The 57005-nt window shown below is 74.4% G+C and carries 52 protein-coding genes (2 of these 52 cut by a window edge); 20 read left to right on the top strand and 32 right to left on the bottom strand.

Features of this window, described 5'->3' with window-relative positions; genetic code table 11:
* Positions 1–148, bottom strand: the 5' end (the start) of a protein-coding gene (locus AB0M43_RS06415) for a hypothetical protein (RefSeq protein WP_363721692.1). Its footprint begins 641 nt before the window's first position; only the first 148 of its 789 coding nucleotides appear in the window; it begins with the start codon at positions 146–148; its stop codon lies beyond the left edge, outside the window.
* A gap of 332 nt (positions 149–480) precedes the next feature.
* Complete coding sequence (locus tag AB0M43_RS06410) at positions 481–2142, bottom strand: AfsR/SARP family transcriptional regulator (protein ID WP_363721690.1); 1662 nt, start codon at positions 2140–2142, stop codon at positions 481–483.
* A 98-nt stretch (positions 2143–2240) separates the two neighbouring features.
* On the opposite strand from AB0M43_RS06410, the gene AB0M43_RS06405 reads away from it, so the two are divergent.
* Complete coding sequence (locus tag AB0M43_RS06405) at positions 2241–2471, top strand: hypothetical protein (protein WP_363721689.1); 231 nt, start codon at positions 2241–2243, stop codon at positions 2469–2471.
* Between the two features lie 146 nt (positions 2472–2617).
* Here AB0M43_RS06405 and AB0M43_RS06400 read toward each other — a convergent pair whose 3' ends face one another.
* On the bottom strand, positions 2618–5446 hold the full coding sequence (locus AB0M43_RS06400; RefSeq protein WP_363721687.1) for a BTAD domain-containing putative transcriptional regulator: 2829 nt from the start codon (positions 5444–5446) through the stop codon (positions 2618–2620).
* 112 nt (positions 5447–5558) lie between these two features.
* Here AB0M43_RS06400 and AB0M43_RS06395 point away from each other — a divergent pair, with 112 nt between their 5' ends.
* Positions 5559–6362: a serine protease gene (locus AB0M43_RS06395; RefSeq protein WP_363721685.1), complete on the top strand. Its 804-nt coding sequence runs from the start codon at positions 5559–5561 to the stop codon at positions 6360–6362.
* Between the two features lie 48 nt (positions 6363–6410).
* On the opposite strand, the gene AB0M43_RS06390 is transcribed toward AB0M43_RS06395, so the two are convergent.
* Entirely contained in the window at positions 6411–7739 is a 1329-nt protein-coding gene (locus AB0M43_RS06390; RefSeq protein WP_363721683.1) for a helix-turn-helix transcriptional regulator, read from the bottom strand.
* A gap of 116 nt (positions 7740–7855) precedes the next feature.
* Positions 7856–8701, bottom strand: coding sequence for a hypothetical protein (locus AB0M43_RS06385; RefSeq protein ID WP_363721681.1), 846 nt, complete (start codon positions 8699–8701; stop codon positions 7856–7858).
* A gap of 152 nt (positions 8702–8853) precedes the next feature.
* On the opposite strand from AB0M43_RS06385, the gene AB0M43_RS06380 reads away from it, so the two are divergent.
* Both AB0M43_RS06380 and AB0M43_RS06375 read left to right on the top strand, forming a co-directional pair.
* Positions 8854–9489 carry a hypothetical protein gene (locus AB0M43_RS06380; RefSeq protein WP_363721679.1) on the top strand — a complete coding sequence of 212 codons (636 nt, stop codon included), beginning with the start codon at positions 8854–8856 and terminating at the stop codon, positions 9487–9489.
* Positions 9490–9613: 124 nt separating this feature from the next.
* On the top strand, positions 9614–12076 hold the full coding sequence (locus AB0M43_RS06375; RefSeq protein WP_363721677.1) for a M4 family metallopeptidase: 2463 nt from the start codon (positions 9614–9616) through the stop codon (positions 12074–12076).
* Between the two features lie 63 nt (positions 12077–12139).
* Here the strand turns inward: AB0M43_RS06375 and AB0M43_RS06370 are convergent, their stop codons facing one another.
* Genes AB0M43_RS06370 through AB0M43_RS06355 form a run of 4 tightly spaced genes read right to left on the bottom strand, consistent with a single transcriptional unit; the run spans position 12140 to position 15181 of the window.
* Complete coding sequence (locus AB0M43_RS06370) at positions 12140–12877, bottom strand: Sir2 family NAD-dependent protein deacetylase (RefSeq protein WP_363721675.1); 738 nt, start codon at positions 12875–12877, stop codon at positions 12140–12142.
* On the bottom strand, positions 12874–13584 hold the full coding sequence (locus AB0M43_RS06365) for a CE1759 family FMN reductase (RefSeq protein WP_363721673.1): 711 nt from the start codon (positions 13582–13584) through the stop codon (positions 12874–12876). Before AB0M43_RS06365 ends, AB0M43_RS06370 begins: the two co-directional genes overlap by 4 nt.
* Positions 13581–14021 carry a MarR family transcriptional regulator gene (locus tag AB0M43_RS06360; RefSeq protein WP_363721671.1) on the bottom strand — a complete coding sequence of 147 codons (441 nt, stop codon included), beginning with the start codon at positions 14019–14021 and terminating at the stop codon, positions 13581–13583. Before AB0M43_RS06360 ends, AB0M43_RS06365 begins: the two co-directional genes overlap by 4 nt.
* Positions 14021–15181, bottom strand: a complete 1161-nt coding sequence (locus AB0M43_RS06355) for an LLM class flavin-dependent oxidoreductase (protein WP_363721669.1) — start codon at positions 15179–15181, stop codon at positions 14021–14023. Before AB0M43_RS06355 ends, AB0M43_RS06360 begins: the two co-directional genes overlap by 1 nt.
* 195 nt (positions 15182–15376) lie before the next feature.
* Here AB0M43_RS06355 and AB0M43_RS06350 point away from each other — a divergent pair, with 195 nt between their 5' ends.
* From AB0M43_RS06350 to AB0M43_RS06340, 3 genes are all read left to right on the top strand, one after another.
* Positions 15377–15562 (top strand): antitoxin, encoded by a 186-nt coding sequence (locus AB0M43_RS06350; protein ID WP_363721667.1) that lies wholly within the window; start codon positions 15377–15379, stop codon positions 15560–15562.
* A gap of 226 nt (positions 15563–15788) precedes the next feature.
* Positions 15789–16127: a metalloregulator ArsR/SmtB family transcription factor gene (locus tag AB0M43_RS06345; RefSeq protein ID WP_363721666.1), complete on the top strand. Its 339-nt coding sequence runs from the start codon at positions 15789–15791 to the stop codon at positions 16125–16127.
* The gene (locus AB0M43_RS06340) at positions 16124–16600 is read left to right on the top strand and encodes an SRPBCC domain-containing protein (RefSeq protein WP_363721665.1); all 477 of its coding nucleotides are present in this window, start codon (positions 16124–16126) and stop codon (positions 16598–16600) included. Before AB0M43_RS06345 ends, AB0M43_RS06340 begins: the two co-directional genes overlap by 4 nt.
* 30 nt (positions 16601–16630) lie before the next feature.
* Here AB0M43_RS06340 and AB0M43_RS06335 read toward each other — a convergent pair whose 3' ends face one another.
* Both AB0M43_RS06335 and AB0M43_RS06330 read right to left on the bottom strand, forming a co-directional pair.
* Positions 16631–17425 (bottom strand): 3-keto-5-aminohexanoate cleavage protein, encoded by a 795-nt coding sequence (locus AB0M43_RS06335; protein WP_363721663.1) that lies wholly within the window; start codon positions 17423–17425, stop codon positions 16631–16633.
* 98 nt (positions 17426–17523) lie between these two features.
* Complete coding sequence (locus AB0M43_RS06330; RefSeq protein WP_363721662.1) at positions 17524–18147, bottom strand: TetR/AcrR family transcriptional regulator; 624 nt, start codon at positions 18145–18147, stop codon at positions 17524–17526.
* A gap of 78 nt (positions 18148–18225) precedes the next feature.
* Between AB0M43_RS06330 and AB0M43_RS06325 the strand changes: the two genes are divergently transcribed.
* Positions 18226–19770, top strand: coding sequence for an MFS transporter (locus tag AB0M43_RS06325; RefSeq protein ID WP_363721661.1), 1545 nt, complete (start codon positions 18226–18228; stop codon positions 19768–19770).
* Positions 19771–19989: 219 nt separating this feature from the next.
* Here AB0M43_RS06325 and AB0M43_RS06320 read toward each other — a convergent pair whose 3' ends face one another.
* Positions 19990–20982, bottom strand: a complete 993-nt coding sequence (locus AB0M43_RS06320) for a LysR family transcriptional regulator (protein WP_363721660.1) — start codon at positions 20980–20982, stop codon at positions 19990–19992.
* Between the two features lie 112 nt (positions 20983–21094).
* On the opposite strand from AB0M43_RS06320, the gene AB0M43_RS06315 reads away from it, so the two are divergent.
* Entirely contained in the window at positions 21095–22060 is a 966-nt protein-coding gene (locus AB0M43_RS06315; protein ID WP_363721659.1) for an NADP-dependent oxidoreductase, read from the top strand.
* 199 nt (positions 22061–22259) lie between these two features.
* Here AB0M43_RS06315 and AB0M43_RS06310 read toward each other — a convergent pair whose 3' ends face one another.
* Positions 22260–23555 (bottom strand): protein kinase, encoded by a 1296-nt coding sequence (locus AB0M43_RS06310; protein ID WP_363721658.1) that lies wholly within the window; start codon positions 23553–23555, stop codon positions 22260–22262.
* A gap of 206 nt (positions 23556–23761) precedes the next feature.
* On the opposite strand from AB0M43_RS06310, the gene AB0M43_RS06305 reads away from it, so the two are divergent.
* The 3 genes from AB0M43_RS06305 (at position 23762) to AB0M43_RS06295 (ending at position 25615) form a co-directional block, all read left to right on the top strand.
* The gene (locus tag AB0M43_RS06305; RefSeq protein ID WP_363721657.1) at positions 23762–24406 is read left to right on the top strand and encodes a TetR/AcrR family transcriptional regulator; all 645 of its coding nucleotides are present in this window, start codon (positions 23762–23764) and stop codon (positions 24404–24406) included.
* Positions 24407–24435: 29 nt separating this feature from the next.
* A complete protein-coding gene (locus AB0M43_RS06300) occupies positions 24436–24846 on the top strand; it encodes a hypothetical protein (protein ID WP_363721655.1) in 411 nt (136 codons plus the stop codon).
* A gap of 118 nt (positions 24847–24964) precedes the next feature.
* A complete protein-coding gene (locus tag AB0M43_RS06295) occupies positions 24965–25615 on the top strand; it encodes an MFS transporter (RefSeq protein WP_363721653.1) in 651 nt (216 codons plus the stop codon).
* A gap of 165 nt (positions 25616–25780) precedes the next feature.
* On the opposite strand, the gene AB0M43_RS06290 is transcribed toward AB0M43_RS06295, so the two are convergent.
* The gene (locus tag AB0M43_RS06290; protein WP_363721651.1) at positions 25781–27202 is read right to left on the bottom strand and encodes an MFS transporter; all 1422 of its coding nucleotides are present in this window, start codon (positions 27200–27202) and stop codon (positions 25781–25783) included.
* 102 nt (positions 27203–27304) lie between these two features.
* On the opposite strand from AB0M43_RS06290, the gene AB0M43_RS06285 reads away from it, so the two are divergent.
* Positions 27305–28195, top strand: coding sequence for a helix-turn-helix transcriptional regulator (locus AB0M43_RS06285; RefSeq protein ID WP_363721649.1), 891 nt, complete (start codon positions 27305–27307; stop codon positions 28193–28195).
* Between the two features lie 97 nt (positions 28196–28292).
* Here the strand turns inward: AB0M43_RS06285 and bla are convergent, their stop codons facing one another.
* From bla to AB0M43_RS06245, 8 genes are all read right to left on the bottom strand, one after another.
* The gene (bla, locus tag AB0M43_RS06280; protein ID WP_363721647.1) at positions 28293–29189 is read right to left on the bottom strand and encodes a class A beta-lactamase; all 897 of its coding nucleotides are present in this window, start codon (positions 29187–29189) and stop codon (positions 28293–28295) included.
* 227 nt (positions 29190–29416) lie between these two features.
* Positions 29417–29740 (bottom strand): hypothetical protein, encoded by a 324-nt coding sequence (locus AB0M43_RS06275; protein ID WP_363721645.1) that lies wholly within the window; start codon positions 29738–29740, stop codon positions 29417–29419.
* A 134-nt stretch (positions 29741–29874) separates the two neighbouring features.
* Positions 29875–30912, bottom strand: a complete 1038-nt coding sequence (locus tag AB0M43_RS06270) for a methyltransferase (RefSeq protein ID WP_363721643.1) — start codon at positions 30910–30912, stop codon at positions 29875–29877.
* 151 nt (positions 30913–31063) lie between these two features.
* Positions 31064–32617, bottom strand: a complete 1554-nt coding sequence (locus tag AB0M43_RS06265) for a GMC oxidoreductase (protein WP_363721642.1) — start codon at positions 32615–32617, stop codon at positions 31064–31066.
* A gap of 881 nt (positions 32618–33498) precedes the next feature.
* Complete coding sequence (locus AB0M43_RS06260; protein ID WP_363721640.1) at positions 33499–35202, bottom strand: CHAP domain-containing protein; 1704 nt, start codon at positions 35200–35202, stop codon at positions 33499–33501.
* A gap of 92 nt (positions 35203–35294) precedes the next feature.
* The gene (locus tag AB0M43_RS06255; RefSeq protein WP_363721638.1) at positions 35295–35693 is read right to left on the bottom strand and encodes a hypothetical protein; all 399 of its coding nucleotides are present in this window, start codon (positions 35691–35693) and stop codon (positions 35295–35297) included.
* On the bottom strand, positions 35690–36433 hold the full coding sequence (locus tag AB0M43_RS06250) for a hypothetical protein (RefSeq protein ID WP_363721636.1): 744 nt from the start codon (positions 36431–36433) through the stop codon (positions 35690–35692). Before AB0M43_RS06250 ends, AB0M43_RS06255 begins: the two co-directional genes overlap by 4 nt.
* A gap of 3 nt (positions 36434–36436) precedes the next feature.
* Positions 36437–37573 carry an ATP-binding protein gene (locus AB0M43_RS06245; protein WP_363721635.1) on the bottom strand — a complete coding sequence of 379 codons (1137 nt, stop codon included), beginning with the start codon at positions 37571–37573 and terminating at the stop codon, positions 36437–36439.
* A gap of 342 nt (positions 37574–37915) precedes the next feature.
* Here AB0M43_RS06245 and AB0M43_RS06240 point away from each other — a divergent pair, with 342 nt between their 5' ends.
* Positions 37916–39322: an FG-GAP-like repeat-containing protein gene (locus tag AB0M43_RS06240; RefSeq protein ID WP_363721633.1), complete on the top strand. Its 1407-nt coding sequence runs from the start codon at positions 37916–37918 to the stop codon at positions 39320–39322.
* Positions 39323–39450: 128 nt separating this feature from the next.
* On the opposite strand, the gene AB0M43_RS06235 is transcribed toward AB0M43_RS06240, so the two are convergent.
* Both AB0M43_RS06235 and AB0M43_RS06230 read right to left on the bottom strand, forming a co-directional pair.
* Positions 39451–40428 (bottom strand): hypothetical protein, encoded by a 978-nt coding sequence (locus tag AB0M43_RS06235; protein WP_363721631.1) that lies wholly within the window; start codon positions 40426–40428, stop codon positions 39451–39453.
* A 153-nt stretch (positions 40429–40581) separates the two neighbouring features.
* Positions 40582–41979 carry a DNRLRE domain-containing protein gene (locus AB0M43_RS06230; RefSeq protein ID WP_363721629.1) on the bottom strand — a complete coding sequence of 466 codons (1398 nt, stop codon included), beginning with the start codon at positions 41977–41979 and terminating at the stop codon, positions 40582–40584.
* Positions 41980–42262: 283 nt separating this feature from the next.
* Here AB0M43_RS06230 and AB0M43_RS06225 point away from each other — a divergent pair, with 283 nt between their 5' ends.
* The 4 genes from AB0M43_RS06225 (at position 42263) to AB0M43_RS06210 (ending at position 46601) form a co-directional block, all read left to right on the top strand.
* Positions 42263–43018, top strand: a complete 756-nt coding sequence (locus AB0M43_RS06225) for a hypothetical protein (RefSeq protein WP_363721627.1) — start codon at positions 42263–42265, stop codon at positions 43016–43018.
* Between the two features lie 820 nt (positions 43019–43838).
* Positions 43839–44237 (top strand): hypothetical protein, encoded by a 399-nt coding sequence (locus tag AB0M43_RS06220; RefSeq protein WP_363721626.1) that lies wholly within the window; start codon positions 43839–43841, stop codon positions 44235–44237.
* Between the two features lie 814 nt (positions 44238–45051).
* Positions 45052–45384 (top strand): YciI family protein, encoded by a 333-nt coding sequence (locus AB0M43_RS06215; protein ID WP_363721624.1) that lies wholly within the window; start codon positions 45052–45054, stop codon positions 45382–45384.
* A complete protein-coding gene (locus AB0M43_RS06210) occupies positions 45381–46601 on the top strand; it encodes an RNA polymerase sigma factor (protein ID WP_363721622.1) in 1221 nt (406 codons plus the stop codon). The genes AB0M43_RS06215 and AB0M43_RS06210 overlap by 4 nt, the downstream gene beginning before the upstream one ends.
* A 57-nt stretch (positions 46602–46658) precedes the next feature.
* On the opposite strand, the gene AB0M43_RS06205 is transcribed toward AB0M43_RS06210, so the two are convergent.
* Complete coding sequence (locus AB0M43_RS06205) at positions 46659–47141, bottom strand: poly-gamma-glutamate biosynthesis protein PgsC/CapC (protein ID WP_363721620.1); 483 nt, start codon at positions 47139–47141, stop codon at positions 46659–46661.
* A complete protein-coding gene (locus AB0M43_RS06200; protein WP_363721618.1) occupies positions 47138–47878 on the bottom strand; it encodes a hypothetical protein in 741 nt (246 codons plus the stop codon). The genes AB0M43_RS06205 and AB0M43_RS06200 overlap by 4 nt, the downstream gene beginning before the upstream one ends.
* Positions 47879–47922: 44 nt before the next feature.
* Here AB0M43_RS06200 and AB0M43_RS06195 point away from each other — a divergent pair, with 44 nt between their 5' ends.
* Positions 47923–48117, top strand: a complete 195-nt coding sequence (locus AB0M43_RS06195; RefSeq protein ID WP_363721616.1) for a hypothetical protein — start codon at positions 47923–47925, stop codon at positions 48115–48117.
* 228 nt (positions 48118–48345) lie between these two features.
* Here AB0M43_RS06195 and AB0M43_RS06190 read toward each other — a convergent pair whose 3' ends face one another.
* The 3 genes from AB0M43_RS06190 to AB0M43_RS06180 form a co-directional block, all read right to left on the bottom strand.
* A complete protein-coding gene (locus AB0M43_RS06190) occupies positions 48346–50496 on the bottom strand; it encodes a HAMP domain-containing protein (protein WP_363721614.1) in 2151 nt (716 codons plus the stop codon).
* A gap of 145 nt (positions 50497–50641) precedes the next feature.
* Positions 50642–51526, bottom strand: a complete 885-nt coding sequence (locus tag AB0M43_RS06185; RefSeq protein ID WP_363721612.1) for a hypothetical protein — start codon at positions 51524–51526, stop codon at positions 50642–50644.
* The gene (locus tag AB0M43_RS06180; RefSeq protein ID WP_363721611.1) at positions 51523–52029 is read right to left on the bottom strand and encodes a hypothetical protein; all 507 of its coding nucleotides are present in this window, start codon (positions 52027–52029) and stop codon (positions 51523–51525) included. Before AB0M43_RS06180 ends, AB0M43_RS06185 begins: the two co-directional genes overlap by 4 nt.
* Before the next feature lie 68 nt (positions 52030–52097).
* Here AB0M43_RS06180 and AB0M43_RS06175 point away from each other — a divergent pair, with 68 nt between their 5' ends.
* Positions 52098–52784 (top strand): response regulator transcription factor, encoded by a 687-nt coding sequence (locus AB0M43_RS06175; RefSeq protein ID WP_363721609.1) that lies wholly within the window; start codon positions 52098–52100, stop codon positions 52782–52784.
* Here AB0M43_RS06175 and AB0M43_RS06170 read toward each other — a convergent pair.
* From AB0M43_RS06170 to AB0M43_RS06160, 3 genes are all read right to left on the bottom strand, one after another.
* Positions 52756–54069 carry a HAMP domain-containing sensor histidine kinase gene (locus AB0M43_RS06170; protein WP_363721607.1) on the bottom strand — a complete coding sequence of 438 codons (1314 nt, stop codon included), beginning with the start codon at positions 54067–54069 and terminating at the stop codon, positions 52756–52758. The genes AB0M43_RS06175 and AB0M43_RS06170 overlap by 29 nt on opposite strands.
* A gap of 25 nt (positions 54070–54094) precedes the next feature.
* Positions 54095–55015 carry a hypothetical protein gene (locus tag AB0M43_RS06165; RefSeq protein ID WP_363721605.1) on the bottom strand — a complete coding sequence of 307 codons (921 nt, stop codon included), beginning with the start codon at positions 55013–55015 and terminating at the stop codon, positions 54095–54097.
* An 82-nt stretch (positions 55016–55097) separates the two neighbouring features.
* Positions 55098–57005, bottom strand: the final stretch of a protein-coding gene (locus tag AB0M43_RS06160) for an RHS repeat-associated core domain-containing protein (protein WP_363721603.1). The gene runs 2163 nt beyond the window's last position; only the last 1908 of its 4071 coding nucleotides appear in the window; its start codon lies off the right edge, out of view — the gene reads right to left on this strand; its stop codon occupies positions 55098–55100.

Genomic DNA, 57005 nt, shown 5'->3' with positions numbered 1-57005 from the left:
TGTGGGTGTCCGTGGCGCTGCGGGTCTCCCGGCTGACCCGCAGTGCCTCGTCCAGGAATCCCCGTGCCTGGACGAGCGATGCCTCGAGGTTGTCAGGCGTCAGTGTCTGTGCGGATCCGGGTGCGGTCGAATGCCTTGGATACGACAATGTAGCCCCCCGCTACTGAACATTGAATTGACAACCCTGAGTCTATGCGGCGCTCGTCAAGTCGACTAGGAAGTGGAATGAAACACCATGGCCGGTAAAGTCCTATCTCATCATCCTATGAGGACATAGCCTGTCTGTGATCATCGCCATAGACCTACTTAACCCATGTGAAACCCACTTGTGTCTTACCAGCACCGACATAAATGGCGGATTTCGAGAGCCGACAGACTCCCACTTTCGCCGCCCGTCGGCCGGGTGCGGATATCCGACGGAACCCGGGCGGGCAAACAATGCACGCGTGTACCCAAGGGAAATGTTCTTTGGTGTTTTTCCTAGTCGGCCCACCGCCGAGCCCCGCGCCCGTCCCCACGGGCCGCCGGCACCGCGCCCACCCGGTCGTCCTCCGAGCCCAGCACGTGCGCCCGGGCCGCCAACGCCACCGCGCGCAGCCGGGGTGCGCCCTCCGCCGCCGCCACGGCGCTGTCCGCGTGCCGGCGGGCCTCCGGCCCCGCGCCCAGGGCGGCGCTCGCGGTCGCCAGGTTGGCCAGCGCGAGCACGTGCCCGCCGGGCGCGCGGCACTTCCCGGCCAGGCCCACGGCCGCCGCAGCCCAGCGCCGGGCCTGCTCGGGCGCCTGCCGGCCCAGGGCCAGCGCCGCCAGGTTGGTCAACGCGGACCGCTCGCCGTCGGGATCGCCCAGTTCCCGGGCCAGGTCCAGGGCCGCCCGGAAACACGTGGCCGCCTCCTCGGGGTCCGTCCCGGCGAGGGCCACGCCCAGCTGCCGGCGGGCCGCGAGTTCCCCGAGGCGGTCGCCCGCGGCCCGGGTCGCGGCCAGCCCGGTCCGCAGCGCGGCGGCCCACACCGGCCGCTCGGCCCGGTCGTGGTAGAGCCGGCCGAGCGCCGACAGCAGCCGCCAGGCACCGGCCGGATCCCCGGCGGACAACAGCTCGGCGGCCAACCGGGCAAGGTCGGGCTCGGCCCGGTCGAAGGCGGCGCCGACCTGGGCGGGTTCCCGGTCGGCGAACGCTTCGAGCCTCTCGTCGAGCCGTTGCCGCAACCCGCCGAGCGGGTCGGCGGCGCGCGTCCCGACCTCGACCTCGGCCCCGACCTCGGCCCCGACCTCGGCCCCGACCTCGGCCCCGGTTCCGGTCTCGGCCCCAGCGGAAGCCCCGGCCCGGAATCCGGCTCCCGGCCCGGCAACCCTGGCCCCTGCCCCGGCAGCCCCGACCCCCACCCCGGCGACGCGGCCCGGCGCCCCGCCCACCGCCCGCCCCTCCCCACGCAGGATCTCCGCGTACACCGACACCAGCCGCGCCCCCGGATCCACCCCCAGCGCCTCGCACAGCGCCTCCCGGGTCCGGTGGAACAGCGCGATCGCCTCGGCCTGCCGTCCACCGGCGCACAGCGCCCGCATGCCCCGCTCCACCAGGGACTCCCGGAGCGGATGGCCGGCCACCCACGGCTCCAGCACCCCGGCGGCGTCGGAGGCACGCCCGGCGCGGAGCAGCAGGTCGGCGAGCTGTTCGACGGCGTCGAGCCGGGCCCCGTCGAGCCGGGCGGCCTCCCGGGCCAGCGGCACCCCGAGCAGCGCCGGCCCGCGCCACAGCCCGAGGGCCTCGTCGAGCAGCCCGATCGCGGTCCCGTCGTCGCGGGCCCGGGCCGTCGCGGTGAGCCGCTCGAACCGGTGCGCGTCGACGAGGTCCGGCCCGACGGTCAGCAGGTAGCCGGCCGGCCGGGTGTGCAGCGCGACCCCGCACCGGCCGGCGTCGAGCCCGTCGAGGAGGCGGCGCAGCCGGGACACGTGCCCCTGGAGGGCGGTGCGGGCGTGTCGGGGCGGGGCGCCGCCCCACACCGCCTCCAGGAGCTGGTCGACGGACACCGCCCGGTTGTCGGCCAGCAGCAGGGCGGCGAGCACCACCGCGCCCTGTCCGGCGGGCACCGGCACGGCCCCGCCGGCGGTGTGCGCCTCGACCGGTCCGAGTAGCCGGAACTCCATGACGCCCCCTCGTTCAGTGGGCGTTCAGTGCGCCCCTCCATGCTGAGTCCGGGGAGGCGGTTCCGGGTTTCAACGGACACGGATTGTGGGGGACGGGAATGTTCAAGCGACGCGTAGGTGTGCTGCTCGCAGGGGTTGTGGCGCTGTCGGCGCTGGTCATGGGGGTGACAGGGGTCACGCCGGGCGAGGCGCGGGCCGACGGGGGAGTGATGTGCGCGCTCACGGTCAGTGAGTGCCCGCCGCAGCCGACGCCGGAGGAGCCGACCATGGGCATCTGCGGCCCGGGCGCGATCACGATCGACTGCGGCTGGTTCGAGGACGAGAAATAACGACAACCACCATGGGGGTACCGGGTGCGCCAGCTCTGCCGGCGTTCCCGGCAGGGCCCCGGCGACGACGGCCCGGCGGTCGCGGGCCGGGCGGGAACCCGTGCGCTCCGGCCGTGCGGCTCGCCGCCCGGGCAGTGACCGGACGCCTAGTCGAAGCCGGGGTCGTGGAACCCCGGCGCCGGCCGGCCCCCGGGCGCCAGCAGCGCGTCCAGCGCGACGGTGAGCGGGCTGCCGATCCCGGCGGCCAGCGCCCTGGCCGCCCGCCACTCGGCCCCGGCGGCCTCCGGGTCGGCGTCGCGGAGCACCGAGCCGAGCTCGAAGCGGGCCTCGGCCTCGGTGTGCCGCTGCCCGCCGGCCCCGGCGGTGGCCACCGCCCGGCGGAGCGCGTGCGCGGCCTCGCCGGGCCGGCCCAGGCCCCGGTGCGCCTGCCCCCGGTAGAGCAGCAGCTCGGCGGGCTGGCCCCAGACCGCGTCGGAGGGCGCGGCCGCCAGGGCCTCGTCCACGTGCCGCAGGGCCGCCGCCGGGTCGCCCCGCCGCAGCGCCAGCTCCGCCATGTTGGCCAGGCACCGGGCCGCCAGGGCCCCGGCCCCGAGGGCGTGCGCGGTCGCCGCCGCCGACCGGTAGTGCTCGACGGCCAGGTCCAGGCCGCCGGTGAGGGCGTGCGCCGCGCCCAGGTTGACCCGCATCGAGGCCGCGCTGAGCCGGTCGCCGAGCCGTTCGGCGGTCGCCACCGCCAGGGTGTGCTGTTCCACGGCCGCCTCCGGGTCGCCGCCCAGGCCGAGCGCGGTGGCCAGGTGCGCGCGCATCACCATCTCGCCGCGTTCGGCGCCCACGGCCAGCGCGGACGCCAGGCCCAGGCGCAGGGCGTGCGCCCACTCGGCGTGCGTGCGCCGGCCGTAGTAGTACGGCCACAGTTCGCGGGCCAGCCACCAGCAGCGTTGGTGCTCGCCCAGCGCGGCGGCGGTCTCCACCGCCGAGGTCAGGTCCTCCTCCTCGAACCAGGCGGTCATCGCGGCCCGGTCGGCGAACCGGCGCGGTCGGACCGGCGGGAACCGCACCCGCAGCCCGGGCGGCGCGGGCGTGCCCGGGTTCCAGTACGGCCGGGTGTGCACCAGGGTGTCGAGGTAGTAGTCCAGGAGCCGCGCGGCGGCCGCGGACCGGTCGGCGGCGGGCTCCTCCGTCTCGGCCAGCTGCCGGGAGTACAACCGGATCAGGTCGTGCCGGGCGTGCCGGCCGGGCGCGGACTCGCTCGTGAGGTGGGTGCCGGCCAGCCCCGCGAGCTGCCCGGCGGCCTCGGCCGGTGCGCACCCGGCGAGCGCGGCGGCGGCGTGCGCGTCCACGGCCGCGCCCCGGTGCAGGCCCAGCAGCCGCAGCAGCCTGGCCTGCCCGGCCGGCAGCGCCCGGTAGGTCAACGCCAGGGCGGCGGACACCCCGATGTCCTCGGCGGACAGCGCGGCCAGCCGGCGGCGTTCGTCGTCGAGTTCGGCCACGGCGGCGCTGATCGGCCGGCCCGGGTGCTCGGCGAGCCGGCAGGCCGCGATCCGCAGGGCCAGCGGCAGCCCGTCGCACAGTACGGCCAGCTCGCGGGCCGCCCCGGGCTCGGCGGCCACCCGGTCGGCACCCAGGCCGGCGGCCAGCAGCGCCTCCGCCTCGGCCGCGTCGAGCACCCCGAGCCGGACCGGCAGCGCGCCCTCGCGCACGGTCAGCGAGTCGAGCCGGTTGCGGCTGGTCACGACGAGGGCGCAGGACGGCGTACCCGGCAGGAAGGGTCTGACCTGTGCGGAGTCCCGCGCGTTGTCGAGGACCACGAGCACCCGGCGGGCGGCGAGCACCGAGCGGTACAGGGCCGCGCGGGCCGGACCACCGGCGGGGATCCCGTCGGCGGGCACCCCCAGCCCGGCCAGGAACTCCCCGAGCAGCTGCTCCGGGCACACCGGCGCGGCCTCGTCGAACCCGCGCAGGTCCGCGAACAGCTGCCCGTCGGGATAGCGGCCGGCGGCCCGCCGTGCCCAGTGCAGGGCCAGGGCGCTCTTGCCCACCCCCGCCGGCCCGGTCACGGCGGCCACCGTCAGCCCGCCCGCGCCCAGCCGGTCCACGGCGGCCAGCTCCGCTACCCGGCCGGTGAACCCGACCGGGCCGAGGGGCAACTGCGCGGGCGCGGTGGTCCGTCCGGACCCGGCGCCCGGCCCGGCGCCCGGCTCCGCGCCGGTCAGGATCCGCTGGTGCAGCCGCTGCACCGCCGGCCCCGGATCCAGCCCGGTCAACCCCACCAGGCTGTGTCGCAGCCCGTGGTAGGCGGTCAGCGCGTCGGCGGGCCGGCCGGCCTGGCACAGCGCGGTCATCAGCAGCTCGCACAGCCGCTCCCGGGTCGGGTGCCCGGCGGTCAGCTCGGTGAGCTGCGCGATCACCCCGGCCGGCCGGCCCAACGCCAGCTCCACGGCCGCCAGCTCCTCGAACGCCTGCACCCGGCTCTCCTCCAACCGGGCCCGCTCCCGGCCCAGCTGGGGTCCGTCGGGAAGCCCGGCCAGCGCCGGCCCGGTCCACCGGTCCAGGGCCCGGCGGAACGCGTCGGCCGCCCCGGGCAGGTCCCCGCCGCCGAGCAGCCCCCGGCCGAGGGCCAGGTCGGCGTGGAACTCGTCCAGGTCCAACTGGCCGGGGGCGAGCCGCAGCAGGTAGCCGCCGTCGGTGAACGCCAGCACCCGGGCCGTGCCCCGGGGCGCCCGGCCCGGCTCCAGCACCCGGCGCAGCCTGCCGACGTAGGCCTGCACCACGTTGCCGGCGGTCGCGGGCGGCGCCGGGCCCCACAGCACGTCGAACAGCTCGGCGGGGCGGACCACCACGTTCGCGCGCAGCAGCAGGTGCCCGAGGAGCGCCCGGGGGCCGGGGGCCCCGAGGTCGAACTCCCGGCCGGCCCGGCGCGCGGCCAGCCGGCCGAGCACCGTGAACCGCAACGTGTCGTCCATCCCCGTGGTCACCCGCCCGAGGGTAGCCGCGTTAGCGCCGGACCAGCCGGCCGTTAGCGCCACTGGCGAGGCTGGTCACATCGGGTCCGAACCGGATCCGCGGTCCCCACGAAAGGCACGTGTCTTGAGACTTCTGCGCATTGGCCTCGCGGCTGCCGCCGCCGCCGTCATCCTCGCCTCCACCCCGGGCACGTCGATGGCCATCGTCGGCGGCCAGTACGCGCCCAGCGCGTACTCCTTCATGGTCTCCCTCCAGGATCCCGCCCGCACCGAGGCGCCGCACTTCTGCGGCGGCAGCCTGATCTCCGCCAACTGGGTCGTGACCGCCTGGCACTGCGTCGCGGGCAAGGAGCCGGGCGCGATCCGGCTGCGGATCGGCAGCCGCTACACCGACACCGGCGGCCAGGTCCGCACCCCCACCCAGATCGTCACGCACCCGCAGGGCGGCGCGCAGGCCAACGACGTGGCGCTGATCCGCCTCGACCGCCCGGTCACCAACACCCCGGTCAAGCTCGACACCCGCCAGCCCGTCGGCGGGGACGCCCGGCTGATCGGCTGGGGCTGCACCACGGTCGGCACGTTCTGCGGCGACGACGGCCGGACCACCACCCTCAAGCAGCTCGACACCGGGTTCCGCGACCCGGCGCTGTGCACCAACGTCGAGGCCCCGATCAACACGGCCAACGAGATCTGCACCGGCAACCCGGACACCCACCAGGGCGCCTGCTTCGGGGACTCCGGCGGCCCGCTGCTCCGCAAGGTCGGCGGCGCCTGGCGGCTCAACGGCGCGTTCAGCCGCGTCGAGGTGCTCCCGCAGGACCCGAACGGCCCCGTGCAGTTCCCGGACTGCTCCAGCGGCCTGGGCATCTACACCGACGTGACCACGCACCGCGCGTGGATCGAGAGCGTCACCGGACCGCTGGCCTAGCGCCGGCACGGAGGCGGGCGGATGCCACCCCCAGGGCGTCCGCCCGCCTCACCGCACGGCGGGGCCGGAGCGGGCACGGAGCCGCTGGTCGAAGTCGCGGACCCCGGCCGTGTCCGCCCAGTCGTGGTGCAACCGGGCCCGCAGCCCGGCCAGTTCGCGGTGCACGAGGGTCTCGCGCGCCGTGGCCACCGCCCGGAGGACCCCGGTCGCGGTGGCCACGGCCGCCTCGGGGTCGCGCGCGCAGGCGTAGGTGTCGGCGAGGCGCAGGACGAGTAGCACGTGGGACGGGCGCATGCGCGCCGGGAGATAGAAGGCGAGCGCCGACCGCGCCGCGTCGGCGGCCCGCACCGCGAGGCGCCGGTCACCGCCGCCGGCGGCGAGGTCGCGGAGCCCGCCGGAGGCGAAGGCGTCGACGAACGCGAGCCCCTCCGCCCCGTGCAGCCACGGGGCGTGGATCCGGTCGAGGTCCCCCGTGCGGTCGAGCAGGACGCGGGCGTGGCGCAGGTGGTGGTCGAACGCGCGCCCGTCGCCGAGCAGCGCGTGGGCCCGGGCCTCCAGGAGCGCGGACCAGACGGCCGGCCAGCGGTGCCGGCTCCCGGCGGCGCCCGCCGCCCGCGCGTAGTCGAGGGCGCGCCGGGGATCGCCCTCCAGCCGGGCGACGGTGCTCATCAGGCCGAGGATCTCGCAGCTGGCCACGACGTTGCCGCCGGCCCGGGCCCAGTCGAGCCCGCGGTGCAGCCAGGCCATGCCCAGCCCGTACTGGCCGCGCTCGACCCGCAGCCAGCCGGCGAGCTGGGCGTAGTGCGCGCACAGGGCCAGCAGGGCCCCGGTGTACCGGCCGCCCGCCCGCACGGCGCGCGTCATGGCGTGCAGGGACTCCTCGACGCGGGCCCCGGTACCCGTCGAGGTGTCCTTCAGGTTGGACCGGGTGTAGGTGGCCAGCAGCGCGGTGTAGGTGTGCACGGCGGCCGGGTCGATCCGGGTGGCCGGGCGGCGCACCGTGGCGGGGTCGACGGTGGCCGAGCAGCCGGCCAGGCCGTGCAGGGGACAGGTGATCCCGAGACTGGGGAACCGGTGGCCGCGCCCGGAGGTGCCCGGCGGGTCGGGGCCCGGTGCCGGGAGGGGGCCCGGCGACGGATCGTGGCCGATGGCCCACCACAGGGCGTCGAGTTCCCCGCCGGTGGCCAGCAGGTCGTCCGCCCGCCGGGGCAGGGAACCCGGCGGCCAGCGCTGGCCGCGTTCCACCTTGCACAGGTAGGAGTGGTGGTAGCCGAGGAGCTTGCCGAGCTGGGCCTGGGTGAGCCCGGCCACGGTCCGCCAGTACCGCAGGCGGTCACCGAACCGGGCCCGCTCCGCTCCGGTCGCCTCGGCGTCCATGACCCCTCCACCGCCCGCCGACGGGCAGGACACACCATTGTCGACCCGGACGGTGCCGGTGGGCGGCAGGTTGGCACGCGGGTGGCGGCCCGGCCCGGCCGCCACCCGCCGCCGGGTCAGGAGCTGTTGGCGTCGTAGAGCCGCTTCGCGGTGCTGCCGAACACCGAACCGTAGGCGGTCGCCCCGGAACCGGCCGTGTGGTTGGCCCACAGGTGGCCCAGGCCGGTCGGGGTGGCGTTGCCGGTCACGTACCCGCCGCCGCTGCTGCCGCCCTCGGTGTCGCAGGCCGTGGTGGTGCTGCCGCCGTCGGGGCGGGTGGGCTGGTGGCAGTAGGTCAGGTCGCGGCCGGTCCAGATCCGCGCCGCCGGGTACCCCCAGATCGTGGTGCGGCCGTCGACCGGGCCGGTGAACCGGATCCCGTTGGCACCCACCACGTCCTGGAGATACCTGCCGCCGACCTGGGACACGACGACGACCGCGTGGTCGTTGCCGCTCGTGACCACCCGGCGGGCCGGCCACCGGCCGTAGGGGGCGTCCCCGGTGCCGGCGGAGTTGTAGGCGGGAACGAACAGCACACGGGTGGTACCGGACAGGCAGTGCGCCGCCGACCACACCAGGCTCCGGTTGGGCGCGGTGACCACGGACGCCGAGCACCAGCTGTCGCGGCCGCCGCTCCGGGTGTAGAACACCTTGCCGTGCACCCGGGTGTCGGCGTCGGTGTAGGGGCGCGGTGCGCGGGTGAGTTCGGCGAGCAGGGCCGGTGCCGGTGCCGCCGGTGCCGTCCGCGTGGGCGCGTCGGCCCCGGTGGCCGAGGCCATCCGCGAGGTGGTCCAGTAGTCGAGGATGTCGCCGGTGGAGGTGCTGGCGGCCGCGCCGGACGTGACACACAGCGCCGAGGCGAGGAGCGCGGCGGTGACCGTGCAGGCGCCCGTGAGGGAGCGCCGGAGGATGGAAATAGACATGAGGGGTGCCTGCTTTCCCGAGAGAGACATCGACGGATGTGCACAACGTACGTGCCGGGGGACCCTCGGGCGGCCGGGGCGCGGAGCCGTCAAATCCTGTCAAGCGCCGACGTCCGGCGACCGTGCCTCCGCGGGGCGTTAGCATGCCGTGCATGGGTGCCCGTTCGTTCATGGTGTCGGCGCGGATCCCGATGCCGCGGTCCGGTTTCGACGCGTGGCTGCGGGCCACCCCGCCGGGCGTGGACGTCATCGCCAACCCCGGCGCGATGTGGACCGGCTGGGCCAACGACGGCGACCAGGCCGACTGGGAGCTGACCGGGGCGCACCCGAAGGCGCGCGCGCACTACCGGGCCGAATGGGCCAGGACCCCGCTCGACCGCCTCACCGCCCGGGCCGCCGCCGGCCAGACCCTGGCCCGCCACCACGACGGCGCGCTGGAGGTCTACCTGTACGACTACTACGGCGACGTCGCCGAGACCCAGGCCGACCTGCTGATGCTGGCCGGCGCGTCCCGGTACGTGGCCGGGGGAGTGACCGCCCCGGTGCTGTACTGGGGTGGCATGGTCTACCCCGGACTGCCCGCCCCGGGGGACCCGCCGCTGGCCGTGCTGCTGGTCGACGCGCACGGCGCCCGCTTCACGGCCTCGTACCCGATGGCGGCCCTGGTCGGGGAACTGGGCCCGGTCGAGCAGGCCTACTTCGACGCGACCGTGGACGGCGACGGCGAGGAACCCGGCTGGGACCCGTCGGAGGTGCTGGACCCCGGCCTGCGGACCCCGCGCCCCTGACCGGGCCGGGCGGCGGGGGCGCGGGTAACGGCGCGTCACCGTTCGGGCACTGTTGGGTCTCGGGGCGATCCTCCCGGAACGCCGACGACTCGTCATGGACAGTCGTCAATCTCTGGGAGGGCATGTGAGAAGTCTGCCCGTAGCACTGGTCGCCTTCGTCGCGGCCGGCGTCCTTTCCCCCGCTCCGGCGGCGGCCGCGAAGGCCCCAGCCCCGGCGGTGGCCAAGTCCGAGGCCCCCGGGCTGGTCCGGCTCGGAGCGTCCGGTTCGACCGTCCGTTATGGACAAACGCATCGGGGGGTACCGGTCCTCGGCGCGCAACGCCTCCTGCACCCGGACGGCGCGGTGACCGACCGGACGGTCACCGGCCTGACCGTCGGTACCGTGCCCTCGATCACCGCCGGGCAGGCCGCCCGGGTGGCGACGGCGCCGCTGACCGATCCCGCGGTCCGCCGGTCGGCGCGGACCGCCCCGCCGACCCTCGTCGTCCTGCCCGGCGGGACGGGCGCGCTGGCCTGGCAGGTCGAGGTGACCGCCTGGGACGGCGGCCCGGTCCGCACCACGGTGCACGTGGACGCCCACCACGGGGCCGTCCTGTCCCGGTGGGCCGGCCCGACCGGCGTCTCCCGCGCGGGGCACCCCGGCGGGCCCGCGACCGTCACGGGCACACCGACGGCGGGTACGGGCCTCACCCAGCACGGCACCGTCGTCCCCCTGGGCCTGACCGCGAACGCGGGCCGGTACGAGCTGCGCGACACCACCCACCGGGGCGCCCTCAGCACCTACGACGCCGAGGGCCGCTGGTACTTCGACTTCTACGGGGAGCTGCCGCCCGGCACCCCGGTGGCCGGCTCGGACACCCCGGAGGTCACGGGCAGGCCCACGGAGTCCGGGGCGGTGGACGCCCACTACGGCGCCGCCCGGGTCCGCGCCTTCTACGCCGACCGCCTGGGCCGCGACGGCATCGACGGACAGGGCGGCCCGGTGGACTCCGTGGTGGCCGTCGGCGCGCCGGGCGGCGAACCCTTCGTGAACGCCTTCTGGAACGGCCGGTACATGGTCTACGGCGGGCTGTCCGACGAGTACTACTCGCTGGCCGCCGGCCTGGACGTGGTGGGGCACGAGTTGACCCACGGCGTGATCGAGCGGACGGCCGGCCTGGTGTACGCGAACCAGTCCGGCGCGATGAGCGAGGCGATCGCCGACTACTTCGGCAACGCCGTCGAGGTGACGGCCTCGGGGATGTCGATGGGCCACCCCGACGCCGGGCTGCTCGGCGAGCGGACCTGTCGGACCGCCGGGCCCCGGGAGTGCGCCTTCCGGGACCTCGACGACGGGCGGACCACGCGGGACTACCTCGGCGTGCTGGTCATGACCGACGGCGGCGGCGTACACCTCAATTCCACGATCTTCGGCGGGGCGCTGTGGGACCTGCGGGCGAGCGTCGACCCCGCACTCGCCGACCGGATCGTCTACAAGGCACTCACCGAGTACCTGACGCCGCTGGCCACCTTCGTCGACGGTCGCCGGGCCGTGCTGTCCGCCGCCGCCGCGCTCGGCGCCCCGCTGGCCCCGGTGCACGCGGCCTTCGACGCGCACGGCATCCGGCCCGGCTGGGAGGAGCAGCTCGGCGGCGACGGCACACCGGTGCTCACGGACTTCCCCGGCATCCACAGCTGGCACCCGAGTGCGGCCCAGGGCCGGTTCGTGGTCGCCAGGGGCACCTTCGCCGATCCGTACACCCCGGGGGTCTACACCGGGCGGACCAGCGGCGGGGGCGGGCCCGTCCGGCTGACCCCGGAGGGTGAGTACGCCAACGACCCGGCCACCGACGGCCGCACGGTGGTGTGGTCGGCCTCCGGCCCCCAGGGCAACCGCCTTCTCGGCCGGGACCTCGGTGGCGGCCCGGTCCGGGAGATCTGGTCCCGCCCCCTGCACCTGGTCGTCCAGTCGGCCGTCAGCGGCGGGCACCACGCCTGGCTTGCCGTCGAGCTCGTTCCCGGCATCGGTGGCTACGACGTCTGGGCGAGGACCGGCGACGGCCCGGCCGTCAACCTGACCCCGGGGCCGGAGACGGAGGGCTCAGGGATCGTGCTGTGCGGAAACCTCCTCGGATACGTCGAGTACTCCGGGGACGTCGGCCGCCCGGTGGTCTACGACCTGCGTACGGGCCGCAAGACCGTCTTCGACCCGGGGGCGGGCGCCCGGGTGACCGACCTGGCGATCACGGCCGGCTACGTGGTCTTCGGCAGGGACACCGACGGTGACGGCCGGTACGCGATCAGCAGGGCGCCGGTGCGCGGCGGGCCGGTGACCGACATCCTGCCGGAGGGCCCCGCCTCGCCCGGCATCGGGCACCTCGCCGCCACGGACGGCTGGATCACCTTCCAGTCCACCGAGCCGGGTACCGCCGGGAGGTTCAGACTCCGGCAGCTGAACCTGGCCGGCGGCACCCCCGTACTCGTGTCCTGCGGGCGGGGCCAGCAGGGCGGCTTCAGCCCCGACGAGGACCGCCGGGTGCTCTGGTACGACGGCTCCGCCGGGCGCACCGACCTGGTGGGCAGGAACCGGCCGGCGGCCGCCTGCTGAACCACGGGTGCCCCCTCACGCCGCTGTGGGGGCACCCGTCCCCGGCACCCGTCCCCGGCTCACTCACTCCCCGGCCAGCAGCCGCCGCACCAGCGCCGGGACGGCCTCCTCGATCGGTTCGCGGATCACCTCGGCGGCGAGCGCGTCGTACGGGGTCGGTTCCCCGTTCACGACGATCAGCCGGGCGCCTTCCTTCAGGGCGATCAGCGGGAGGGCCGCCGCCGGGTACACCTGGAGGCTGCTGCCGATCGCGAGGAACACGTCGCACGCCCGCGCGATGATCTCGGCCTGCCCGATCACCGTCGGGTCGAGCGGCTCGCCGAACATCACCGTGCAGGGCCGCAGCACGCCCCCGCAGGCCCGGCACGCCGGATCGTCCTCGCCGGCGGTGACCCGGGCGAGCGCCTCGGCCATGCCGCCGCGGTCCCCGCACCCCGCGCACCGCACCTCGGCGGCGGTGCCGTGCAGCTCGAGCACCTTGTGCGCCGGAAGCCCCGAGCGCTGGTGCAGCCCGTCGACGTTCTGGGTGAGCACCCGGACCGGCAGCCCGCCGCGTTCCAGTTCGACGAGGGCCAGGTGTCCGGCGTTGGGCCGGGCGGCGTGCGCCCCGATGTCGAGCCGCATCCGCCAGGCCCGGCGCCGGACCTCCGGCTCGGCCAGGTAGGGGCCGATCGTCACGAGCCGCTCCGCCGTCGGGTCCTGTCGCCAGACGCCCCGCGGGCCACGGTAGTCGGGGATGCCGGAGGCGGTGGAGATGCCGGCACCGGTCAGGACGGCGATCATGGGGCGCTGGGCGGTCATGCCGACGAACGTACGGCGGCCGGCCCGTCGCCGCCACCGGATACCCGCGCCGAGCCGCCCGTGGCCAGCCGCATCAGGTCCGAGTCGAGGGCGATGGACACCTCGGTGCCGCCCGCGCCGCCGAACTCGTGCTGGTAGGAGTGCCAGGACTCGTCGCGTACCGCCCGGGCGAAGCCGCTCTCCATCAGCAGGACCAGTTCGAACGCGGCCCGGTCGAGGCGCCGGCCCAGTTCGGGGGCGTTCTGGTCCTCCGGCGCGGCGAACACCGACGTCGGCACGGTCAGGGCCCGCAGGTACGCGAACAGGGACCGGAGCTGCTCGTCGACGACCAGCGAGTGCCGGGCGGTGCCGGCGGTCGCGGCGACGATCACCGGTTTGGCGATCAGCAGGTCGCTGTCGAGGATCTGGAAGAACGACGTCAGCAGGCCGCTGGCGCCGGCGGCGTAGACCGGGGTGCTGACGACGAGGCCGTCGGTGTCGGCGAGCGCGGCGACGGCCTGCCGCAGTTTCGGGCCCTGGATCCGCGACACCACGGCCGCGGTGATCTCGGTGGCCAGTTCCCGCAGGTCGACGACGGTGACCACCGTGTCGTGGCCGCGCCGTCCGGCGAGCGCGGTGACCCGCTGGGAGATCCGGTCGGCGAGCATCCGGGTCGAGGACGGGTCGCTGGCTCCGGCGGAGACGACGGTCAGGCGGTACGAGGTCATTCCGGGTTCCTCCGGGCGAGTTTGCGGCACAGGGTCTCCAGCTGGCCGAGTTCGGCGGGGCTGAGCCTGCTGGTGACGGCGCGGGCGACGCTGCGGGCGTGCTGGCGGCCGATCGTGCGTTGGGTGTCCCGGCCGAGGGCGGTGAGGGACACCAGGACGACGCGGCCGTCCGACGGGTCGGGGGCGCGCTCGACGAGGCCCTGCTCGGCCAGCCGGTCCACGAGGCGGGACAGGGCCGGCTGGCTGAGCAGGACGTGCCGGTGCAGTTCGGTGACGCTGATCGGCGCCGGGCACTTGGACAGGGTGTACGCGACGTCGTACTCCCGCATGCTCAGCTCCTGCCAGGTCCGCTCGGCGGCGAACTCCTTCATGAGCGTGGCGTGCGCGGCCATCAGCGCCTCCCAGGCGGTGTTGGCCAGCCGGGTCCCGCCGGCCATCAGGACTCCGAATCCTGGTACGGCGACGAGCCCGTCACGTTGTCGCCCCGGTTGGCGCGGGGGCGGTTCTGGCGCGGCTCCCCGTCGCCGTAGGCGGTCCGGACCCGGTCGGCGTGCGTCGGCGCTTCGGCGACCCCGGGAGCGCGGCGGGCGGCGAGCTCCTTGCGCAGGACCGGCACGACCTCCTCGCCGAGCAGGTCGAGCTGGTTCAGCACGGTCTTCAGCGGCAGGCCGGCGTGGTCGAGCAGGAACAGCTGGCGCTGGTAGTCGCCGAAGTGCTCGCGGAACGTCAGCGTCTTGTCGATGACCTCCTGCGGGCTGCCGACGGACAGCGGGGTCTGCGCCATGAAGTCCTCCATCGACGGACCGTGCCCGTAGACCGGGGCCTCGTCGAAGTACGGCCGGAACTCGCGGATCGCGTCCTGGGACCGGCGGGCGATGAACGCGTGCCCGCCGAGGCCGACGACGGCCTGCTGCGGCGTGCCGTGCCCGTGGTGGGCGAAGCGCTGCCGGTAGAACTCGATCAGGCGGACGTAGTGCTCCTTCGGCCAGAAGATGTTGTTGGCGAAGAACCCGTTGCCGTAGTACGCGGCCTGTTCGGCGATCTCGGGCGTGCGGATCGAGCCGTGCCAGACGAACGGCGGCACCCCGTCGAGCGGGCGCGGCGTGGACGTGAAGCCCTGTAACGGCGTGCGGTACTTGCCCTCCCAGTCGACGACGTCCTCGCGCCACAGCCGGTGCAGCAGGTTGTAGTTCTCCAGCGCCAGCGGCAGGCCCTCGCGCAGGTCCTGGCCGAACCACGGGTACACCGGCGCGGTGTTGCCCCGGCCCAGCATCAGGTCCATCCGGCCCTTCGCCAGGTGCTGGAGCATCGCGTACTCCTCGGCGAGCCGGACGGGGTCGTTCGTGGTGATCAGGGTCGTCGCCGTCGACAGGATCAGCTTCTCGGTGCTCGCCGCGATGTACGCCAGCAGCGTCGTCGGGGACGAGGAGAAGAACGGGGGATTGTGGTGCTCGCCGATCGCGAACACGTCCAGCCCGACCTCCTCGGTCTTCTTCGCGATCCGCACGACCGCGTCGATCCGCTCCGCCTCGCTCGGGGTCGAACCCGAGACCGGGTCGCGGGTGATGTCGCTCACGGAGAACACGCCGAACTGCACTGTGTACCTGCTTCCCACGTGCCGGTGGCGCCGGCAGCTATATGCGTTTGCATACTCCTCAACACGGGGGCGCGGAGATTATTCCGGGTACCGGCCGGGCCGGGTCGCCAGCCGCCTGAACTACCATCGTCTGCGCAGCCCAGGCACGTTCCGCCCGGGCTGGCGCGCCATTCCACCGAGTACCGGGAGCACGGCATGGGCTTCGAAGACCTCACCAAGAAGGCTACGGACTTCCTCAACACCGACCAGGGCGAGCAGGTCAGCGACAAGGCGCTCGACGGCGCGGCCGACCTGGCCAAGAAGCTCTCCGACGGCAAGTTCGGCGACCAGATCGACGGCGCGCGCAACGCCGCCGACGGCGCCATCGGCAACAACAGCTGAAGCACGCCCGCCGCGCCCGTCCGAGCACCGCCCGGGCGGGCGCGGTCGCGTCCCGGGGCTGCGTGGGCCGTTCCGTGGCGCGGTCGTGTCACGGGGCCGCGCGGGCCGCTTCGGATCCCCGGCCGAGCCGCCTGCCGGGTCGCTGTCGGGCCCTTCTCGGGCGCTGGCGGGGCGGTAGATACTTTGCCCTTGCGCTAAGTGTCGGCCCGGGGTAATACTTAGCCTTGTGGCACAGTATCTGGCGGAACTCGACGGCGTGTTCGTCGCCCTCGCCGACCCGACCCGGCGCGGGGTCATCCGGCGCCTCGGCCGTGGTCCGACGAGTGTCAGTGACCTCGCCCGCGAGTTCCCGATGACCCTTCCCTCCTTCATGAAGCACCTGCGGACCCTCGAGGCCAATGGCCTGATCCGCACGGCCAAGTCCGGCCGGGTGCGCACGTGCGTCCTCAACCGGGAACGCCTCGCGGTCCTCGACGACTGGCTCGCCGAGCAGCGCCGGGTCTGGGAGGAGCGCACCGACCGGCTCGAGGACTTCCTCACCGACACCAGGGAGAACCGACCATGAACCCCGACCTGGACCTGACCGTGGAGCGGATCGTCCGCGCCCCCCGCGCGGCCGTCTGGAACGCCTGGACCGACCCGGCGAGCTTCGCGCGGTGGTGGCTCCCGGCCCCCACCCTGTGCCGCGTCGACCGCCTGGAGGTCCGGCCCGGCGGCGGGCTCGTGACCCGGCTCAGCGAGGACGGGGTGGAGTACCTCCCGCACCTCGACGCGTGCTTCCTCGTCGTGGAGGAGCTGGAGCGGATCGTGTTCACCAACGCGGTCGACGGCGGCTGGCGACCCGCGAGCCCGGCCCCGGTCGCCATGACGGCGGAGATCACCCTGGGCGACCATCCGGACGGCACGGACTACCGGGTCGTCGTCCGGCACGGCGACCCCGCCGCCCGGGCCCTGCACGAGAAGCTCGGCTTCGCCGAGGGCTGGGGCACGGTCACCGGACAGCTCGCCCGGATCGCCGAAGCCCACGGCGGGCGCTGACGGGCGCTCCGGCCCACCGCCGGCTGGACGTCACCGACCGGGCCGGCTCGCTTCCTCGTTGCCTCCGGGGCTGGGCCGCTGTGCGGTCCAGGTGGCCAGGGCGAGCCGCACGAGCTCGGCGTTGCCTGCGACCGGTGCACCATCGGGGTCCGTGGTGGTGTCCTCCAGGCCGATCCGGGTGGCCAGGCCGAGCTGTCCGGCGAGCGCCACCAGGGGCCAGGTGGCCTCGTCCTCGCCGTGCAGGAGGCGTGGTCCCGGGCAGTCGAGCGCTTCGAGTCGGTCGAGCACGGCCGTGGCCGCGGCCGGGGCGGCGTCCCGGGGCGTTCCGATGATCTCGACGAGGACGCGCAGGCACCGCCCGGCCAGCCCCGACCCGGCCAGGGCGTCGGCGTCGGCGGTCGACCACACGCCGGCCTCGACGGCGACGCCGAGGGACCACAGGGTCAGCGCCAGCGGGCCGAAGCCCGGTTCGCTGAGGTTGACCGACGCGAAGTCGGGCCGACGGGACGCGGGCAGCCGCGACCACCCCGCCACCGCGTCCAGGCGCGCGCCGGGGTCGTGTCCGGCGATCCACAGACCCGTGGAGACCCCGACGGGTACGTCCGGGCAGGCCCGGCGGATCGCGCCGACCGCCGCGCCGATGTCGGGCGCCGCCAGCGTTTCGGCGCCGTGCCCGTCCCTCGGGTGCACGTGCACGGCCTCGGCACCGGCCGCCGTCGCGGAGGTGGCGGCCGCCGCCAACTGAGCCGGGGTCACCGGCACCGCCGGGTGCTCGGCGACGCGCCGACCGCCGTTGAGGCAGGCCTTGACCCGTTCGATCCGCATGGCCCCATCGTCGCACTCCGCCCGTGACCGGGCGAAAGGTCGGCCGGGCCACTCGCCCGCCACGTCCCACCCGGGGCGGGCTCCCGTCGCCGGACCGCTCAGGCGCTGATCCGGGCCAGCCGCAGCACCAGCTGCTCCACCCCGTCGTCGGGTGGCCACGGGAAGAAGGGGATGTTGGCCCGCAGGACGACCTGGCCGTGCAGGGCCGTCCAGATCAGCACCGCGTCGGCGAACGGGTCGGTGCTGGCCGAGCGGCCGGCCTCCGCGCACCGGGTCACGCCGTCGACGAGCAGGTCGAACCCGCCGAGGAACTCCGGGCCCTTGCCGTCGTCGTCCGCCAGTTCCGCCTTCTGCCGGGCGAAGCCGAACAGCACCTGGTAGCGGGCGGACTCCCGGGTGCTGTGGTCGACGTAGGCGGCGCAGCCGGCGAGGAGCCGGTCCACGGGGTCGGTGTGCTCGGCGGTCGCGGTGCGCACCGCCTCGGCGAGCTGCTCCAGTGCCTCCTCGACCACTGCGGCGATGATCGCGTCGCGGTCGGCGAAGTGGGAGTAGATCGACGGGGCCGAGATGCCCACCTCGCGGGCCACCGACCGCAGCGTCACGGCCTCGTCGGAGCCCGTCCGCACGATCAGTGCCGTCGCGGCGCTGAGGATCTCGCCGCGCAGCCGCCCGCCCTCGCCGCGCGGGTTGCGGTGCCGGCCGGCCGTCTCGGACGTCTTCACCGTCGTGACTTTACACCTGTTAGTCGAAGAGCTAGCCTAACGACTGTTAGTTAACACTCGTAAGGTTAGGAGCCCCCGATGCCGCTCGACCAGGAATCCGGACACCCCCGCCGTTGGCCAGCGCTGGCCGTACTCTGCGCCTCGCTCGTCATCACCACCATCGACAACACCGTGCTCAACACGGCCCTGCCGGCCCTCGCCCGCGCGCTGAGCGCCTCGACGGCCGACCTGCAGTGGATCAACAACTCCTACACCCTGGTGTTCGCCTCGATGCTGATCGTGGCCGGCGGCCTCGGCGCCCGGTTCGGTCACCGCCGGGCCCTGGTCGGCGGCCTCGTGGTCTTCGCCGCCGGCTCGGTTGCCGCCGCGACCGCGACCGGCACCGGCCAGCTCATCGGGTACCGGGCGGTGATGGGCCTCGGCGCCGCGCTCATCATGCCGGCGACCCTGTCGATGATCGTGGCGCTGTTCGGCCCCCGGGAACGCCCGAAGGCCATCGCGATCTGGTCGGCGACCGCCGGGATCGGCATCGTGGTCGGCCCGGTCCTCGGCGGGGTGCTCCTGGAACACTTCTCCTGGAGCAGCGCGTTCTGGATCAACGTCCCGCTGGTCGGGCTGGCCCTCGTCGCGGCCCTGACCCTGATCCCCGCCCTGCCGGGCCACCGGGGCGGCCGGTTCGACGTGCCGGGCCTGCTGCTGTCGACCGCCGGCCTGGCGGCGCTCGTCGACGCGATCGTGCACGGCCCCGAACGCGGCTGGCTCTCGACCACCTCGCTCGCCGAGGCCGGCGCGGCGGCGGTACTGCTGACCGCGTTCGCCCTGTGGGAACTGCGCGCCGCACACCCCATGGTGGACATCAGGGTCTTCGGCAACCCGGCCTTCAGCGTCGCCAGCCTCACCCTCGCCGTCACGTTCTTCGCGCTGTTCGGCGCGCTGTTCGTCTACACCCAGTACCTGCAGCTCGTGCACGGGTACAGCCCGTTGCAGGCCGGGCTCGGCGCGCTCCCGTTCGCCCTGTCCATGGCGGCGACGGCCGGGACCAGTGCCCTGGTGGCGGCGCGGCTGGGCGTCCGGTACACGATCGGAGCCGGGCTGGTGACGATGGCCGTCGGGCTGGGCGGGGTGTCCCTGACCACGGTGGGTACCCCGTTCTGGGTCCTGGCCCTCACCATGGGCGTCACCGGGGCAGGCATGGGCCTGATCATGGCCCCGGCCAGCGAGGCCACCATCGCGGCGACGCCCCCGGACCGGGCCCACACGGTCAGCTCGATCAACGGCGTGGTCCGCGAGCTCGGCGGCGTCCTGGGCATCGCCGTCGTGGGCAGCGTCGTGTCCGCCGTCTACCGCGCCCGGCTCGCCGGGGACCTGCCCGCCGCCCCCGCCCGGGCCACCGAGGACCTGACCGCCGCGCACGTCCTCGCCGGTCACCTGCCCCCGGCCTCCGGCGCCGAGCTGCTCACCGCCGCCGACCGCGCGTTCACGGCCGCGATGGGGCAGGGCGCGCTGGTGTGCGCCGGCATCGCCCTGGTCGGCGCGCTCGCGACCCTGCGGTGGCTCGGTCGCCCGTCCCGCGCCGCCGTCGTCGAGCCCGCGCCCCGGGCGGAGCACCAGCCCGTGTCCTGACACGTTGCGGGACGCATCGCCGGGTGTCGGCGCGTTCGGGGACCGGAACGCGGGGTCCGGAGGATCCGGTGCGCGGCCACTGTCCACCCCACTGGTCGCCGGTGCGCGAAAGCGCCGGGCCGGTAGTTCCCCAAACAGATGGTGCGCGACCGCGCCGGGCCGGTGGTTCCCCAAGCAGATGGTGCGCGACCGCGCCGGCCCGGCAGTTCCCCGAGAAGGTCAGGTCGTAGGGGCGTGCGCGCCGCCGGCCCGCGATCCCGTCGGGCGCGGGCCGGCCGTGAGCGGCCGGAGGGCGTCCCGGAGCCGGTCGCGGAGCCACCGCGAGGCGGGGTCGTCGTGGACCCGGCGGTGCCAGCGCAGCTCCACGTCGGCGGTGGGCAGGTCGACGGGCACCTCGTGGTACCGGAGGGGGACGCCCCGCCCGACCAGGTGCGCGGCGATCACCCGGGGCACGAGGCAGACGACGTCGTCCTCCAGGGCCATCAGCGCGCCCACGGCGTAGGAGGGCACGACCGCCGCGACGCGCCGGGACCGCCCGACCTGTTCCAGGGCGGCGTCGAGCGGGCCCCGGGCGAGGCCCCGGCGCGAGGCGGAGACGTGCGGATGGCGGCACAGGTCGTCGAGGGTCAGGCGCGGCGCCCGGCCCAGCTCCGAGTCGGCGGCGACGACGGCGACGAAGCGGTCGGTGAACAACGGGGAGCTGTGCACGTCGGGTGGCGGGGGATTGCCGACCGCGACGTCCAGGTCGATCGAGCCGTCGCGCAGCGGGTCGGGTTCCTCGGAGTCCTGGCCGAGGAACCGCAGCCGGACCCCGGGTGCCTCGCCCGCGATCCGGCGGGTGAGGCGCGGGGCGATGACGGGCACGAGGGCGTCGTTGAGGCGGATCGTGAACGTGCGCCGCCAGGATCCCGGGTCGCTGTCGGTGGGGTCGGTGCGCAGCCGGTCCGCCGCGTCGAGCAGTGCCCTGACCGTGGCGGCCGAGCGCAGGGCGAACGGGGTGGGGACCAGGCCGCGGCCCGCCCGTACCAGGATGGGGTCGTTCATCGCCCGCCGCAGGCGGCCCAGCGCCCGGCTGGTCGCCGGCGCGGACAGGTGCAGGCGCGCGGCGGCCTTCGCGACGCTGCCGGTGTCCATCAGCGCGTCGAACACGCGCAACAGGTTGAGGTCCAGCTCCTCCGCCACCCGGTACCCCCATTCATGCGTTCGACGCACTTAATCGCTACCAACAGTGCACTGGGCATTATGCCGGAGCGGTTCGATACTGGTTCCCAGGAGCCCCCGATCGATCGCGGGGCACGCATTCCACCACGTCAGGAGTTCAGCAATGCCCAGAATCGTGCGTCCGACCGCCTACGGCACGCCCGACGTGCTCGCCGTGACCGAGGTGCCGACCCCGCGCGCGGCCGCCGACAGGGTGGTCGTCGAGGTCCGCGCCGCGGGGGTCAACCCGATCGACTGGAAGCTCTACAGCGGGGCCTTCCACCAGGTGGCCGACGACCACCGGGACGCCGCCGGGACCGCCGCCGCGATGCCCTCGCTCGGCCTGGAGTGCGCGGGCGTCGTCACCGAGGTCGGCCCGGACGTGACCGGCGTGCGGGTCGGCGACGAGGTCATCGTGTACCCGGTGACCGCCGCCTACGCCGACTACGTCACCGCCCCGGCCACCTCTGTCCTCCCCAAGCCCGCCGGCCTCGGCTGGGCCGAGGCCGGGTCGCTGATCCTGACCGGCACCACCGCCGTCCACGCGCTGCACGCCGCCGGGGTGGCCGCCGGGGACACCGTGCTCGTGCACGGCGGGTCCGGCGGGGTCGGCCTGATGGCCGTGCAACTGGCCACCGCCACGGGGGCGACGGTGATCGCCACCGCCGCCGACCGCAACCACGCGCTGCTGCGCGAACTCGGCGCCGTCCCCGTCGCCTACGGGCCCGGGTTGGCCGACCGGGTGCGCGCCGCCGCACCCGGGGGTGTCCACGCGGCGGTGGACCTCGCCGGTACCGACGAGGCGCTCGACGTCTCCCTCGCCCTGGTGGCCGACCGCACCCGGATCGCCTCGATCACCGGGTCCTCGCCGCTCCGGGCCACGGCCGGCGTCCGGCTGCTCGGCTACGGCCCCGGGGAGGACCCGGGCGCCGAACTCCGGGACGCCGCCCGGGGTGAGCTCGTCGACCTCGCCGGATCCGGGGCGCTGCGCGTCATCGTCGACCTGACGTTTCCGCTGGCCGAGGCCGCGAAGGCGCACGAGGTCGGCATCGCCGGGCACGCCCCCGGCAAGCTCGTGCTCATTCCCTGAGCGGACCCGGGCGACAGTGCTCGGGCGGTGCGGGCCGGCGTCCGGTGCCGGTCGTCCCGGGAGCAACGGCGCCGGTCGTCCGGGACCTACGGCCGGCTGTCCCCGGGAGCAACGTCGCCGGTCGTCCGGGACCTACGTCGCCGGTCGTCCGGGACCTACGGCTGGTCGTCCCGGGAGCTGGGTGCGGTCGTTCCGGGAGCTAGGCGGGCGCGCCCGGGCGGCCGACCGGTGACGGCGTCCCGGCGGCCGGCGCGGGAGAACCGTCGGGTGTCCTCGGTGGCTCCGTCGGCTCCGGCCCCGTGGTGGGCTCCCCGGTGGGCGGTTGCGCGGTCGGCGACGCCGACGGCCCGGCACTCGCCGACGGCACCGCCGAGGGCACGACCGTCGGGCTGGGGACGGCCGACGGCGACGGGCCGACGCCGGACGACCGGGTGGGGAAGGGCGCGGATCCCGTCCCGCCGCTCACCACCGGCACCGGCACCGGCGAACCGGACGGCGCCACGGACACCGGCGTCCCCGACGGGGCGCCCCCGGTCGGCCCGCCGTCCCGGGACACCGCCAGCAGCAGCGCGCCCACCGCCGCCAGGGCCACGACCCCGGCCCCGACGAGTACCGCGCCGCGCCGCCGACCGCCCTCGACCCGGGTGGCCCCGGACAGTGCCGCGGTGGCCTCCGTTCCGATGGCGAGCAGCGCGGACCGGACCTCCCCGGCGGTCGCGGGCCGCGCGGCCGGGTCCTTGGCCAGCAGCCCCGCGACGAGGTCGTCCAGGGCGGCCGGCACCCCGGGCACGGTCGCCGACAGCGGGGGCGGGACCGTCGTGACGTGCTGGTGCACCACGCCCAGCGGGGTGTCGGCCGTGAACGGCGGGCCCCCGCTGACCATCGCGTAGAGGACGGCGCCCAGCGCGTACAGGTCCGTCAGGCCGTCGACCGGCCGGCCGGTGGCCTGCTCGGGCGCGAGGTAGTCGCTGCTGCCGATGATCATGCCGGCGGCGGTCAGGGCTTCCTCGGTGACGTCGGTCTGCCGGAGGCGGGCGATCCCGAAGTCGCAGATCTTCGCCACGCCGGTCGTGGTGAGCAGGATGTTGGCGGGTTTGATGTCGCGGTGCACCACCCCGGCGGTGTGGGCCGCAGCCAGCCCTTCGCACAGTTGGACGGCGATCCGCACGGCCTCGGGGACGGACAGCGGCCCGTCGGCCAGCCGGGTGGCGAGGCTGTCGCCGTCGACGAGTTCCAGCACCAGGTACGGAACCCCGGCCTCGCTGCCCGTGTCCCAGACCCCGACGATGTTCGGGTGCGACAGCGAGGCCACGGTGCGGGCCTCGCGTTCGAAGCGTTTCAGTGTCGTCGGCCCGAAGACGTCGGCCTTGTCGAGGATCTTCACGGCGACGGACCGCCCGAGCCGCAGGTCCGTCGCGCGCCACACGCAGGCCATGGCGCCCCGGCCGAGCTCTTCCTCGACACGGTAGCGACCGCCCAGCAGCCCGGGGTTCATGTCATAAGGATGCCCCGCCGGAGACCGGGAGAAACGCCCAGCCCCAGATGGGTACCGGCGCGGCCGTCTCCTCCGCCGCCCCGGCCACCCCCAAACCGCCGGATCGAGACGGGTACCGGCCACCCTGGGCCCGTCTCGACACCCGGCCACGGGCAGTCCGGGGGTGGCGCCGATTAACGATACGGTACGTCGTGTAGCGTAAAGCCATGGTGAACGACAGCGCCGCCGCCCAGCCGCCGCCCGCCCACGGCTCCGGGCCGACGGGGCGCGGGCGCCCCCGGGACGGGCGGGTCGACGAGGCCATCGCCGCCGCGACCCGCGCACTCCTCGTGGAGGTCGGCTACCCGGGCACGTCGCTGGAGTCGGTGGCCCGCCGCGCCGGAGTGGCCCGGACCTCCATCTACCGGCGCTGGCCCAGCAAGGCCCACCTGGTCTACGAGACCGTCTTCACCAGCGTCGGCCCGCGGACGGTCCCGGACACCGGCGACCTGGAGGCCGACCTCCGCACCCTGGTGCGCGCCATGATCGCCGAGTTCGGCACCCCGGCGGCGGTCGCGGCCGCCGCCGGGGTGCTGGCCGACTTCGGCGCCGACGAGGGGTTCCGCACCGTCGTCCGGGAACAGTTCCTGGCGCCGGTCAAACAGGCCGTGGAGCTGGTGCTGCGCTCCGCCGCCGCGCGCGGGGAACTGGGGGACTCGGTCCCGGTCGACACGATCAGTGAGGCCCTCGGCGGTGCGGTGTTCTTCCGTTGCGTGGTCCTGGGCGAACCCGCCGACCCGGGTACCGCCGAGGACCTGGTGCGTCTGGTCCTCGACGGCGCCCGCGCCCCGGGGCCGCGACCGTCCCGCTAGCAGCCACCCACACCCACCGGAGGAACTCCATGCCCGTCGCCGTCGCCCCGACCCGTCGCTGGCCGCTGTGGGTGGCCGCCGCGCTCGCCGCCGCCATCACCGCGCTCCACGTGTTCGGGGGTACCCCCGAGTTCGTCGACCCGCTGCTCGCCTCCGGCCTCGACGCGCCGACCCGGCAGCTGTTCCGTGTGCTGTGGCACGTGTCCACCCTGGTCCTCGCGTCCCTGCCCGTGGCCCTGTTCTGGGCCGCCCGCGCCGACCGGACCCTCGCCCGCCCGGTACTCCTCTACACCTGGTTCCTCGCGGCCACCTTCACCGTGGTGTTCCTCACCGTGAACCTGGCCGCCTTCGGCCCGGCGGTGTTCACCCTGCCCCAGTGGACGCTGTTCGTCCCGCTGCTGGTCCTGATCCCCCTGGCCCGGCTCCGGCCCCGCGCCTGAGGCATCGGGGGAGCGGGCGGTCCGCCGTGTCCGCCAGCGGCGGGGACCGGGGCCGGCCTCCGATGAGGAAGGTCACGCGCACCCGCCGGGGTGGCACCGCGCCCGTATCCTCTGCGGGATGACGCAGCCCTTCCCCACCGCCCCGCACCAGCCCGCCCCGAGCCCCGGCCCCGGCCCCCGGCCCGCCTGGCTGCTGATCGGGCCGACGATCGCCGCGTCGCTCGGCGCGTTCCTGGCCCTCGTCACCGTCGGGCCGGAATGGACCGCGATCCAGCGCGACCTGGCCCTGGCGAACTCGGTGCTCGCCCTGGTGCTGGTCGCCTACCTGCTGCCGGCGATCCTGGCCGCCGGGGTCGGCGCCCTGGTCGGCTGGCGGTGGCCGACCTCCGTCGCGGTGCCCGCGAGCGTGCTCCTCATGCTCGGAGCCCTCCTGACCGCCTTCGCCCCCGACAGCGTCCTGCTGCTGGTCGGCCGCGCGGTGACCGGGCTGGGGGCCGGTCTGGCCTGGGGCGTCACGGGCGCGCTGGTCGCGCGGATGGCGCGCCGCGGGGTGCTGGCGGCCGTCGTCGCGGGCGCGGTGCTGGTGGCGCTGGTGCTCGGGCCGGTGGTCGGGGCGGTCACGGAGCAGTTGGCCAGCTGGCGGTTGCCTTTCCTGCTGGCTCTGCCGGTCGGGATCGTGGCGCTGCTGATCGCGGCGGTGGGCGGCATCGTCCTGCTGACGGGCCGCGCGTCCCGGCCGACCCCGCCGCAGACCAGACCGTCGGTCTGACCCGGCACCCGACCACTCTCGACCAGGGCCGGGCCACCCTCGACCAGGGCCGGACCACCCTCGGCCAGGGCCCGACCGCCTTCGACCAGGGCTGGGCCGGCCACTGTCGGCCACCCGGCCGGCCACGGCCAGGGCATGGGCGGCGCGGGAGTCGGCCGGCGCGGCTCAACGGGCCCGGAGCCTGCCCACGATCGCCGCCACCGTCAGTGCCAGCGCGCACTCCACGGCCACCCCGGTCAGCGTGGCGGCCCGCCACCGGCCCGGATCCCCGCCGGTCCCGACGATCGCGAACAGCACCGACCCGAGGACCGACGCGCCCAGGGCCAGGCCGATCTGCAACGCGGTGGACAGCACCCCGCCCGCCAGTCCGGCCCGCTCGGCGGGCAACCCCGCCAGGACCAACCCGACGAGGGGTACGAGCAGAGCCGCCCACCCTGCCCCGGCCACGGCCAACGGCAGCGCGGCCCCGAGCACGGTCACCCGGTCCGACAGCGCGACGACCGCCCCGAAACCGGCGAGCCCCACCGCGAAGGTCACGGCGCCGACGACGAGCAGCCGGGTGCCGTACCGGGCGACCAGGCGGCCGGTGCACACCGCCACCCCGAGGAACGCCAGGGTGCACGGGCCCATGGCCAGCCCGGCCCCGACCGGGGTGAACCCGTGGCCGACCTGCAGGGTGATCGCCGTGGTGAACAGGAAGCCGCCGATACACGACGCGAACAGGGTGACCGCCACCAGGGCCCGGCGGGCGGCCGGCAGGCGCAGCAGCGAGGGCGGCAGGAGCGGCGTACCCCCCGAGGCCTCTGACCTGTGTTGGGAGACGGCGAACGCGATCCCGACCGGGACGGCGCCGGCCAGGCACAGCCACGTCCACAGTGGCCAGCCGTCGGCCCGGCCCAGGGTCGCCGGCACCAGGACGAGGGCGATGGCGACCGCCAGGAACACCGCGCCGCGCACGTCGACCCGGGGCGCCGAGTCCGACCGGGTCTCCGGGACCAGCCGCCGGCAGAGCAGCAGGGCCAGGACGCCGACCGGCACGTTGACCAGGAACAACGGCCGCCAGGACAGCCCGGCGACGTCGGCGGACAGCAACCAGCCGCCGAACACCTGGCCGACCGCGCCCGCCGCGCCGATCACGGCCCCGAACACGCCGACCGCGCGTTGCCGCTCCGCGCCGGAGAAGCCCGCCTGGATCGCGGCCAGGACCTGCGGGAACATCAGCGCCGCCGCCAGGCCCTGCGCCACCCGGAACCCGATCAGCGCGGCCGTGGACGGCGCGAGTCCGCAGCCGGTGGACATCAGGGTGAAGGCCAGCATGCCGACCATGAACAGCCGCCGCCGGCCGAACCGGTCCCCGAGCCGGCCGCCCGCGACGAGCGCGCAGGCGTACGCGACGCCGTAGCCGGACACCGTGAGTTCCAGCTCCGCCGGGCCGGCGCGCAGGGAGCCGCCGATGCTGGGCAGGGCCACGTTGACGATGAAGGCGTCCAGCACCGGCAGGAACGCGCCGGTCAGCAGGACGGGAAGGGCCCGCCACGGGGCGGGACGGGTCGCGGACGGACCCGACAGGACACTCGTGATCGCCATGATCTGGACTCTGGTGCCGGGCGCCACCTGGTACCAAGTGCGTGCCGATGCTGGTACTGACAGCACCTGGCAAGCCGGTCCGCGCCGGGGCAGGATGGCCGGGTGGACGCGGAACAGGCGGCGAAACGGCGGCGGTACCTGGGGGACTTCCTCCGGTCCCGGCGGGAACGGACGACCCCCGAGATGGTGGGCATGCCCCCCGGCCTGCGCCGCCGCACCCCGGGGCTGCGCCGCGAGGAGCTGGCGCTGCTGGCCGGGGTCGGCATCACCTGGTACACGTGGCTGGAGCAGGGCCGGCCGATCAACGTGTCCGCCCAGGTGCTCCGCTCGGTGGCCCGGGTGCTGGGCATGGACCCGACGGAGCGCGCGCACGTGTTCACCCTCGCCGAGGTGCCCGACCCCGACCTGGTCGAGGAGGAGGTCCCGGGGGTCAGCGCGGCGGTCCGGATGATGCTGGACCAGTTCGACCCGTTCCCGGCCGTGGTGATCGGGCCCCGGTGGGAGTTCCTCGCCGGCAACCGGGCGCACCTCGGCCTGTACGGCGACTACCGGGCGGTGCCGCCCCGGTACCGCAACACGCTCTGGATGGTGTTCACCGACCCGGAGTGGCGCCGGCTGCTGCGGGACTGGCCGGACCGGGCCCGCCTGATCGTCGCCAAGGCCCGCGCCGACAGCGCCACCCAGATCGGCGACCCCGGCTGGGCCCGGCTGCTGGCGGACCTGCGGGAGCACTCGCCCGAGTTCCGCGAGCTGTGGGACCGCAACGAGGTGGCGCCGATGGACCCGACCGTGAAGGAGTACCGGCACCCGCGGGCCGGCCGGTTGCGGTGCGAGGCCAGTCACCTGTGGCTGTCGGAGCAGCGCACCGTGCGGATGACCGTGCACCTGCCCCTGGACGAGGAGACCCGGGCCGGGTTCGAGGTACTGGCGTCGATCGTGCCCCGGGTGCTGCCCCAGCCGCCTGCGGCCGCGCCCCGGGCGATGGCGGGCTGACCCTCGAAGCCGGAGCCGGAGCCGGAGCCGGAGCCGGAGCCGGAGCCGGAGCCGGAGCTGGAGCCGGGGCCGGGGCGTCGGCGGCGGTGCCGGGGCGTCAGGTGAGCGCGGCCGCCAGGTGCGCGGCGGTGGCGGCCACCAGGGCGTTGTCCGGCCGCGCGGCGGCGTCGGTGTGCGTGGTGAGGACGGCCAGCGCGATCGGGGTGCCGGTCGACGTCCAGGCGACGCCCACGTCGTTGCGGGTGCCGTACTCGCCGGATCCGGTCTTGTCGGCCAGCACCCAGTCGGCGGGCAGCCCGGCGCGGAAGGTGTCGCCGTTGGTGGTGTTCCGCCGCAGCCAGGTGCCCAGCAGGGTCCGGCCCTCGCCGTCGAGGGCGGTGCCGAGCAGGAGCCGCCGGTAGGTGTCGGTGACGGCCCGGGGGCTGGTGGTGTCCTCCCGCCGCCAGGGCTCGGCGGAGTTGAGTTCGGACTCCCAGCGGTCCAGCCGGGTCACCGGGTCGCCGAGCGCGCGGCACAGCCGGGTCACCGCGGCCGGCCCGTCGACCTCGGCCAGCAGGAGGTTGGCGGCCGTGTTGTCGCTGTGGCTGAGGGCCGCCGCGCACAGTTCACCGATCGTCATGCCGTCCGCGAGGTTCCCGGGGAGGGAGGTGACGGGGGAGTACCCGGCCCGGTCGATGTCTGCCTGGTTGTAGCGGACGGTGCGGGAGAGGGCCCGTTCTCCGGACCCGAAGGCGCGCAGCACCGCGGCGGCGGCGAGGGTCTTGAACACCGAGCACATCGGGAACAGCTCGTCGGCCCGGTACGCCGCGATCGCGCCGGTCCGCAGGTTGTGCCCGTAGGCGCCGATCCGGGCGTCGTGTGCGCGCTCCAGGCGGCGGAGGCGGCCCCGCAGGCCGGCCGTCGCGGAGGGGCTGGCGGCGGCGGTCCCGGCGGTGCCGAGTGCGCCGACCGCCACGGCGGCACCGGCGGTCAGAAACGTGCGGCGAGTGGACATGCTGCTCCTTCGGTGGCCGCTGATCGGGGCCGGCACTCGTTCGCGAGCGCCCGGTCGGCGGCGGGCTTCCGCCCTTTTCGACTGGATCCAGTCATATCACACGGTGGCGACCCGGCCCCTTTTGTCGAAGTCCTCCCGGCCGAGCCCTCCATCCACAATGACGGGTCGCGGCCGGAGACCTGCGACCCCGGGGCGCGGTCGGCCCCGGGGTCGCGACCCGCGGTGGGTCAGGCCTTCTTCGCCCAGCCGTTGGCCGCGTACGTGCCGCTGGGGCACGGGTTCGTGGTCGCCTGGCCGACCATGAAGGCATGCGTGCTCTTCCGCCAGGTCACGTAGTTGCCGTTCACCGCGCTGTAACAGTTGGTCGCCGCGTACACCAGCGTCATGTTGTCGGTGTAGCAGGTGAGCCGGAAGGTGGTCTCCGTCGGATACTCCTTCTTGCCGTTGAGGCACAGCGAGTCCGCCTGCGCGGCGGTGGCGGGCAGGACCGTGCCGAGCACGACCATCCCGACGACGGCGGCGGCACTCAGCAAACGGTGCTTCTTTGTCATGGTGACTCCTTGTCTGCGCTGTGGGCGGCAGTACCGCCCGCAGGGAGCACCATGGTCAAGTCCGGTTGGGTCCCGGTAGAGCTCGGGTATATTGCCTGGTCGGAGCGCTGGGGGCACACCTGGCCGGACCCGGGTCACACCGCCTCGGCGACCACCACCGACTTCGTACCCGTCAGGTCCCGGTGTCCGACGAACCGCCAGCCCGTGCCGGCCAGCCACGCCCGGGCCTCCACGACGCTGTACACGTCGCCGTCGGCGATGTTGACCGCGTACTCGCCGGCCATCAGCGCGGCGACCACCGGCTCCGTGTGGGTCGGGTCGGTCCAGATGTCGGCCAGGAGCAGCAGCGCGCCCCGGCCGACCGCGCGGCGCACGTTGCCCAGCAGCAGCTGGTTGTCCGCCGGCGAGAAGCAGTGCACGACGTTCGCGAGCAGGGCGCAGTCGTGGCCGGTGGGCAGGTCGGCGGTCCTGATGTCCCCGGCCACGACCCCGATCCGCCCCGCCAGCCCGTGCTCGGCGATCCGCCGCCGGGCGAGGTCGACCACCTGGGGCAGCTCGACCACCGTCGCGGTCACCTCCGGGTGGGCCCGCGCGACCCTGATCGACCACGAGCCGGTGCCGCCGCCGACGTCGAGCAGCCGGTGTCGGCCGGCGAGGTCCACGCTCGCGGCGAGCGCCTCGGCCGGGCCGGCGTTGAGGGCCTCGACCCCCTCGGAGAAGACCTTCTGGAGGGTGGGGTCCAGGTCGGTGATCTGGGTGGTCGGGCCGTGCCGGAGCGCGTGCGCGAGGTCCGTCCACGCCGGGTAGCTCATCCGGTCGGAGAACCGGAGGAAAGGGCGAAGATCCGAAGAACCGGTTCCCGTCAGGTACGCGGCCGCCGCCGCGCTGTTGCGGTACGTGTCCCCGGTGCGGTCGAGCAGCCCGAGCGCGACCATGGCGTCCGCGACGATCCGGGCCGCCCGCCGGGTGAGGTCGGTGCGCGCGGCGAGCACCTCGATCGGGGCGGGCGCGTCGGCCAGCGCCTCGAACACGCCGAGGTCACTGGCCGCCATCAGGAACTTCGCCGCCCGGAAGCCGCTGACCAGTTCCAGGATCCGGGCCGGGGAGACGGCCTCCGGGTCGGACCCGGGTGGCCCGTCCGGCCCGGGCCGGTGGTTGTCCACTGTCGTCATCGTGCGTCCTCCACCTCTGTCCGGCCGACCGCGCCGGCCGCTCGCCACCGAACGGTCCGCCGCGCCGACAGATCACCCCGAACGGCCGACCGCGCCGGCCGCCCCACGGTCGCACGGAACCGCCGACGTCCCGGCGGGCGGATGTCGCCGGTCAACGGGTCGCGCGCAGCAGCTCCGCGACCCGTTCGCCGATCATGATCGTGGTCAGGTTGAGGTTGGCCCGCGCCATGCTGGGCATCACCGAGGCGTCGGCGACGAACAGACCCTCGACCCCGATGACCGCGCACCGCTGGTCGACCACGGCCAGCGGATCGTCGGCGGTACCCATCCGGGCCGTTCCGATCGGGTTGTAGGCCGAGTCCACCGTGGACGTGACATAGTCGCGCACGGTGTCCGGGGAGTCGAGGACCTTGTCGTCGAGGATCACCACCCGCTCGGCCAGGTCCCGGATCGCCGGGGTCTGCGCCAGCTCCCAGCCGACCCGCAGCCCGTCGGCGAACAGCCGGTGGTCGTACTCCGTCGTCAGGAAGTTCAGGTTGATGTGCGGCGCGACCCTCGGGTCCGGGGAGTCCAGGGTCACCCGGCCCCGGGAGCTGGGTTCGCGGGCCACGACCAGCACGCAGAACACCCGGTCGGCCCCGGCGGCCTCCCGCAGGTGCGGGAACTGGACGGACAGGTCGAAGTGGTTGACCATCGCGTAGTACATGTCGTTCTCGCGCCCGGAGCCCGTACCCGCCGTGCGCAGCACGATCTGCCCGACCGACGCGCCGAAGTTCTCGGCACCGGGCTTGGGCACCATGAACACCCCGGTCCGGGCCTGGTCGCCCAGCCCCGCGCCGACCCCCGGCCGGTCGAGCCGCACGTCGATCCCGAGCCGGCGCAGGTCCTCGCGCGGCCCGATACCGGAGCGCAGCAGGATCGCCGGCGTGCACACCGCCCCGGCCGCGAGGACCACCCGGCGGGCCCGCAGCTCCCGGGTGGTCGCCCCGGTCAGCACCTCGACGCCGCGCACGACCCCGTCGTCGAGGAGTACCCGGCTCACCGCCGTGCCGGCGAGGATCGTGAGGTTCTCCCGCGACCGCGCCTCCGCCAGGTACGCCGTCGCCGTCGACACCCGGCCGTGGGTGTCCCACCGGTTCGACGGTGCCGGCCCCACCCCGGTGGACGTCGGGTGGTTGTGGTCGTCGACCTGGGGGAACCCGGCCGCCAGGCACCCGTCGTAGAAGACGCGCTGCGCGGTGGTCAGCTCCTCCGGCCGCCACCGCCGGATCGGCACCGGGCCGTCCTTGCCGTGGTACTCGCCGCCGAAGTCCAGGTCGTTCTCCAACGCCAGGTAGTGCGGCAGCACCTTGTCCCAGGACCATTCGGTGTGCCCGGCGGCGGCCCAGCTGTCGAAGTCGTCGGGGACACCCCGGATCGCGATGGTGTTCCCGACCGAGGACGCGCCGCCGGCCACCTTGCCCTGGAAGTACCGCGTCCGGCGGTCCGGCAGCATGTCGGCGGTGAAGCGCCAGTCGTGCTCGACCAGCGACATCTGGTTGCCGTCGAGCAGGTCCGCGGGCGTCCCGGCCGGGGTCGGGTAGTCCGGCCCCGCCTCGATCAGCGCGACCCGCACCGCCGGGTCGGAACTCAGCCGCGCCGCCAGGGGGATCCCCGCGCTGCCGGCGCCGACGATGACGTAGTCGTAGATGTCGAGCGTGCTCATGAACGTCCTCCGGTCGTGGTGGACTCGCGTGCTGCCAACGTGCCGGCGACACAGCGGAGCGTATCGACCTCCGGGGGACCGAACTTCTTCCAGATTGCTCTCGCGGTGGCGGGCCACGGCACTCCGGCGCCCGAGACGCGCCTGCGGGGCGGCATTCCGGCCTCAGGTCAGGAGGAGTCTGGTGACATTGGTCGCGACGGGCGGCTGCCGCCGTAGTTGGCGACCACCGTGTCGCCGTAGGGCTGGATGCCGTCGAGCGTGGCTGCCGAGAGGTTGATCGCCATCGGGTACGCGACCCCAGAGCCCGAGCCGCCGTCCCACGGGTATCAGATCAGGATTCGGTCGTCGGTGCTGCCGCTGTACCCGGCCGTCGTGGCCCAGTGCGCGAGCCAGGTGGAATACCCGGTGACCGCGTCGAGGACCTGGGCCTCGGTCCGGCCCGACCCGGTGGGGCCGGAGCCGACGATGACCAGGTCGGCCCGGCCATCACCGTTGACGTCGGGATCGTTGGCGATATCGGCGATGTGCAGTACTTCTCAGCGCCCACGTAGTTCTCGACGCTGTAGGACCACGGGGTCGCGTTGTACTGCTCGAGGGTGGCCAACCCGTCCCCGTTGACCGCGATGACCACGGCTCGACGCATCCAGACTCCTCGGTCAGGCTGCCACGGCCCCCTATCTCCGAAGCCTAGAGCCGACCACTGACCCAGCGGGGTCGTCGGCAGGTTACCGACAACGTTTGATAGAGATCATCATGTGGAAGCGTGCAGCTGGAGGCCTTTCGACCAACCCGCCGTCCGACCGGCGGGGGTAGCCCCGAACCGGGTGGTCGTCAACGGAGGGTCGCCCGACCCTCGTCCTGGAGTACGGCGTGTGCTGCGCCTAGTTCAGCACGATGATGGGATGGCCTGTGTGGACGGATCCGTCGCCCCACCAGGTTTCGTAGACGGCGTTCTGGTGGACGGTGTAGAGGTTCTGGTAGGGGTTGCCGTCGCCGGATTTGTCGATGTCGGTGACGTCGTTCTGGGTGATGGTGATCAGCGGTGGTCCGGCTTGAGTGCCGTTGCTCGCGCCGCTCCACCAGTATTCGTAGACGTGGCCCTTGGTCGCGAGGTAGATCTGTTCGACCGGCCCGGTGATCCGCTTTTCGAGGGCGATGGCCTCTTCCCCACCCGGCGTGGTGATGATTTTCGCCGGGTTGCTGAAGCCCTGGCTGGCGTTCCACCACGTTTCGTGGACGCCGGTCCTGGTCGCGGTGTAGAGCAGTTCCGTGCCGTCTGGCTTGTTGTGTTTCTGGATGTCGACGCCTTCGGTGAGGGTGTTGACGGTGCGGCGTCGGATGCCGTCGCCGCCGGGCACCGGCCATGTCATCTCGTGGACGAAGCCGGGCGAGGCGACGTACACCTCGTCCTCGCCGGTGGGTGCCGCGCTCTTGACAAGGGCGAATCCGTTGTTGATGTTCCACAGCCGGAAAGGGTTGCTCACGGTGCCGCCGTCTCGCCACCAGATCTCGTAGGGGCCGTCGGCGGCTAGGACATAGAGTCGGTGGGTGATCCCGCCGCCTTCGGCCTTGAGGTCAGCGACGACGCGTCTGACACCGGCAAGGTTCACGATCTTGGCGGGGTTGCTGAATCCGGCGCCGTTCCACCAGCTCTCGTAGACGCCGGTGGCGGTGGCGGTGTAGACGCTCTGGGTGGCGCCGTCCGATTGGGTGATCTTGTCGAAGTCGACGATGACCTCCCCTGCGGGGACGGTGGCCACGACGCTGGTGCGGATGGGGCTGCCGCCGCCCCAGTCGTGTTGACGGATCTGGGTTGCTGTGGCGGTGAACATCTGTTCGGTGCTACCGAAGGTCGTCTTCTTGATCCGCTTGATCGTGTTCGTCGTGCCCGGCGAGCCGCCGCCCGGGGCGGGGGGCATCAGACCGGCGAAGTACACGTACTTCGTGAAGCCCCGGTCGCTGGGCTTGCCGGTCCAGCGGTCGCCGGTGCCCTTGGCGTTGGCGTTGTACTCGGTGACGGTGATGGTGCCGTCGCTGTTGACGGACTCGACGAAGGCGACGTGGCCGTAGGCATCGGAGTCGCTGGTCGGTCTGACGGCGGCGGCTCCCGCCGCCGGGGTGTCACCCCGGTCGAGCCTGCCCGCGGCCTTGTCGTACCACTGCCCGCCGTTGCCGAGTCCAGTGGTCCTGGCCGGGTTGACACCGAGGCTCTGCAGCCGCCATGCGACGTAGTCGGTGCAGTTGCGGTAGCCGTAGCCGCGCCCCGAGTTGAGGGTGGACCTGTCCCAGGCGGGGTCGGAGTCCTTCACCGGTCCCCAGTCATACCCCTGGCACGCCCCGGAGGCCGCGTAGGGGGAGTGCGCGCAGGGTGTGCTCTTGTCCGGATAGCCCAGGTCGGAGTATTCGTAGGTGCCCGCGCTCGCTGGAGCTGGAGCGGCCAGCACCGATGCGAGACAGATTCCCACCGCCAGCAGGATCGCCCTGCCCGTGGGGATGGGGTACCGGGTCCGCTGGGCACCGCCGCACACGTCGGGGGCGGTGGCCGGTCTGGTCGTGCGCGGCGTGCGTCGTTTCACGATGGACATCGTTGGGCTCCTTTGGAGGGTTCGGTCTCCTCCCAGAGAACTCTCATACCTCGGGGGCGTCGGTGCAGCGGACTATTGTCGGTACCGGACTGTCAGGGTTTCTGGTCGAGGCAGTCACCGGAGTCGGTGCTGGTGTCCTGACAGGTGAGCCGCCGGTGGGCACGGTCGTTGTCGGCTGATCCGCCGGTGCGGCCCCACTGTGCCGGGGTCCCGCCGCAGCCGACCCTCGCCTGGTAGGGGCCCGCGAACTGCTGCCGGAAGACGAACCGCGCCAGCCCCGCGGTCGCGGACCCGTCCCGTTCGGCGAACCCGGAACCGCCGGAGCGCGACTCGATCCACACCCCGACCACCGGGTTCCCCGAGGTGCAGGACACGTCGATCGTCAGGTTCCGGGAGCCGGGCGCCGGCAGGGTGACCGCGAGGAGGATCCACACCGCGGGCAGGACGAGCAGGGCGATCCGTGGGATCCAGGTATCACACCAACGGCTCACGGATAGACCTCACGCACCGTATCGTCGAGAAAGAACTCCCAGTTCTGGCTCGCGTAGCGGACCAACTCCGCCGTCGGTGGTCCGTCCCGCGAGCAGCCGGGATCGAAGGCCACCAGCCGGGCCCGCATCTCCTCGACGCCGCGCCGAACGGTACCGCCGGAGATGCCGACCGCGCGGCCGATCCGGGCGTGGTCGTGAATGCCGAGCGCCATCGCCCGCCAGATCGCCCGCCGCGAACTCGAGGCGAAGAACGTCTCTCGCAGGGACGGGGCGGTCCGCGGCGGCAGATGCATCCGCAGCAACGGGTCGATGTACCCACTGCCGGACAGCACGGCCTGGACCGCCGCGGTCAGGCCGCCCCGCAGGTACTTGAGGCACATTGCCCGGCAGTCGAGCCGTTCGTGAGCGAACATGATGTGCAACCGCCGATTGGCCTCGCCGCAGGTCCACAGCACCGTGGGCGTCCCTGCGGACTGGGCCGCCCGGAGCAGTGCCAGCCCGCTCAGGTGCAGCCGCGCGTCCGTCAGTCGGACCTCGCCGTCCCGCCGTCGGCTCTCGAACTCATCCGAGTGCGCCTGGAAGAGCATGTCGACCACGGCGGCGTCGAAGCGTTCCCGCCGCAGGTGGTCCAGCGCCGCGACCGGGTCGGAGATCACCAGCGGCTCGAAGGCCAACGTCTGGGTAAGCTCGGCCCGCGCCATGTCGGCGATCATGCTGTCCTCGACCACCAGGATCCGCACGTCTCACCGCCGGGACCAGATAGGCACGGTGACCCGGACGGCCGCGCCGCCCCCCGGCGGCGGGGGCAGCACCCGCAGGTCACCACCCCGCTCCCGGAGCGTCGTGCGGAGTTGGTGCAGGCTGCTGCCCGAGACATCGAGCCGGCTGGGTTCCAGCCCCGGGCCGAAGTCGCGCACGTCGAGGGTCATGTCCGAGTCCGTCATCGTGAAGCCCACCTCCGCTGAGCCGCTGCCGTGCACCACCACGTTCTTCAACAGGTCGGCCAGCCCCTGCTCCAGCAGGATCGCGTGCTCGCGGGGGACCGTCAGCCCGCCGAGCTGCGGCCCGGACACCAGCCGCAACCGATCGCCGCACGCCCGGATCGCGTTCTTGAACAGATCGGCCGCGCCGACGTTCCCGGCTCGCAGGAGCAGTTGGCCGCGCCGGGCGGCAGTCAGCAACCGGAGCCGGTGGGCGACCTCGCGCGCGTCGTTCCCGGCCTCGATCTCCTCGATGGCGGACTCGACGTGCGTGTGTAGATCGCCCAGAGTCGCCGTATAGCTCGCGGACAGCGCCTCGGTCTCCAACCGGACGGCGATCCGGCACAACCAGGCGATACCCTTACCGACCAGGAACCAGACCACGGCCCACCCCGCGTACATCACGACGCTTCGGACATGCGCGCCGGTGAGCTGCCAGCGGTGGATCAGCGCGAGGATCACGAGTGGGTGCGCCACGACGGCCACGATCAGCCCTACCTCGATCAACCTACGGTGCCGGCCCCACGGGTAGAACGCGAACACTCCCAGCGGGATCAGCGCGTAGTTGCCCATCGGAACCCCTGTGCCATAGGCCGCGAAGTCACCAGGAGCGAGCAGCCGGGCCAGGAGCAGTTGCACCACGAAGATCATGGCGATCCAGGCGGCCGTCCAGGTCCGCCCACGGGTCAGCGGCCCCCGGTGGGGCAACACCAGCCCGGCCAAGGCCAGGTGCAAGACACCGAGCACCACCACTACCCGGACCCCCAACGCGCTGTACCGGTCGTTGACCGCGCTGGAGAACAGGTTCGCGGCCTGCAGGAACAGCGCCATCGCCTCGAACGGCCTGATCAGCTTCTCGGTGGTGGACGCGAGCAGTTCCACGTTCGTGGACCGGCGCACAGGAAGCCTCCAGAAGCTACCTCTCGGAACTCAGGCGCTGAATTCTCAGCATGGCACCGTTCGGGCTGTCCTCGGTGGAGCTGGAACGGTCGGATTTCGGCCTTAGGCGGCGTCACTGGCGCTGCCATCCATGTCCTGAACGTCACCCGACCGGGCGCCTCGCCCGTCCGGGAGCGACATTTGTCCCCTGTACCGCCGCTCCCGGGTGACGAGAATTCGCGGTGGAGGACACGCCCGACGCCACGCCTGGGGCGACGGGCGCCCTCCGACGAAACCCCGGGATCACCGGATTCGACCTCATCAGCTGCCCTCGTGCTCGAAGACCCTCGAAAGGAAGAGAAAATGCCTGGAAGACGGCTCCTCCGAGGCATCACGGCCGTGCTGCTCCTAGCCGCTGTGTGGCTGACGCACCTGGCCGCCGCGACGCCCGCGCAGGCCGGCACCGACGACTACCCGGCGAAGTGGCGTAACGTTCCCCAGGACTCCGTCCTCGACGACTGGGGCATGTACAACCGCGAGTGCACCTCCTTCGTCGCCTGGCGGTTGCACAGCCGCAACGGGTTCGAGATGCCCTTCCACGCCGACGCGAGCAACTGGGGCACCCAGGCCAGCATCCGCGGCTACACGGTCAACAACACTCCCGCCGTTGGTGCGGTCGCGTGGCGGTCATCCGGGCACGTCGCGTGGGTCGAGTCCGTCGGTTCGGGCACCGTCACGATCGAGGACTACAACTCCGCCTACAACGGTACCTACGCTGCACGCACCGTGCCGACCGGCAACTACCAGTACATCCATTTCAAGGACCTGCCCGCGCCGGGCTCCTGCCCCGTCGCGAGGACCGGTGACATCGACCGCGACTGCGTGTCGGATCTGCTGTGGTACGAAGCCTGGAACGGCAACCGGCTGTCGGTCCTCAAGGGCACCGGCGGCGGTTTCCACGCCCAGTCCGCCGCCACCGGCCTGGGCACGCCGACCTGGGCAGGGGAAGGAGATCTCACCGGCGACGGGTACCCGGATGTCGCCTGGTACGAGTCATGGAAGAACACCATCACGGTCCTGGTGAACAACCAGCACGGCGGGTTCGACCTGCAGACCTGGCAGACCGGGATCGGCGGCCCGACCTGGGCCGGCGTCGGCGACTTCGACCGCGACGGTCGGGCCGACATCGCCTGGTACGAGGACTGGAAGAGCACCGTCACCGTGCTGCGCAGCACCGGCGTCGGCTTCACCCTGCAGTCCTGGCAGACCGGCATAGGCGGTCCCGGCTGGGCCGGCGTCGGCGACTTCAACGGCGACGGGTACGCCGACATCGCCTGGTACGAATCCTGGAAGAACGGCATCACGATGCTGCGCAACACCCGCGCCGGCGGCTTCGCACTCGAGACCTGGCAATCCGGGATCGGCGGCCCGACCTGGGCTGGCGTCGGGGACTTCAACGGTGACGGACGCGCCGACATCGCCTGGCACGAGTCCTGGAAGAACACCGTCACCGTTCTGGCAAGCACCGGCAGCGGCTTCGTCCCCGGCACCGGCCTGACCGGGGTGGGCGGGCCTACCTGGGCCGGCGTCGGGGACTTCAACGGCGACGGCACCACCGACCTGGCCTGGTACGAGCGATGGAACAACAACACCATCACCCTGCTGCGCGGCACCGGCGGAGGTACCTTCACCCCCGCCAGTTGGCACACCGGCATCGGCGCCCCTGACTGGGCCGGCGTCGGCGCCTACCCGGACAGCGACGGCGGGTAGTACCGCCGGTCAGCCCACAGGGCCGGTGAAGGGACGCCATCAGGTATCGGTCTCCTCGGTGTCGCCAACGCGGCGCCGAGGTACCGACCACTCCGTGTCGGGGCTCGCGGACCTCGGTCCGCCATCGGCTAGCCGGTCACCGCCGCCGGGGAGTTCGCCCCGGGCACCACCAGACGCGGCTGCCCGCTCCCGTCGGCGGCCACCGCCCACACGTCGTTGCCGCCGTCGGGGCGCTGGAGGGCGTACCCGACCGTGGCGGCGTCCAGCCACGCCGGCTGGTCGTCCACGCTGCGGGTCTCCGCCAGCAGGGTGACCGCGCCGTCGGCGAGCCGGAGCACGGCCGGCCGCCAGCCCTTCCTCGGGTCCCCGTCCACGGCGGACTTGAACGCGATCCGGGTACCGTCCGCCGACAGCGACGGGCACTCCACGTTGTCGGCGACGGTGCGCAGGGTCCGGGCGGCGAGGTCGCCCTCGACGAGGTAGCGGTGCCCGCCGGTCGCCATCGTGGCGTGGAACCGGTTGTCGTCGGCCCCGAAGGTCACGCCCCAGACGTTGATGTCCGCCGCCCGGTACGGCCGGCCGTCGACCGTGACCGCGAACTCCTCCAGGTTGTCGGCCAGCGCGCCGGTCCGGGTGTCGAGGATCCCGGCCCGGGTGGCGAACCCGAGGGTGGCGTAGGAGTGCCCGCTGACGAACAGCGTCCAGCCGACCATCCGGCCGGAGGCGGACACCCGGACCCGGTTCGGGAAGCCGGCCAGCGGCACGGACCGGAGTTCGCGCAGGTCGGGGTCGAGGACCACGAGGCTGGTGGTGGCCAGGGCGTTGACCGGCCGCAGGCAGGCGATCGTGTCGGCCGCCCGGTAGGCCCGGTCGCACAGCTGGGACGTGACGGTGCGCGGCCCGTCCGGGTGCGCCGTATCCACGGTGGACAGCGCGCCGTTGCTGAGCACCTGGAGCCGGGGGCCGGCCCCGCGCAGGGACTCCGCCCGGGTGGCGTCCGGCGCGCCCGGGGTGGCCTGGCCCGCCCGGACGCGCAGCGTGTAGCCGACGGCCACGGCGCACAGGACCAGGGCACAGAACACGGCGATGGGGGTACGGTGGCGCACTGCTGCCTCCATGGTGCGGGTCGACCCGGCGTGGCCCCGGGCGGGAGTCGGGGATCGCCCGGTGTGGCTTCGGGCGGGAGCTGGGGTGGGCCCGGCGTGGCCTCGGGCGGAGCGTGGGGGCCGCGCCCGGCGTACCGGGCGCGGCCGTGGACCTCAGTGGCAGTTGGTCGTGCCGCTGTCGGTGTAGGACTTGCCGGCGACCGGCACGAACTCCCAGGTGTAGCTGTTGGCGTGCAGGGTGAACTTCAGGACCCCCTGGGTGCCGGTGTTGCGGGCCTCGCTGTTCGGCTGGATCGTGCCGAAGCTGTACGCGCCGGCCCCGCCCATGCCGGCGACGAAGTGCCGGGCGCCCCGGGCGGTGTCCAGCCCGCCGGTCGGGTTCATCGGCGCGAACCGCTCGTACTGGTGGTTGTGGCCGGTGACGACGACGTCGGCGTCGAAGTCGTACAGCGCCTGGGCCAGGGGCCGCACGGCGGTCGTCGGCGCGTGGTTGGAGCCGGACGTGTACAGCGGCTTGTGCCAGTACGCGAGGGTGCACGGCTTGGAGCTGGCGGCCAGGTCGGCGCGCAGCCACTGCTCCTGCGCGGAACCGGCGGACGTGGCGACCTCCGAGTTCAGCGACACGATGTGCCAGTTGCCCAGGTCGTAGGAGTAGTAGCCCCGGTTGGACGGGCCGGCCGCCGCGCCGAAGTACCCGTAGTAGCCGGTGGCGCCCGAGGTGTTGTAGTCGTGGTTGCCGGGCGCCGGCTTCGTGCGGGCCTTGTGCCGGCCCCAGGTCGGGTCGTAGTAGGTGCTGAACTCCGACGCGGTGCCGTTGGTGTAGACGTTGTCCCCGGCGGTGAACACCGTGCCGGGGATGCCGTCGAGCAGGTTGGCCGTGGCCGTGTCGCCGGAGCCGGAGTCGGCGATGTCCCCCGCGCCGACCAGCACCGGGTCGCCCGGCTGACCGGTCGGGGTCGGCGACGGCGTCGGGGTCGTACCCGTCGTGACCACCAGCTGCGGGGCGGTGGCGCCGCTCTCCCGCGAGTCGTAGTCCGCGCCGTCGCTGTTGCCGGACGTGACCCCGATGCTGAACGTGCCGTTGCCCGCGACGTACGAGGTCACGTCGACCTCGTACCACGCGTTCCGCGACACCGCGCCCAGCGAGCCCAGCGTCGCACCGTCGATCGCCGGCTGGTTGCTCCACGTGACCGCGGTCTCCGACCAGGTGGTGGTGCCCATGGCCTTGAACGTGCCCCCGTTGGGGGACTGCGAACCCGACACGTCGTCGGTGTGCACCCGCAGCCTGGCGCTGGTCACGGGCGAGGTCAGGCCCGTGACGGCGAACTTCAGGAACGCCCGCTTGACCGGCGAGTTGTCCACACCGAGCTGGCCGGCGGTGCCGTAGTTGGTGCTCGTGGCGCCGTTGTCGACGTACGTGTCGGCGACGGGGGTGAACGTGGTGGTGGCCGCTGAGGCGGCCGTGGCCCCGCCGAGCACCGCGAACGCGGTGACGGTGGCGGTGACGGCGGCCGCGCAGGCCGCCGCGACCGTGACCTTGCGTGAGGACATCGATGGAGCCCTTCCGATCGGGGGGAGGAAACCGGGATTTCGAACCTACGGACGCCGGCACACGGCAGCGGGAAGGAATCCACGTCACTGGATGGCCACCCGGTGAACACGGCGTACGGGGCCGGGCGGTGCGGTCCGAGTCGCGTGTCCGGCACCGGGTTCCGTGGCGTGACGATGCCCACTCGGGGCCGTAATCCGGACGACACGCGCCCCGGTCCTTGGCTACCGTCCGTGCACGGTGCGGGCATCACACCCCGCCGCGCCGTACACGGAGGGAACCGCTGTGAAGATCCGTATCACCCTGGTCGCACTGACCCTGGCCGCCGCCGTACCGCTGGCCGCCGGCTGCGCGACCAAGGACACCCCCGCGTCCAAGGGCGCCACCCCGTCCGCCTCCGCCACGCCGGAGGTATCGGCGAAGGACGCCCTGACCGCGAGCACGAAGAAGCTGGAGGGCCAGCCGCTGGTGTTCGGCATGGACACCACGCTGGCGGCCGGCCAGACGGTCGTCGGCACCGGCCAGGTCGACCCGGCGGGCAAGAAGATCGCGGTCGACACGACGGTCACCGTGTCGGGCCAGAAGATCGCCACCAAGCTCATCATGATCGACAAGGACCTGTGGTTCCGGTTCGACGGCGTGCCGGCCCTGGGCGACAAGTGGCAGCACGTCAACCTCGACAAGCTCCCCGAGACCAGCAAGACCCGCAAGCAGCTCGCGGACCCGGCCAACGCCAACGCCCTGCTGGGCGCGATCGCGACCGCCGAGCGGATGGACGCCACGAACTACTACGGCACGGTCGACCTGAAGAAGCTCGGCGGGGTCTCCGGCCTCGACCAGCTCAAGATCGGCGACGTCACCACGACCGGCTTCACCGCCAAGCTCGACCCGCAGGGCCGGCTCACCAAGCTGACCGTGTCGCTGGGCACCGCCGGCGAGATCACCGCGACGTACACCGAGATCGGCAAGCCGGTCACGGTGACCGCGCCGCCGGCCGCCGACGTGGTCGAGGCCCCCGAGGCGGCGCTCGCCGCCCTGTAGGTCCGGCACCGGTGGGCCGCCGTCGCGCTGACGGCCGCTCCCGGGCGGGACAGTCCGTCGCCGCAACCCGGAGCGGACGCCCGCCCGTCTGACGGCCGCTCCCGCGCGGGACAGTCTCCGCCACTCCGTAGTTCCGCCCGTGGGCGGCCCGCACTGTCGGGCCGTCCACGGGCGTTTTCGGGTTCTGACGTGGTCGGGCGGCGCGGCCACGACGGAACCACCGCGCGCCCGGCCGACGGGGGGCACCGGACCGTGCTCCGATCCCCGGAAGCGGTACTCCCGCCGCCTGCTCGATCCCCGCGAAGCGGCACACCTGGCGCCCGGCCGCCGCCGGAGAGCAGCCGTCCCGTTGTGCCGCTCGATTGCCGCGAAGCGGCGCGCCCGCCGCCCGTCCGCCGCTGAGGAACGGCTATCCGTTGTGCCGTCCGAGCCCCGCCAAGTGGCACACCTGGCGCTGCCCGCCGCCGGAGAGCGGCCATCCTGTCGTGCCGCTCGATTGCCGCGAAGTGGCACACCCGCCGCCCGTCCGCCGCTGAGGAACGGCTATCCGTTGTGCCGTCCGAGCCCCGCCAAGTGGCACACCTGGCGCCGTCCGCCGCCGAAGAGCGGCCGTCCCGTTGTGCCGCTCGATTCCCGCGAGGCGGCACACCCAGCGCTGTCCGCTGCCGAGGAACGGCTGTCCCGTCGTGCCCGCGACCCGGCTGACCAGCCGTGACGTCGCGGTGAAGGCGAGGTGAAGGCGGTGTGCGACAAGCTGCTCGTGCCGGCCGGACGCGGCCCGCCGGCACACGGGAAACCAGCCGCAAGGGGGAGGATCAACATGAAACCCAAGCTGTCCATGGTGGTACGGACGCTGCTGGCGAGTGTCGCCCTGGCCGGCGGCATGACGGTCGCCGTCGCCAGCCCCGCGCAGGCCGCGATCTCGTGCAGCGGCTCCATCTGCATCGACGTCGAGGACTGGGGATCCTGGTACAACGCGAAGGTCTGGTTCCGGCACACCCCGGGCCGCCCGACGCTGTACGGGCACCTCGACCTCTGGGGGCCGGCGCTGAACACGAAGTACCCCAGCAGCGGGAACACGTTCATCGACCCGAACGAGGGCACCGCCTGGATCTCCAACATCAACGGCACCGGCGGCCAGGTGTGCGGAGAGGCGTGGTACTGGAACGGGCTCGACAAGCGCTACGAGAGCTGGGGACGGGTCTGCCGCTCGGTCTGAGCCCAGACCCGCTCGGGGGGTGACCGCGCCGCGGAAACGGCGCGGTCACGCGTCTGTGGCAGCTGCCCCGCCCCGCCCCGCCCCGCCCCGCCCCGCCCCCGCCCCGCCCCGCCCCCGCCCCGGCCCCGCCCCGCCCCGCCCCGCCCCGCCCCCGCCCCGGCCCCGCCCCGGCCCCGCCCGGCCCGCCCCCGCCCCGCCCCGGCCCGGCTCGGCCCGGCTCGGCCCGGCTCGGCCCGGCTCGGCCCGGCCCGGCCCGGCTCGGCCCGGCCCGGCTCGGCCCGGCCCGGCCCGGGCTCGGGCCCGGGCCCGGGCCCGGAAAGCTGACCACAGTCGTCAGCAGCGAGTTCGCCCCCTCACCGCCCCCTTGCTGCCCCCAACCTCGGCCCCAGCTTTCGCCCCTGGCCCAGGCTTCCGCCCCGCCCTCGCCCCGGCCCTGCCCTCGGCCCCAGCCCCGGCCCCGGCCCCGGCTTCCGCCTGGAAGGTGAACTCGCGGTCCTCGCCCGTCCGCGAGAACGTGCACCAGGTCGGATCTGCCGGCCATCGACAGCACCTCGCCGGGCAGCCCACCGCGGCCCGGACAGCGGCCCGGACGATGGCCCGGACGGCGGCCCGGCGGCGGAGGACCCTCGCGCACTGGCCCGCCCAGCGGTCAAGAAGGGGCCTGGCGGACCTGCCCCGCACCTGGAACGACACCCGCCGACCCGACCCATCAGAAATTTCCCCGCGGAACGTGTCGGATTGCGGCGACGGCGTTCGTGGTACGGGTGAGAGGCTGTCCGAAGGGCGGCCACCCGACCACAGGAGTTGATCCAAGATGGCGCAGTACCTGATCTCCGTGCTCCACGACGACCCGGCCACCGTGAACGCCGACCCGGAGGAGCGGGCCGCGATCAGCGCCTTCAACCGCCAGATGCAGGCCGACGGCCAGTGGGTCTTCGCCGGCGGCCTCGCGTCCCCGGAATCGGCCACCGTCGTCGACGGCCGGGACGGGACGCCGGTGTTCACCGACGGGCCCTACGTGGAGACGAAGGAGTACCTCGTCGGCCTGTGGATCGTCGAGGCGCCCGACCTCGACGTGGCGCTCCGGCTCGCCGGTGAGGGGTCGAAGGTCTGCAACCGCAGGATCGAGGTCCGGCCGTTCCTGTGACCGACGTCGGGGAGGTGATCGCCCGGGTGCACCGCGAGGAGTGGGCCCGGGTGGTCGCCACCCTCACCCGGCGGGTCGGGGACCTCGACCTCGCCGAGGAGATGGCCGCCGAGGCGTTCGCGACGGCGGTCGAGCGCTGGCCGGTCGACGGCGTCCCGCCGAATCCCGGCGGGTGGCTGACCACCACGGCCCACCGCCGGGCCATCGACCGGCTTCGGCGCGAGGCCCGGCGGGAGGACAAGCACCGGGAGGCGCTGATGCTGTCCGACACCCCCGAACCGACCGGCGTCGTCGAGGACGACCGGCTCCGGCTCCTGTTCACCTGCTGCCATCCGGCCCTCGCGATGGAGGCGCGGGTCGCGCTGACCCTGCGGATGGTCGGCGGGCTGACGGTGCCCGAGATCGCCGCCGCGTTCCTGGTCGCCGAGCCCGCGATGGGCCGGCGGATCACCCGCGCGAAGGACAAGATCAGAACAGCGGGGATCCCTTACCGGGTACCGGACCGGGAGGACCTCCCCACCCGGGTCACCGGGGTGCTCGCCGTCCTCTACCTGGTCTTCAACGAGGGCTACCTGTCCTCGGCTCCGGGGAAGGAGCCGGTCCGCGCCGACCTGACCGCCGAGGCGATCCGGCTGACCCGGCTGGTCCGCGCCCTGCTGCCGGCCGACGGAGAGGTCGCCGGGCTGCTGGCGCTGATGCTGCTCACGGAGTCCCGCCGGGCCGCCCGGGTGTCCGCGACGGGCGAGCTCGTCACCCTCGCCGAGCAGGACCGCGGCGCCTGGGACCGGGCCCTGATCGCCGAGGGCCACGCCCTGGTCCGCGAGCGGCTCGCCTCCGGCCGGCGACCGGGGCGCTACCAGATCCTGGCGGCGATCAACGCGGTGCACACCGACGCCGCCGACGTCCGCGACACCGACTGGGCGCAGGTCGTCGCACTCTACGACCAGCTGGTCCGCCTCGATCCCTCGCCGATCGTGCGGCTCAACCGGGCGGTCGCGGTCGCCGAACTCGACGGCCCGCAGGTGGCGCTGGCGGAGGTGGACGGCCTGCCGCTGGAGGAGTACCACGCCTTCCACGCCACCCGCGCCGACCTGCTGCGCCGCCTCGGCCGGAGCGGGGACGCGCGGGCGGCGTACGACCGGGCGATCGGGTTGGCCGGCAACACCGCGGAGTCGGCGTACCTGGCCCGGCGGCGCGACCAACTGGCCGGCCAGTGAACCCGGGGGAGCCGGTGGCCTGGCCGCGCGCTGACGGCGCCCGGACCCCGGTCCGGGTCACACGGTCGAGACCACCCCGGCGAGCACCCCGCTGATCATCACCGCGTACGCGGCGGCAGTCACCACCACGGTCGCCAGCACCGTCGCCGCCGGCGGCTGGCGGACCAGCTGGTACGCGATCAGCCCGGGGGCGACGAAGCCGAGGGTCTGGTGCACGAACAGCAGCGGGAACTTGTTCTGTACCACCAGGAACAACGCCAGCTGCAACACGACGCCGAGCAGGACGACGGCGGCGAACAGGCGCTTGCCGTACAGGATGACGACGCGTTGCAGGAGCCGGGTGCCCGCGTAGGTCACCCCGGTCATCGCCACCACGATCGCGGCCTGCCGGTAGTCCTGGAGCAGGGCCAGCGCGAGCCACCCCGGGGTGATCATGCCGCCGGGGGACAGGTTCGTGGTCAGGTAGCACAACAGCGAGAACACCAGGCCGGCGCCCAGGGCGAGGGTGGCGGTCTCGGGGGCGAGCTCGACGCTGATCACGGTGTCCTCCGGTGCGGGGTCGCGGGGACGGCCCGGGGCAGCGTGGCCAGCTCCGCGAGGAGCAGTTCGCCCTGGCCGTGGATGTTGCCGACGGTCACCAGCGACGTGTCGCCGGCCATCCCGGCGACGATCTCGTCCAGCAGCTGCCGGGCCGGGCGGCGGCCGCCGAGGTCGAGGACCCGGTCCTGCCACGGGTCGGGGACGGTGGCCCGCGCGCTGCGGGTCGGCTCGCCGATCAGGATCACCCGGTCCGGGGCGACCTGGCCGACGAGCGTACCCATCTGGGCGTTGCGTTCCACCCGGTCCGGCCGGCAGTTGATCACCATCTGGAGCGGTCGGCCGATCAGTTCCTGGTCGTGCAGCCGGTGGATGTTCTGCAGCGTGGAGGCCGGGTCGTTGGCGGCGAACACGTTGGCCACCGCCAGGGTCCCGCCGGCCAGCCGGAACCGGTCGACGGTCAGTACCCCCGGATCGGGCGGCGCGGCCCACATGCCCGTCAGCGCCGCGTCCCGCCGCACCCCGCACAGCCGGGCGACCGCCAGCGCGATGGCCACGTTGTCCTTGAACGTGATCCAGCTGAACGCCGCCATCTCCTCGTCGGTGACCTCCTCCGGGTCGACCACCACCAGCCGGCACCGCCGCCGCCGGGCCTCGACCCGCAGGATCGCCAACCGGTCGCGCTCGGCGGTGACGCACACCCCGCCCACCGGCATGGACCGCGACAGGGACCGGGCCACGTCGTCGAGGGGGGCCCATCTCGGCGAGGTGGTCCTCCCGGACGTTGCACAGCACCCCGATCGTGGACTCGATCAGCTTCGACTGGTTGATCTCCTGCAACGCCGGCATCACCGCCATGCACTCGATGACCAGCGCGTCGGGCCGGAACACCGCCGCCCGGCGGACGATGCCGATCTGCTCGACCACGTTGGCGATCCCGAACCTGCGGTACACCGGCTCCTCGGACCCGTCGGGGTAGAGGAACCGGGCCGCCGTGCCGGTGGTCTTCGCGACGACGGTCTGACCGCCGCCCCGCAGCGCCCCGGCGCACAGCCGGGTGATCGAACTCTTGCCCCGGATGCCGTTGACCAGCACCCGCACCGGGATGCTCCGCAGGTGCCGGTGGTGGCGGACCTGCTCGACGACCCCGGCGACGAGCAGCGCGAGGCAGAAGCCGAAGAACACGAGGATGAGCAGCACGCCGGCCTCAGCTTCCGACGGGCAGCGACGCGCCCGCTCCGGCCCGCCGGGGCCCCGGGATCGTGACCCCGTCCGTCGTGGGAAGGGCCGCGCCGTCTCCCGGGGTGACGCCCCGCATCCGGGCCGCGCCCCCGAGCCGCCAGGGCCCCTGGGTCGCGACCTGCCGGCAGATGTCCAGGCACATCGCGACCGCGCCGACCTCGTCCTGGCGGGCCACGGCGATGGGGGTACCGGTGTCGCCCGCCGCGAGTCGTTCGGCCGCCGCCGCCACCCGGCGCAGCGGCAGCGCGACGAGGAACAGCTGCCAGCCGAACCCGACCAGCGCGACCGCGACCGCCACGACGGCCAGCAGTTCCCGGCGGCGGTGCTCGCGGTGCTCCCACACGTCCAGGTCGGAGGCCCGGCGCTCGGCGATCACCGCCAGCCCCAGATGTTCGGTGGGGCTCTCCCGGTCGAGGGCCACCGCCGTGACCAGGGACCGCGCGCCGGCACCCGGTTCCCGGGGCGGCCGGCCGGTGAAGGCCCCGTCCCCGGCCTCCCGCAGGTCGCGGCCGCGCACGGTGGCGAACGCCTGGTAGCCCTCGGTGTCCACCCAGGTGCGCAGCCGCCGGTCGACGAGGCGGAGCCGGCCGTCCGCGCGGGCCAGCAGCCCCGACAGGTGCCGGATGTCGAACTCGGCCACCAGGCCGCGCCCGCCGGGCAGGGCGGCGTGCGCGTAGAGGGCCGGTACCCGGCGGACCCGGTCGTCCACCCGCACCCCCGCCCCGGCGGTCACCGGGCCGTCGGGGCGCAGGGGCGGCCGTCCCGCCCGGTTCGTGGGCCGGCCCGCGGCGTCCACCACGTAGACGCTGCGGAACCGGCCGTCGGCGGCGAGCGCGTCGATCCGGGCCGTGATGCCCTCCGGTCCGGCCCCGGCCGCCGCCGTCACCTGGCCGAGCCCGCCGTCGAGGGCCAACTGCACCGACCGCCCGACGATGTCCGCCTGGTTGCGCAGGTCGGCGGCCACCTGCGGGGGGACCGGGGTGGCGTCGGAGGCGGGGGCGACGGCCACGGCGGCCCACCCGATCGGCGCGGCCGCGCAGGCCACCGTGACCCACCAGACCGGGGGCGCGAGCCTGCGCCGTGCCCGTCGGGGCTCCCGGTCCGGCCACCGCAGCCGGCGGACCCCGGCGGCGATCCGGGCCACCTCGCCGACCCGCCACCGGGGCGCGTGCGTGCCCGCCCCGCCGACGGCCGCCGCCGAGCAGTCCGCGACCAGGCGGCGCACGGGCCGCACGACCAGCGCGTGGGTGAGGAGCAGGACCGCGACGGCCACACCGAGCAGCCCGAGGCCGAGGGGCAGGCCCCGCCACGCCGAACCCGCCGGCTGCCAGGGCTGCCGCACCACCGACACCACCGTGACTCCGGACTCCCCGGCGGACACGGCGGTGACGACCGTGGCCGGCGCGGTCCCGGCCCCCTCCGACACGGCAGTGCCGCCCCGGGTGCCGGCCGTGGCGACGGCCTTCGCGACCAGCGGCGCCAGCACCGGGTCCTGCGCGCCGACCGGGGCTCCCTGGCCGACCGCCCAGCCGCCGAGCCGGGGGGCGAGCACGAGGCTCTGCCCGTGGTCGGCGTCGACCCGCGCCAGCCGGGCCCGCAGCGGCATGGTGGCGACGAGTGTCCGGCCGCCGCCCAAGGGCACGAACCCGACGAGGTGTACGCCGACCGCGTCCCGCACCGTCGTCAGCCCGGGACCCGTCGGGCGCTGCGCGAGCACCTCCGCCGGGACGGCCCGGCCGTGCGCCGCGACCACCGCGCCCTTGTCCAGGACCGCCCCGCCCCGCCAGCCGGCCCCGCCGCCCACGACGGACCGCGCCAGGCCGGCCGGCTCCGGGGCCGGGCCGGCGTCGGCGGCCGCCGTCACGAGCGCCTGCAGGCCGGTGGTGGCGGTGGTCCGGACGCCGGCCGCGACGAGCCGGGTGGTCCGCAGTTGGGAGTCGACGACCGCCGCCGGCACCGAGGGCCGGGCCGGGCCGGCCAGCAGGACGACGCTGGCGACGGCGACCAGCACCAGCAGCAGCGCGCACACCCGGGACGGCACGGCCGCGCCGGCCGGGAAGCGCGGCCGGGGGATCTGCCGGTCCAGACAGGTCCTCAACCACTCGCCTGCGCCCACGGTCCGCCTCCGATTCGCCCGGCTTCCTCGGTCCGGGCCTTACGGAGCGTAGCCATCGATATGGTTAAGAGGTCTCTAAATGTTGACTATCGCGGTCCTAAGGGCGACTTGACCGGTGGGTCCTGTGCGGACGGCCCGGCGGGTGTCAGGGCGCGGCGAGTCCGGCCGCGACCAGGGCGCGGGCCAGTGTGGACCGTCGCGCCGGGTCGGACCGCACCGACCAGCTCGCCTCCAGGTGCACGAACACCGCGCCGTACCCGGCGGCCGCCGCGCCCTGGACGTTCGACGTGCCCTCCAGCCTGCCGCACTGTTCCCGCCAGGCCCGGCAGACCGCGAGCCCGGCCCCGTCGAGCTGGTCGGCGACCCGCAGCGGACCGGGGCCGGGCACGGCCTGACCGGTCGAGACCACCGCGTCGGTCCCGGGCAGGTTCCGGTCGGCGAACCCGTGCAGTTGCAGCTGGGCCAGGCCGTGCCGGGCGTACGCGTCGGCGAGGGCGTGGAACACGGAGTCCTCGTGGTGCGCGACGTCCGCCGCGCCGCCGCCGGCCTTCCGGTGCGCCCCGGCGACCAGCAGCACCGTGCCCGGCACCGCCCGGAACAGGTCGAGCCCGAGGTCCTCGGTGCGCAGGTCGTACGCCGGATGGGGCACCTCGACCACCCACCGGGCGGGGGCGGAGCCGTCCACCAGCACCAGGCCCCAGGACCGTTCGGTCCGCGCGTCGCTGGCGTACACCGTGAACGGGCGGCCGGTGACCGGGTCGGTGCCGCGGGTGGCGGGCATGCCCAGCGAGGCCAGCTGGTCGGCGCCCCGCTCGGTGCCGCCGGCGAGCAGCAGCTCCACGGCGGCCCCGGCGGCGCGGCTCTCCTCGGCGCGGGGCGGCCGGTAGCGACCGTCCGGCGCGAGGCCGGCGACGTGGGCGGCGAGCAGCCGGGCCGGATCGGGGGCGGGCGCGGGCGCGGATTCGCCTCCGCAGCCGGAGAGCAGGGTGGCGACGAGCAGCAGAACGAGAGCCCCCAGCCGGGTACTCACCACACCTCGTCCCCGTACCCGTCGTCCTCGAACACGTCCGCCCTGGTCACGCCGGGCTTCTCCCAGTAGGCCTCGACGGTGCTGACGTGCCCCATCCACTCCAGGCGCACGGTGAGCCGGGCGTGCCGGTCCCCGTCGACCGTCACCCGCACCTCCCGGTCGTAGGGCTCCACGCTGGTCACGGTGACCTTGCCGTGGTCGTAGGTGAGGGTCACGACGCCGCCGTCGGTGTACACGACCCGCACCACACTGTCGGGGCCCTCGGTCCGCACCACCGGGCTCGGCGTGGGCCGGGGCGTGGGGCTGGCCGACTCCCGGGGGCGCACCTGGGCCAGCGGCGCGGCACTGGGCGACGGGGTGGCCGGCCGGGTCCGGGCCGGCGGCAGCGGTCGGCTCTGTTCGGTGTCCGCCACGAACGCGGGGGACACCAGGAACCACACGGCCCCGCCCACGAGCGCGGCGGCGGCCGGCCAGACGGCCGCGGTGACAGTCCATCGACGCATGGGCCGCATTATCCATCAATCCGTCCACGATGGTCCGCTCCGAGGCTTCCGAGGGTATGGTGCCCACCATGCCCCGTGTACTGGTGATCGAGGACGAGCCGGGCATCCGCCACACCCTGCTCCAGGAGCTGGTCGCCTACGGTCACAGCGTGCAGGCGGTGGGTAGCGCGATGGCGGGGTTGCGGGCCGTCACCGGGAACGAACCCGACGTCGTCCTGCTCGATCTCGGGCTGCCCGACCTCGACGGGGCGGTGCTGCTCACCATGATCCGGGCCGCGACCCAGGTGCCCGTGATCGTGGCCACCGCCCGCGACGACGAGTGCGACATGATCCGCCTGCTCGACAAGGGCGCCGACGACTACGTGGTCAAACCGTACTCCGTGGAACAGATCGCCGCCCGGGTGCGCGCCGTCCTGCGCCGCACCCTGCGGGAGGGCCCCGTGCCGCCCCTGGTGCTCGGCGGCCTCACCGTGGACCGGACGGCCCGGGAGGCCCGGCTCGACGGGGCCGCGCTCCGGCTGAGCCGGCGCGAGTTCGACCTGCTCGCCTACCTCGCGGCCCGGCCGGGCCAGGTGATCACCCGCAAGCAGCTCCTGGCGGAGGTGTGGCAGCTGTCCTTCGGCGACGACGACAGCACCGTGGACGTGCACCTGTCCTGGCTGCGCCGCAAGCTCGGCGAGACGGCCGCCGCGCCCCGGTTCCTGCACACGGTGCGCGGCGTCGGCATCAAACTGGTCGCCCCGCCCCAGGACTGACGGTCGGCAGCCGCAGCGCCACCCGGGCCCCGCCGAGCGGGGAGGCCGTGACCGACAGGCTCCCGCCGTGCTCGGCGGCGACCCGGCGCGCGATGTCGAGCCCCAGCCCGGTGGACCGGCCCCCGCTCACCCCGCGGCGCACCGCGAGCGCGGGCTCGGCGATGCCCGGCCCGGCGTCGTCGACGGCGAGGATGACGCCGCCCTGGTCCGGGCGCAGCCCTACGTGGCAGGCCGCCCCGTGCGGGGTGTGGTGGAAGACGTTGGCGAGCAGCGCGTCCAGCACCTCCTGCACGGTCCCGGCCGGTACGGGGACCCGCACGGGCGCGTCGAGGCCGTACCGCCGCCACGGCCGGTCCTGGTCCTCGGCGAGCACCTCCCAGAACGCGACCCGCCCGGCCACCACCTCGGCGAGGTCGCAGGAACCGGCCTCCCGGACGACCAGCGGCCGGCGGGCCCGGGCGACGATGTCGTCCACCTCGGCGCTGAGCCCCAGGCTGGCCTCGACCACCCGGTCCCGGGCCGGGCAGTCCGGCAGCGAGGCCGCGTTGAGCCGCAGCACGGTGAGCGGGGTCCGCAGCCGGTGCGACAGGTCGGCGACCAGTTCGCGTTCCATCGCCAGCAGTGCCGCGATCCGGGCGGCCATCGCGTTGAACGCCACCCCGGCGGTATGCGTCTCCGCTGGTCCCGCGGGCCTGACCCGGACGTCCAGGTCGCCGGAGCCGAGCCGCTCGGCGGCCAGGGCCAGGGCCGTACTCGACCGGACCACCTGCCGGGCCAGCCGGTCGGCGAGCAGCGCGGCGGCCACCAGCAGGACCGCGCCCAGCCCGAGCAGGCCCAGCCACGCCGTCCGGACCCGCCGGTCCGTGTCGGCCTCCGGCACGTACACCTCGGCGACGGCCACCTCGCCGTCGGCGACCGCGACCGGGCGCACGTGCGTGTAGCCGCCGGCCACCGGGAAGTCGGCGGCCCGCCCGCCGGTCACGGTCGCCGTCCACTGTGCCGGGGTCGCGCGCGGACCGCGCGCCGGGCCGACGAACCGGCCGTCGGGCAGCCGCACGACGACCAGCCCCCGGTTGGCCGCCGGCAGCGCGGCGAGCGCGTCGGAGACCTCCCGGGGCTCGGTCGTGACCCGCAGCACGGCCGCGATCGCGTCGGCGTCGCGGTGCGCGTTGCTCTGGTCCCGTTCGGCCGCCGTGTGCCGCGCGAACCACGCGAGCGGCACGGCGAACCCCACGATGACCAGGGCGGTGACCGCGAGGGCCACGCCCACGAACGTGCGTCTCATCCGGTCCGCCCGCGCCGGGCCGGCACTACTCCCAGTCCCAGCGGACGCCGACGATCCCGGGCCGGACATGGGTGGCCAGCACGTGGACGGAGTCCCGGCCCGCCAGCGCGAGTTCGGCCCGTTCCCGGTCGGGGCCGTCCGGCCGGTCCTGGGTGTAGCGGAAGCAGCGCACCGGGACGGCTCCGGGCGCGAACCGGACCTGGATCGCCACCCGCGCCCCCGCGTACCGGGCACTGTGTTGGAACTGCCCGCACGGCACCCCGCTGCCGTCGCGGTGCTCGAACTCCAGGATGTGGGTCTCGTCCACCCGCAGGACCCGGTCGAAGAGCAGCTCGGTGACGACCATGCCCGCGGACCGGTCCCGCCGGACCCGGCCCACCCGGCAGTTGCCCAGGGGCACGACCTGGACCAGGTCCGTGTCGCAGCCGTCGTCGCCCTGGAAGATCGTGACGAAGCGGTCGACCTCCTCGTGGGCCCGCACGACCTGGAGGCTGCGGCGGCGCACGGCCGCGTGGTCCGCCTCGACGTGGACGTCCTCGAACAGGCTCACGGTGTGCACCCGGCCGACGGCCGAGGTCTCCAGTTCGCCGAGCATCCGGTCCAGTGTCCGGGCGGGGGCGAACAGTTCCGAGTACCGCTGGACCGTGGCCGGCCGCCCCGGGCGCGGACCGCGCGGGCGGGGCGGGCCCAGCAGCATCGTCAGCGCCGCCGGGGACAGCCCCAGGATCTGCTCCAACGCCGTGACCGCCGACAGCGACTCGCGCCGCTCGGGCCGGCGGGTGCCCTGCTGCCAGTAGCTCAGGGTCGCCAGGCTGACGTGCAGCCCGCACTCCGCCAGGCGGGCCCGGATCCGCTGCAGCCCCAACCCCCTGGCCTCGATGCCGGCGCGCAGCGCCCGGTGGAAAGGGCCGCTACGCAGCGCTTCCGTCAGCTCGTCACGTCCCACCCACAACCTCCCGGAGTCGGAGCTCGACAGCAGTCTATGTCAGATGTCACCCGACGGGCGGGTGGCACGCGGTCACTGCGAGCTACGGGAGCGTGGGCACCGGCACCCGGTCCCGGGACCCCGAGATCCGCCCCGCGACCTTGCGGGCGGTCCGGAGCACGGCGCGGCCGGCCGTGAGGGCCACCTCCGAGGCCAGTTTGCCGCCCAGCAGACTCTGCCCCGCGCCCTCGGCGCCCGCCCAGGCAAGATCCGACCAGGAGAACTCCCCGGTCTGCACGGCGCCGACGAGATAGTCGGCGATCCCGCCGGCGGCGCCGCCGAGGAGCTGGCAGCCCACGATGCCCACGGCGAGGCTGGTCCCCGCGGTGGGTGCCGCGAGTGCGACGGCCGCCGCGATACACCCGACGGTCACGAGTTTCGAGACGGCCTCGGCGACCAGGTGGTGGACCACGAAGTCGGCGGCCTTCCGCAACCAGCGGCCGAGGGTACGCCACGGGCTCAGGCCGGACGGGTCGGACGCGTTGACCGGGTCGCCGCCCGCGTAGGAGTACGGCGCGCCGGTCTCGGCGACCAGCGGGTCGCGGGTGAGGAACTGGCCGGTGGCCGGATCGTAGTAGCGGTGCCGCAGGTACTGGAACCCGGTGACCGGGTCGGTGTACTGCCCGGCGTAGCCCAGCGCCGAGACCGGGTCGGGCCCGGCCGGCCGGCCGTACGCGTCGTAGCTGGCGCGGCCGGTCACCTCCCCCCGGATGTCGGTGCCGAGCCGCACGCTGCCCTGGTGGTCGGTGACGAGGTAGCGGGGCTGGTCGCCGGTGACCTGTTCGATGGGCTCGCCGTCCACGCCGTACAGGTACGCGTTCGCGCCGTCGGACAGCACCAGCGGGGTGGCGCCGGTCCGGTCCCAGGCGAACCGGCTGGTGGCGCCGTGGACGGTCGCGGCGACCCGCTGTCCGTCGCCGTCGTAGGCGTAGCTGGTGTCCGTGCCGTACCCGACGAGGCGGTTGGCCTGGTCGTAGCGCAGCGCGGTCGTGGACCCGGCGGCGCTGACGGTGCTCCGGTTGCCCTGCCGGTCGTAGCCGAACGTGCGGGTGCCGGCCCCGGTGGCGCTGGTCCGCAGCTGGCCGGCCGGGTCGAATGTCTGCCGGGTGCCGTCGGGCATCGTCAGCAGGCCGCCCGCCGGGTCCTGTTCGACCGCGCGCCCGTCGACGCCGCCGAGCCGGTGCAGCCGGTCGTAGCTGTAGCTGTGCCCGACGCCGGAGATGGTGTCCGTCGTGGACCTGACCTGTCCCGTGGTGTCGTCGCCGGTGGCGGTCAGGGTGGCCAGGACCTTGCCGGTGGCGGTGTTGCGGACCGTCCTGGACGCCCCGTGGGTGATCTCCACGGCGTTGGGGGAGCGCCGCCGGAGCAGCGCGCCGGTCGCGTCGTCGTAGTCGTAGGAGGTCGTGGCGTTCAGCCAGTCGGTGACGGCGGTGAGCTGTCCGGCGCCGTCGTAGGTCCGCCGCGCCACCCGGCCGCCGGGGTAGGTGAGCGCGGTCAGCCGGCCGTCGTCGTCGTAGCCGTACCCGACCGTGGTGCCGGCGCCGTCGACCACCGCGGTGAGCCGGCCGGCGTCGTCGTAGGAGTAGCGGGTGGTGCCGGTGCCGTCGGTCATGGTGGTCCGGCGGCCGGCCTCGTCGTAGCCGTAGGCCACGTCCGGGGTGCCGGGGTCGGAGTAGGAGACCGAGACGAGCCGGTCGGCCGGGTCGTACCCGTAGCCGGTGCGGCGCCCCGACGGGTCGGTGACGGAGGTCAGGTTGTCGGCCCGGTCGTAGCCGTAGCCGGTGACCCGGCCGAGCGGGTCCGTGCCGGTGGCCAGCCGGCCGAGCGCGTCGTAGGTGTAGCGGGTGACACCCCTGAGGCCGTCGACCTGCTCCACCGGCCGGCCGAGGCCGTCGTGCACCGTGCCCGTGGTGCTGCCGTCCGCCCGGGTCACGAGTTCGGGCAGGCCGTC

The sequence above is a fragment of the Longispora sp. NPDC051575 genome (genome assembly GCF_040681875.1).
Classification (GTDB): domain Bacteria; phylum Actinomycetota; class Actinomycetes; order Mycobacteriales; family Micromonosporaceae; genus Longispora.
The sequence above is the reverse complement of the archived record's forward strand: the minus strand, read 5'-3'. Positions and strand labels throughout refer to the sequence as shown.

Coding starts and splice junctions, on each gene's coding strand:
- AB0M43_RS06265 (WP_363721642.1), bottom strand. CDS start 32,617: ATGAGCACGCTCGACATCTACGACTACGTCATCGTCGGCGCCGGCAGC.
- AB0M43_RS06215 (WP_363721624.1), top strand. CDS start 45,052: ATGGCGCAGTACCTGATCTCCGTGCTCCACGACGACCCGGCCACCGTG.
- AB0M43_RS06360 (WP_363721671.1), bottom strand. CDS start 14,021: ATGGCCGGCGGGACCCGGCTGGCCAACACCGCCTGGGAGGCGCTGATG.
- AB0M43_RS06410 (WP_363721690.1), bottom strand. CDS start 2,142: ATGGAGTTCCGGCTACTCGGACCGGTCGAGGCGCACACCGCCGGCGGG.
- AB0M43_RS06335 (WP_363721663.1), bottom strand. CDS start 17,425: ATGCGGATCGAACGGGTCAAGGCCTGCCTCAACGGCGGTCGGCGCGTC.
- AB0M43_RS06380 (WP_363721679.1), top strand. CDS start 8,854: ATGGGTGCCCGTTCGTTCATGGTGTCGGCGCGGATCCCGATGCCGCGG.
- bla (WP_363721647.1), bottom strand. CDS start 29,189: ATGTCCACTCGCCGCACGTTTCTGACCGCCGGTGCCGCCGTGGCGGTC.
- AB0M43_RS06175 (WP_363721609.1), top strand. CDS start 52,098: ATGCCCCGTGTACTGGTGATCGAGGACGAGCCGGGCATCCGCCACACC.
- AB0M43_RS06325 (WP_363721661.1), top strand. CDS start 18,226: ATGCCGCTCGACCAGGAATCCGGACACCCCCGCCGTTGGCCAGCGCTG.
- AB0M43_RS06300 (WP_363721655.1), top strand. CDS start 24,436: ATGCCCGTCGCCGTCGCCCCGACCCGTCGCTGGCCGCTGTGGGTGGCC.
- AB0M43_RS06350 (WP_363721667.1), top strand. CDS start 15,377: ATGGGCTTCGAAGACCTCACCAAGAAGGCTACGGACTTCCTCAACACC.
- AB0M43_RS06315 (WP_363721659.1), top strand. CDS start 21,095: ATGCCCAGAATCGTGCGTCCGACCGCCTACGGCACGCCCGACGTGCTC.
- AB0M43_RS06260 (WP_363721640.1), bottom strand. CDS start 35,202: ATGTCCATCGTGAAACGACGCACGCCGCGCACGACCAGACCGGCCACC.
- AB0M43_RS06310 (WP_363721658.1), bottom strand. CDS start 23,555: ATGAACCCCGGGCTGCTGGGCGGTCGCTACCGTGTCGAGGAAGAGCTC.
- AB0M43_RS06295 (WP_363721653.1), top strand. CDS start 24,965: ATGACGCAGCCCTTCCCCACCGCCCCGCACCAGCCCGCCCCGAGCCCC.
- AB0M43_RS06270 (WP_363721643.1), bottom strand. CDS start 30,912: ATGACGACAGTGGACAACCACCGGCCCGGGCCGGACGGGCCACCCGGG.
- AB0M43_RS06305 (WP_363721657.1), top strand. CDS start 23,762: ATGGTGAACGACAGCGCCGCCGCCCAGCCGCCGCCCGCCCACGGCTCC.
- AB0M43_RS06275 (WP_363721645.1), bottom strand. CDS start 29,740: ATGACAAAGAAGCACCGTTTGCTGAGTGCCGCCGCCGTCGTCGGGATG.
- AB0M43_RS06180 (WP_363721611.1), bottom strand. CDS start 52,029: ATGCGTCGATGGACTGTCACCGCGGCCGTCTGGCCGGCCGCCGCCGCG.
- AB0M43_RS06290 (WP_363721651.1), bottom strand. CDS start 27,202: ATGGCGATCACGAGTGTCCTGTCGGGTCCGTCCGCGACCCGTCCCGCC.
- AB0M43_RS06370 (WP_363721675.1), bottom strand. CDS start 12,877: ATGACCGCCCAGCGCCCCATGATCGCCGTCCTGACCGGTGCCGGCATC.
- AB0M43_RS06240 (WP_363721633.1), top strand. CDS start 37,916: ATGCCTGGAAGACGGCTCCTCCGAGGCATCACGGCCGTGCTGCTCCTA.
- AB0M43_RS06170 (WP_363721607.1), bottom strand. CDS start 54,069: ATGAGACGCACGTTCGTGGGCGTGGCCCTCGCGGTCACCGCCCTGGTC.
- AB0M43_RS06230 (WP_363721629.1), bottom strand. CDS start 41,979: ATGTCCTCACGCAAGGTCACGGTCGCGGCGGCCTGCGCGGCCGCCGTC.
- AB0M43_RS06365 (WP_363721673.1), bottom strand. CDS start 13,584: ATGACCTCGTACCGCCTGACCGTCGTCTCCGCCGGAGCCAGCGACCCG.
- AB0M43_RS06220 (WP_363721626.1), top strand. CDS start 43,839: ATGAAACCCAAGCTGTCCATGGTGGTACGGACGCTGCTGGCGAGTGTC.
- AB0M43_RS06390 (WP_363721683.1), bottom strand. CDS start 7,739: ATGGACGCCGAGGCGACCGGAGCGGAGCGGGCCCGGTTCGGTGACCGC.
- AB0M43_RS06340 (WP_363721665.1), top strand. CDS start 16,124: ATGAACCCCGACCTGGACCTGACCGTGGAGCGGATCGTCCGCGCCCCC.
- AB0M43_RS06405 (WP_363721689.1), top strand. CDS start 2,241: ATGTTCAAGCGACGCGTAGGTGTGCTGCTCGCAGGGGTTGTGGCGCTG.
- AB0M43_RS06385 (WP_363721681.1), bottom strand. CDS start 8,701: ATGTCTATTTCCATCCTCCGGCGCTCCCTCACGGGCGCCTGCACGGTC.